Raw genomic sequence first — 55,590 nt, forward strand, 5'->3', positions numbered from 1 at the left:
GTCAAATGCCGATGCGACCGTGCTGGGTCAGCTCTATGGCGCCTCGGTCATCTTCGCTTGGGTATTTGGGGTTTCCTTCGCTGCCTGGTATATCCTCAAGATCACCATGGGGATCCGTGTCTCTGAAGAGGAAGAGTATAACGGTATGGATGCATCGGATTGCGGCATCGATGCTTACCCAGAGTTTGTCTCACTCAAGAGCGCCAGTTAACGGCTAGTCAAAACAGATTGCCAAAACTGATAGTAGAATTAACAGGGTCCGTACCTCATGGTGCGGACCCTGTCTTTTGTATTATGCTATCGAAAAGTATGGTGTGAGGAGCGCTAACATGAAGCAGTCTCTCTGGGTGTTGTTTTCGTTGCTGGTCTCAATTCAGTTGCAGGCGGGCCAGGTGGTGGTGCGTAAGGCGAGCGAACCCTTCGACGCCTTCGCCGTGCGCGACAAGGTGCAGCAGGACTTTGAGTGGCGGGAATCCCTGCGTTTGCAGCAGCAGATCCAGATACTACAGAGTCTGCCCTTGGGCTGCGTGCTGTTTAAGTCGCCCTATGCCTACTATCGTTGCGGCGCGAGTTTCTACCGCCCCTATCTGTATCAATCCGAGGGCGTAGACTCTCAGCAGCTCTATATTCAGGTCGATCCGCCAGTATCTCAGTGATTGTTAATATTTTGTAACGCTTTGCGTGGGGCAAAATGAAAAAGCCTACTTTATGATAGATCTTACGGTGCCCTCATCAGCGTAGGTTTAATATGAAAAGGCTAATTGAGTATAAGCGCGCTATCTTGTTGTTATTCTTCATAGTGAGCGGTTGTGCCAGCGGCCCGGGTAAGGAAACCCTCGCTAATATCGATCAGTACTTTGCCGACGATGAATTCGCGGCGGTTGCGGTTCAGGTCACGCCGGATAAGCTGTTTGCGCTGCCGACTCAGGTCACGATCGATCTGCGGCAAGATTATAAGCGCAGCCGAATGGCGCGCGACTATATTGCCGCTAACTTGTGGCTAGCCAACTACATCAACGCCGATAAAGGCGGTTTCAAATACCAAGATAATCTAACAAAGATCCCAGCGGATACCTTTAATGCGCGCGCCGGTAACTGTCTGTCGTTGGTGTTACTCAGTGCCTCGCTTGCCGATGCCTTGGGGGTCGATGTCGAGTTTCAAGAGGTCGAAGTGCCGCCAGTGTGGGACAAGGCCGGTGATTTCTATCTGGTGAATGGTCACATCAATCTGCGCCTCATTCCTAGGGAGACGAGTGATACCTTCCTTGCCGACAAAAATGCGTTGCAGATAGATTTTCTGCCCGAGCGTACCATGCGTGGCTATGCCAAACGGCGAATTGACAGAACCACTGTCATGGCGATGTTCTATAACAATGTCGCGGCCGAGTCTCTGGTTGAGGGACGTTACGATCAGGCCTATGCCTATCTGAAGCAGAGCCTGATGTTAAAGGCCGATTTTATTCCCGCCTTGAATACCCTGGCGATCCTCTATCGCTACAAGGGGTTGGATGATAGGGCGGAAAGTCTCTATAAGCTGGCGCTTTCCAGAGACAATGAGGATATGAATGCCCTGTTTAACTATGGGGTGTTACTCGCCAGTCAAAACAGGCTAGAGGAGTGGGCCAAGGTACATAAGACCCTTGAGCTGGTCAGGATCCGCAATCCCTATTACTACTATGACATGGCGCAGCAAGCCTACTCAGAGCATGAATATCAGACGGCGCTCACCTGGTATAAACGTGCGGTAGAGAAGGCCGATTATCGCCATGAGTTCTACTTTGGACTCTCCAGGGCCTATTGGGCCACGGGCGATGAGCGCAGGGCTAAGCTGAACATGCAAAAGGCACTGTCGCTGTCGGTGGATGAATATAATCAGCGACGTTATCAGGCCAAGCTGCAGGCGATGCAGTCCCATCAAGGGATCCATTAGTCTTTTTATTCAGAGAAAAAGTTATTCAGAGAAAAGGTTATTCAGAGAAAAGGTTATTTAGAGACCAGTTTATTCATAGATTAAGTCTTCTATAAACCAAGGCAAACAGGCACGTATGCCTTGGTTTAATGACCGTATAATTAGTTCACTCAATGAATCGTTAGCCGCATGAATAGCTAGCGGGTTACTTGAGAGCTTCAGGCATCTTTTCTGGTTCAAGTTTCGACTCAGGCTTAGACTCTGGCTCTGCTCCGAGTTTGGGTTCTGGCGCAGAGGGAATGCTTTTCCTCATCTCCTCAGCTTCTTCTCTATCCAATTGTGCTATACCCAGATCTATCTTTTGTGCTATGGACTGACTGTGGCAGGCTATCTTGCGCGGCGCCGCTGCAAATAGGGAGTGGCGAGAGGTTGGCTGCAGTGTGTCGACTCTAAACTTGAGTTGCTCACGGTAGTAGTCGAAGATGCGCCCCTCTAGGATGATGGCATCGACCCGCCCGGAAAACAGCATCATCACCTGACTCTTCTGACTATTGGATTCGCCATATTGTGGGTTACTGAGCGCCATCTGATAGAAGTCTCTACCTAAGTATTGGGTCGCGTTCTGAAACCCCATGACAGAGATCCCGGCCAGATCGGCAACCGAGTCGATCACAAGTTTATTGCTGGCCAGGGTAAACACGCTGTTTTGGTAGCTGATTAGGCTGCGGGTGTAGTAGAGACCCGCCAAGTTTTCCGGCGCATTGATGAGGCAGTCGACATTGCCACTGGCGACCTGACGAAAGGCTCGCTTATTGGGTGACAGATAGATATGACCGATCGATAGGGACTGCTTGGCTAACGCGGAGGCGAGACGCTCATATTGAATTCCGCTTTGACCGTTAGCAAAGAAGTAAGGGGGTATGGTGTTGCTGACCGCAAAGGAGATCTCAGTGTTAGCATTTTGTGCCAGGAGTGGGTTAGAAACTAGCATAAAACCAGATGCCAGCAGCAATCTTCTCATTGGGGGGATGGTTACCTCAACAGGGGCTGTAGCGCCATCGGCACTGTTTCGAGAGCCTCAATATGACTCTCTTATGACCATTAATAATCTACTATAGATAGGCTTTTGGTCGATTTCCAGATAAATGTTAACACTTTGTTTTGTTACTTCTGTTTTTTCTAGCAGGCTTAGCTGAAGAAGTTTTAAATAAAAATAATAATTTAATCTTATATAACAGATGGTTATTTTTATCTTCTTTATTTTATTAATGTTTGGTTGCAATAGCTGTGGATACTGGATAAATTGAAATCAGTAGTGCAATAGAGAGACCCTTATTTAATCCAGAGCCGGAGTGGAAAATAAATATCATGTATTATCAAACTGATGACGTTCGCATTAATAAAATTAAAGAGTTGTTACCCCCTGTCGCTATCCTCGAGCGATTTCCGGCAAGCGAAAATGCATCGGCAACAGTGTTTAACGCGCGGCAGAATATTCACAATATCCTGAAAAAAGAAGATGATCGTCTGCTGGTGATCATCGGACCCTGTTCTATCCACGACCCTAAGGCGGCGCTGGAATATGGTGAGAGACTCGCCAAATTGCGCGAGCAATATAAGGATCAACTCGAGGTCGTGATGCGCGTTTATTTCGAGAAACCGCGCACCACAGTGGGCTGGAAGGGCCTGATCAATGACCCTTACATGGACAATAGCTTCAAGCTGAACGATGGCCTGCGCACAGCTCGAAAACTGCTTTTAGATCTCAATGAGTTAGGCGTGCCGACCGCGGGTGAATTTTTGGATATGATCACGCCCCAGTATGTGGCGGATCTCATGTGTTGGGGCGCTATCGGTGCTCGCACCACAGAATCACAGGTACACAGAGAGCTGGCATCTGGCCTCTCTTGCCCCGTCGGTTTTAAGAATGGTACCGATGGCACCATCAAGGTGGCTATCGATGCTATAGGCGCCGCCAGTGCGCCGCACCATTTCCTGTCGGTGACCAAGTATGGTCATTCGGCGATCGTCTCCACCAAGGGCAATCCAGATTGTCACATCATTCTGCGTGGCGGCAAGGAGCCCAACTATAGCGCCGAGCACGTGCAGGCGATCAGCGAGCAGTTGGCTAAGGCTAACCTGCCACAAAATATCATGGTGGATTTTAGCCATGCTAACAGCAGCAAACAGTTTAAGCGCCAGATGCTGGTGGGCGAAGATGTGGCCAGCCAGGTGAGCGCCGGTGAGCGGGCGATTTTCGGTGTGATGGTTGAGAGTCACCTGGTTGAGGGACGTCAGGACTATATCGAAGGGCAGCCGCTGTGTTACGGCCAGAGCATCACTGATGCCTGTATCGGTTGGGAAGATACCGAAACCTTGCTGGCAAATTTGAATCAGTGTGTGCTCGAGCGCCGCAGCTAACGCTATGCCAGCTTTGCCCAAGGTTTTGTTGGTTGCAGAGCTCGTGATAGTCGCTTGATGCGATGTAGACCTGAAATGAAAAAGGAAGCCAATTGGCTTCCTTTTTTGCGTTCTGCTGGCCTGTTTATTTGGCTTGTTGTTTCACCAGATATTCGTTGGCTTTAGCAAGACTGCCAAAAGACGATATTAAATTGTTTTGACCCTTTTGTTGGATTTCTGGGCTGTTCGATTCTGTCATCATCCATACCCAAGTTTGTACCAATGGCAATGGAGGGTATTGCACGTCAGATGATTGTGGCATATCGGCTTCCTTTAAAAATTTGGGGTTATTCCCGCTCTGCTTTTTACTCAGCTTGAACTGCCTTAAGCTGATCTTGAGATTATCAAAATCTCCGGCAAGAGATAACAATAATTACCCCGTTGAAACACTAAACTGATAATTATTCTCTCAAGAATAATGCTTTTTTCTGGTTTTGCCATCATTTAGTCAGTCAAAAGTTGTACCTGTTTGTACGATGGACTGCACCAAAAGTCTGATATTGACCTCCTTATCTAAGGCAAAATGCTAACCCCTTGGCAAAGGCGGATAATTGAGCTAGTGGCGGATGAGCCTACTGAGGTAAGATGGTGTATGTTATGGCTTTTATCTTAAACTCACCTAAATGCCATCGTCCTTATCTTGATGCTAGCTGGAGTTGCCATGCGTCCCACGCTCTATTTTGATGGTCCTATCGATAAACTGAACTGGCATGTCCTGAAATTGCTTTGGCCCTATTTATTGGAGTTTAAGGGACGGGTAGTGCTGGCGCTGGCCTGTCTGGTGGTGGCCAAAATGGCGAGTGTTGGCCTGCCATTCGTGCTCAAGCAACTAGTGGATACCCTGAGTGAGGCATCTAGCGAGCAGATGATCGCCGTGCCCATCGCCCTGGTGCTCGCTTACGGCAGCCTGCGCCTGCTCAATACGGTGATCTCAGAGGTGAGAGACACGCTATTTGGCCGGGTTACCGAGCGGGCGATAAGGCGCCTTGGCTTGTCTGTGTTTGACCATCTGCACCGGCTGGATCTGGCGTTTCATCTTGAGCGGCGTACCGGGGGACTGTCGCGGGATATCGAGCGCGGTACCAGCGGGGTCAGCTTCTTGATGCGCTTCATGGTATTCAACATAGTACCGACCCTGCTCGAGATAGCCCTGGTGGTGGGCATCTTGCTTTATAACTATGGCTGGGCATTTGCGTTAATTACCCTGAGCGCGGTCGTCGCCTACATCCTCTTCTCCATCTTCGCCACCGAATGGCGTACCGGCTTCGTGCGGGAGGCGGCGATGGCCGATTCTCAGTCCAATACCCGTGCCATAGATAGCCTGCTTAACTATGAGACGGTGAAGTACTTTAACAACGAGGCCTATGAGTCTGAGCAGTATGATCATGCCCTCGAGCGCTGGGAAGTGGCCAAGCGTAAGAATCGACTCTCGTTGTTTGCGCTCAATGCCGGTCAGGCGCTGATCATCTCGCTGGCGATGACGCTGATGTTGGCGCTGGCGGCGACTCAGGTGAGCCAGGGCGCCATGACCATAGGTGACTTTGTGCTGATCAACGCCTTCATGATGCAGCTGTTTATGCCGCTGAATTTTTTAGGCTTCGTCTACCGCGAGATCCGCGGCGCCCTGGCCAACATAGAGCGCATGTTTAGCCTGTTAGACAGACAGCCTAAGATTGAGGATGCCCCCGATGCGACATCGCCCCAGATCGCCCAAGGGAGCCTTAAATTTGAGGGCGTGAGTTTTCGTTACGGTGACAGGCCTATCTTGTCCGATGTGAGTTTCGAAATCCCCGCCGGTCACAAGGTGGCGATAGTGGGGGATAGCGGCGCGGGGAAATCTACCATAGTGAAGCTATTGTTTCGCTTCTATGAGACGCAGCAGGGGACTATCACCATAGATGGCCATGATACCATGGCGCTAACTCAACACGCTCTGCGTAGCGCCATCGCCATAGTGCCCCAAGATACCGTGTTGTTTAACGACTCCCTGCTGGAGAATATTCGTTATGGTCTGCCGGGGGCGAGCGATGAGCAGGTGAAAGCGGCGATAGAGCTGGCGCATCTGTCAAATTTCGTCTCTCAACTCAGCGAAGGCTGGCACACTAAGGTGGGTGAGCGCGGGTTAAAACTCTCCGGCGGCGAGAAACAGAGGGTGGCGATCGCCAGGGCGATCCTCAAGGGCTCGCCCCTGTTGGTGTTCGATGAGGCGACCTCTTCGCTGGATAGCCATTCAGAGCAGGCCATTCTTAATGCGCTCAAGGAGATGGCCAAGGGGCATACGAGTCTGGTCATCGCCCACAGGCTGTCGACGGTCGTGGATGCCGACCAGATCTTGGTGCTGAGTCAGGGCAAGATAGTTGAGCGTGGCGATCATCAGAGCCTGTTGGCGGCCGATGGCCTGTATAAGAAATTGTGGACCGTACAAAATCAGCATTAATTGTGTGGGATTAAGTATTCGTTCAGGTTTGATTTGCATAATATTTGTTAATAACAAACCTACGGAGGCGGTCCCATGAAAAACATCCCTATACATGCAAGTATCGAAGGCCAGGCGCGGATCGTAGATACCGATTGGCTAGCCATCATGGCGACCTTAAGAGAGCGGGGATTGGGACAGGAGGAGTTGGTGGTCGTCTATGCTCAGCTGAGCTCCTACCTGAGGGTCACGACACGGGGCTTGACCCTTGCCATGATCCCGCCCTCGACCGTAATCGAAGGCCTTACGCGTGAAGTAAAGCACTACGCGAATGACTATGCGGGGATGATGTAGGGTTTGCCGCCAGACTTGCTGGCAGAAGGACTAGGCTGTTTTTGAGGTGTTGATCGGCTTCCAACCGTCACAGAGGAGGCTGAGCTTGGTATTTTGCGGCTCATAGGGTGTCAGTCTAATGATCTCTCCACCCTTGAAGCAGATAGTCTCGCCTTCGATAACCGTTAATCGGTTGCAGTTTTGACAGCTAACCGACAAAGGTTTACTTTTATTTCCCGCTCCAAAAAACGAATTACTCACCAGTGATTCTCCGTGGCTGCGCTTAACGTCAGCGCGTGCTGCTATTCCATATATCGCTAATGTAATCAAGTTTAGATCATAAAGCTAGCGCTATCTAGACTAATGTCTAATCCTTATTGGGTATTGCCTGAAGTTGCACCATATTGGGTTTTTATCAGGCTACTTGCGCCATCTTGGGGCAGGGAAAGGATAAACAAATTGTCATATTCATCCTCTCTCAATTGAGGTATCTCGGGTCCTCGAAGTGCCTTGATGATCAGTGGCACAGTATTGGAGTGGCCGGCGATGATCACATTGCCCTGCTGCGCCATGACCTTGTCGGCAATGGTCGCAATATGTTTGTCCAAATCCTTGCCTGCGTCGATGACAACTAAAGGAATTCCTCTGGCGGTAATAAGCGGCGTTAAGGTTTCCTGCGTGCGCTTGAATTGTGTGGATATGGCCAGGCTGAGTGGGGTATCGCCCAAGCTTTCAACCAATGCCTGTGCTCGCAACTTGCCCGCGTCATTCAAGCTAGGGTCGCGTCCCTGGTCGGCTTTTTCGGCATGACGCACCAGAATTACCTTCTTGCTGGCGATTGCTGGATTGGCCTGCGCCATCGGTAGGTAAGCTACCAGGGCGAGAAGTCCAAAGCTGATGAGTCGTAACATGGGAACCCTTATTTAATTAACGAATTGGTTAGCATATCGCACTTTGGGTGAATTGCCGATGACAGATTAATTGGGCATTTGCGCTAAAGTTGCTTACAAAATGGACGATAATAATAGCTGAGGGTTAATTTAATTTGGTGAGCGAGGCGATTATGGAGATTCAAAATCACGGCGGAGCCGTATCTGCGGCGGCGCACAACAAGACAGATTCGACGACTAACCATGGTCAACAAGTCTCCGAAGTGGCCAAGAACAAGACGGCTTTGGCGGCCAGTAAGCAGCTGATGAATACGGCGATCTTGGAAGCGCAGCAAGAGGTGAACTTGAGCGCGGGCAATGAGCCCATGCAGCTGTTGTATAAGGCGGCGATTGAGGCGATTAATGAAGAGCTGGCACCAACCATGGGTGAGCACGCCATCGAGAGGGCGGCGGCTCAAGGGGTGGATACCTCACCCGAGGCGACGGCCGAGCGCATCGTCAGCTTTGCGACTCAGTTTTTTGCCATACATCAGGAGCAAAACAGCAGCATGTCCTTCGATGAGCAGCTCAGCTCCTTCATGGACATAATCGGTGGTGCCATTGACCAAGGTTTCGATGAGGCCAAAGATATCCTCTCCGGACTCAAGGTGCTTGAAGGCGATATTGCGGCTGGGGTCGACAAGACCTATGGCTTAGTACAGGAAGGGCTGCAGGCTTTCAGAGACAGTTTCAATCTAGAGACAGAGCAAGAATAAGGCCTTCTGACTCCCATTTGATTTCGATAAACCCCTTAAGATAAGGGGTTTTTTGTTGTCTTGACTCGGATAGAAAATCTATGAATCATGGGAGTATCAGTATCGATTGATGCCAGTAGAGGTGGCGATATGTGGGGAGAGGCAAAGGTTGTAGAGCGGATTGACTGGAGCGATCAGTTATTTACCCTGAAGCTGTCGGCCGATATCGGCGATTTCATTGCCGGACAATTTATTAAGTTGTCGCTGCATATTGACGATAAACGTGTCGCCAGAGCCTATTCACTGGTCAATGCGCCCGATGCGCCGCTGCTGGAGGTGCTGGCGGTCAGTGTCGACGATGGTCTGTTATCGCCTAAGTTGCAGGCCTTAGCCCCGGGAGATAGCATCGATATCTCCACAAAGGCGGCGGGCTTCATGACGCTGGATGAGATCCCAGCCCAGGGCAAGCATATCTGGTTTTTTGCTACGGGAACCGCGGTGGGTCCCTTTATCTCTATGATGAGAACCACCGAGCCCTGGCAGCGTTTTGAGCGGGTGATCTTAGTCTACGGCGTGCGCTATCAAGAGGATCTCGCCTATTATGAAGAGCTTAAGGCGTTCGAGGCCAAATACCCCGGAAAGTTTACCTTAGTCACCTCAGTGACTCGGGAGCCGGTGGAGGGTGCGCTCAGTTGCCGCATCACCCAAGGTGTCGAGAGCGGAGTGATCGAGCAGCAGGTCGGCCTCAAGCTGAGCGCGCAAGATTCACAGGTGATGATCTGTGGCCATCCAGAGATGATCAAAGAGCTCAATACCCTGTTGCTGTCCCGCGGGCTGGCTAAGAACCTTCGCCGGGCGCCAGGGCAGATCACCGTCGAGAAATATTGGTAGAGGAAGTGAGATGCAATTACTCTTTTCGCCGGCGTCACCCTACGCCAGAACCGTGCGGGTCGTTATCGCGCAGTTTGCCATCAGGGGCATCGAGCCGGTCGCCGTCAATCCACTTGAGAATACCGAGCTATTGCTGGATGCCAATCCGCTGGCCAAGATCCCTTGTCTGCTGTTGAACGATGGTGGCACCTTGTATGACAGCGAGGTGATCCTGCGCTACCTGGATCATGAGTATTGCGGTGGCGAGTTGTTTGGACAGCCCGGTGATTCCTGGTACGGCGAGACCCAGTACTCCCTGATTAAGGGCTTGCTCGATAGCGCGGTGGCCTTAAGGCAGGAGCAGATGCGTGACGATGAGGGTTTGCGTAGCCCATTTTGGACGGCCCGGTTTGAACAGGCCTTACTCAGGGGCTTGGCGCAGATAGAGTTGATGGCCATTTCTGGCCACAGCAAGGTGTCCTTGCAGCAGATCTGTCTCGCCTGTTTGTTAGAGTATGTAGATTTTCGTCATCCGGATCTGGATTGGCGTAAGGTCGCCCCGGCGACGGCTAGATGGCTACAGACCTTCTCCAAGGGCGCGGCCATGTTAACCACACGCCCCCACGCCTAGGCTTGGCTGTATCACTAAAGAGCTTGCGCTCAATGATTTGGGTGTAGTGAGGAGCCGTTGGTGCTTTTCTGTTAGTGGCGAGTATCAGTATGGCGCCGTCCCTTAGCCGGTTGACTGCGCCGGTTGGGCTCGCCAAACACACCATATAGTTCACGGGTCACACCGAAGTCGACCCGCCTATCGTCAGTTTGTTCTCTCCTGTCTTCATGATGCAGATATCGGCAGCTACATTCGTCCTCACTGCAGCCGGGAAGTGGTAGTGTCGGTGCGTCTATGGAGAGGAATCGTTTGCCTTTTAATTTCTTCGCGCTGCCACACAGGCCCTCTTCGTTGACGATCTCGACACAGTGATAGGGATGGCTGGTATTGAGGCTGTGCGTCGGCGCATGGGGAACTTCTTCGCTGATCATCCTGGCACTCAGGTTGGTCTGCGGCGCCGCTGCCCTGCGGGCCCGCCTGACCCTAACCCGAGTAAATCTATGTTTAAACAGGAATAAAATAAGAATGACGGCGAGTATCAGCGCGAGAATTTCCAGAAACATATGAGATCCTTTTTGTGGCCGAGTCCTTTGAGTCTAGTCAGCGAGGCTTTTTTGGTCAAAATGAGCGGCCACGCAAATTTTGACGGATCTCACTTGCCGTTTCCTGTCAGATTGATTACTCTTGTCGCAATTGATAATTATTATCATTAACTTTATCGCGGAGTATCTGCATGAGATTCATGAAACGTTTGGCTGTTCTGGGTTTTGCTTGTGTCACTTCAATGGCCAATGCGGCCGACAGCATCACGGTTTATTCCTACCGACAGGCTTTCCTTATCGATCCCATTTTGGCTGACTTTACCAAGGAGACAGGCATCAAGGTCAATCTGGTATTTGCCAAACAGGGCATTGCCGAGCGAATCGCCCGCGAGGGACGCCTGTCGCCTGCGGATCTCGTGCTTACCTCAGATTTCTCCCGTTTGATGGAGCTGGCGGATAAAGGGCTGGTGGCCCCGGTCGACAGCGAGACTTTAGCGCAGAACATTCCTGCGAATCTTCGCTCGCCCAATGGCGATTGGTTTGCCCTGACTAAGCGCGTGAGAAATATCTACTCTTCTAAGGAGCGTCTCGGTTCCTTGGAGATCGATTATGAAGATCTGGCGGATCCTAAATATAAGGGCAAGATCTGTACCCGTAGCGGTAAGCACCCCTACAACATCTCTCTGGTGGCGTCGATGATCGCCCATCATGGTGAGGCAGATACCAAGACCTGGCTGGAAGGCGTTAAGGCAAACCTGGCCCGCAAGCCACAGGGTAACGACAGGGCGCAGGTGAAGGCGGTTAAGGAGGGGCTGTGTGATATCGCCATAGGTAACAGCTACTACCTGGGTAAGATGTTGCAAGATCCTAAGCAGGTACCTTGGGCCGAGGCGGTCAACATCAACTTCCCGAATCAGAAAAATCGCGGTGCTCACATCAACGTCTCAGGTATGGCCCTGACTAAGTATGCTCCAGAGCGCGAGAACGCCATCAAGTTGATGGAATACCTCTCGGGTCAACAGGCGCAGCAGACCTACGCCGAACTCAATATGGAATATCCAGTCAAGGCAGATGTGAAGCCGTCTAAGCTGGTAGCCTCCTGGGGTGACTATAAGGCCGATGAGCTGCCCATCCACAAGCTGGCCGAGTATCACGGCGCAGCGGTGAAGTTGCTCGATCAGGTCAAATTCGATCTCTAGTGCTAGGCGGTCGTTGATCAAAAGATAGCCTTCCTTCGGGAAGGCTATCTCGTTTTTATGCCGCATGGGCCACTATTCAATTAATAATCGTTTGCGTTTAAGCTTAGATTTAAGTTGGTCACAGATAATGGCCTGACTCGTTTTATTGAGATTTTCTATGATTTTAGGCTTTCCCAAATCCTGGTCGACCCTAAGTTATCTGACTGCCATCTGCTTCGCCCTGCCCCTGGGAGCCATCTGCATACAGGCAATGGTGCCAGATGAGGCGGTATTCGGTCACCTGATGCAAACCGTCTTGCCTACCTATATTTTCAACACCTTGGCCTTGATGTTGTTTGTCAGCCTGGGCGCCTTGCTGATTGCCGTGCCCGCCGCCTGGTGCGTGGCCCGCTGTGATTTTCCCGGACGCAATGGGTTTCAGTGGGCGCTGCTGCTGCCATTGGCCATGCCCGCCTATGTGGTGGCCTATGTCTATACGGATCTGCTGGATTATGCCGGGCCGATTCAGACTTGGCTGCGGCAAGTCAATGGCTGGCTGTCGCCCACGGATTATTACTTTCCCGATGTGCGCACCCTGGGCGGTGCGTCTGTGATGCTGGCACTGGTGCTGTTTCCCTATATCTATCTGCTGGCGCGCACCGCCTTCATGGAGCAGTCGCCAAGCCTGCTGCACGCCTCCAGAGTGATGGGGGCAGGGCCCTGGCGCAGTTTCTGGCGCTTGAATTTGCCTATGGCACGGCCCGCCTTGGCGGTGGGGGCGGCGCTGGTGGCGATGGAGACGGCCGCCGATTTCGCGACCGTCAGCTACTTTGCCGTACCTACCTTGACGACGGCGGTCTACGATACCTGGCTGGGATACGGCAGTCTGGCGGCGGCAGCTAAACTCTCAGCCATCATACTGCTGGTGGTCTTCTGTCTGATCGGCGCCGAGCGCTTTGCCCGGCGTAAACAGCAGCTGTTTCAGAAACAGACGCCGATAACCTCCCACGAACGATATGCGCTATCGGGGTTTAAGGCCTGGCTCGCTGCGGGCTATTGCGCTGTGCTGCTGCTGTTGGCCTTCGGCCTGCCTGTTTGGGTCTTGCTGGGGTATGCCTGGGATTACTTTGATGTCAGTTGGAATCAGGCCTTCTGGGAATACAGTCTTTACAGCCTGATCATTGCCTTGGTGGTTAGTCTAGTCACTATGGTGTTTGCCTTGCTCTTGATGTTTGTCCGGCGCTGCAGTCCAAGAAAAATCGATATCCTGCCGTCACGCCTGGCCTCGACGGGCTATGCCCTGCCGGGGACAGTGCTGGCGATAGGCGTTTTGGTGCCTCTGAGCCTTCTTGATTTCGCGGTCAACGATCTCTATGCCTATTTCGACCAGAGTGGGCCTGGGCTTATCTTCAGTGGCACCCTGTTTGTATTAATTTTTGCCTTTGCGATCCGCTTTGCGGCCATCGCCATCGGCAGCATAGAAAACAGCTATAAACAGATCAGTCCCTCGCTGGATATGGCATCGGTCACCATGGGGATGAGACCCAGCGCCATCCTATCGCGGATCCATCTGCCACTGCTTCGCAGCGGCATCTTCGCCGCCATCTTGCTGGTCTTTATCGAGTGTATGAAGGAGCTGCCGGCGGCTTTGCTACTCAGGCCCGTGGGATTCGAGAATCTCGCCACCTATGTCTACCAATTTGTCTCGGATGAACAGCTCGAGCAGGGCGCTCTGGGGGCCATAGTGATCGTTTTGGTGGGGTTAGTCCCGCTTATCTATCTCAATCGCTCCTTGGAGCAAGGTAACTAATATGTCGACGCTTACCATAGAACAGGTTCACAGCGATTATCAGGGGCAGACGATTCTGCGCGGCTTAGATCTTGTGCTGCATCAGGGAGAAATTGCCGCCCTGCTCGGCCCAAGCGGCTGTGGCAAGACCACGCTACTCAAGGCAATTGCCGGGCTGCAGCCTATCTCCCAAGGGCGTATCAGCATCAATGGTCGACTGCTCTCGGGACCCGAGACGTTTGTGCCTAGCGAGCGGCGAGAGGTCGGGATGATTTTCCAAGACTACGCTCTGTTTCCTCACCTGACTGTGGCCGAGAATATCTTGTTCGGGGTGAAAGGCTTGGATAAGTCTGCCAGACAGGCGAGGCTGGGTGAGATGCTGGCGCTGGTGAAGCTAGAGGGCTTAGGGGGCCGTTATCCTCACGAACTCTCGGGGGGTCAGCAGCAGCGGGTGTCGATTGCAAGGGCGCTAGCCTATGAGCCAGAACTTCTGCTGCTCGATGAGCCCTTTTCCAATATCGACGCTAAGGTGCGCGGAGAGATGATGGTGGAGATCCGCGAGATCTTAAAGCTGCGCGGAGTAAGTGCCGTGTTTGTAACCCACAGCAAGGATGAGGCCTTCGTGTTCGCCGATAAGCTGGCGCTCTTCAAGGATGGCGGCATAGCCCAATATGGCAGTGCTGAGAGCCTCTACGCCGAGCCAACGGATAAGTATGTGGCGGAATTCCTCGGTCAGGTGAACTATCTTAGCTGTGAGGTGAAAGATAGCGTCCGGTTACAGACCCTGCTGGGCGAAGTACAAAGCAGTAGTGAATTGGCCAAAGCCGCCGGATATCGCGGCGAGCTTCTGCTGCGTCCGGAGCAGCTGCAGATGGCAGAAGATGAGCAAGGTGAGGGCACTATCGTAGCGCGGCGCTTCCTCGGTAATCTGTGCCACTACAGCATCTTGATTGGCGAGGAGATATTGGCGGTGCGCTCGCCCTTGCACCATTTTAGCCCTGGGCAGAAGGTTGGCCTGTCGGTGACGCCTCATCCGGCGGTGCTCTTCTAAGCTGGCCTATGTAACACTTTTGTGAAGGGCATTTGCGTCTGGCTATGGTTGCCAACTTAAAAAAAAGTTAATCTAGCCGGTAAATGACGTTTCGCTTTAACGGTTTGTGGGTTGTGTAATACTAATTATCGCTAAAGTTTCGGATAATAACGCCGAAATTGAGACTGACGAAAGGTAGGTTTATATATGGATAGTCTGGTTATGCCACGTGAACAGCTGGGTGTGTGTGCCGAAGGAAATTTACATAGCGTGTATCTGATGTTCAACGCCAACGACGGCGTCGAGTCTCAGCTGCGTCCCTGCGTCGCCAATGTCGCTCAGTATATCTATGAATTGGCCGACCAGTATGCCGACAGCGCCTTCAACGGTTTCGTGGCCATAGGTGCTAACTATTGGGATAGTCTGTATTCAGGGCGTCGTCCTTCACAGCTCAAGCCTTTTCCGGCCATGCATGCCGATAATCGTGATGCACCGGCCCATGAGTATGATCTCTTCGTGCATCTGCGCTGTGATCGTTATGACATCTTGCATTTGGTGGCCAACGAGGTGTGCCAGATGTTTGAAGATTTGGTTGAGCTGGTGGATGAGGAGCGCGGATTCCAGTTTATGGATACCCGGGATCTAACCGGATTTGTCGACGGCACAGAGAATCCTAAGGGGCGTCATCGTCAGGATGTGGCCTTGGTGGGCGACGAAGACGAGTATTTCCGTGGTGGCAGCTATATTCATGTGCAGAAGTTTGCCCATAACCTCAGCAAGTGGAACCGACTACCGCAGAAGAAGCAGGAAGATATCATAGGCCGTACCAAGATAGACAATATCGAGTATGCCTCTGAGGATAAGCCGCTTACCAGCCACATCAAGCGGGTTAATCTGAAGGATGCCGACGGCAAGTCGATGGAGATCCTGCGCCAGAGTATGCCTTACGGGTCGATGAAGGAGCAGGGGCTGATGTTTATATCAGTCTGTCGCAACTCGGTACATTTCGAGAAGATGCTGAGCAGCATGGTTCATGGCGACGGCGAGGGGAATCACGATCACCTGATGCACTTTACCCAGGCACTGACAGGCTCGGCATTCTTTGCCCCGTCGCTTGATTTCATGGAGCGAGAGGCAGAGTTCGAGGATTAGAGTTTGAGGATTAAAGCATAGCGGTACTTTTGATGTGAGTACCTCAAAAGTCCATATTGCTGGCTTCTGGCTTGTTGTCACTAACCCAATAAAAACACACCCTAAGGTGTGTTTTTTTGTGCCCGCTTATCGGTGACTTAATGGTCGGGGTCCCAGTAGTTGGTAGGGCGCTTGGCATAGATCTCGTCGATGGAGCGCACCTGCACCTTATTGTGCTCCGGGTACACCACCACATCGTGGGGATCGCGATTGCCCAGCACCAGAAACAGGAAGTCGGCGTCGGATTCGTTTTTCAGGGTATGGGAGATGCCTGAATTTGCAGTAAAACAGATATAGTCGCCCTGCTTAAAGGGGTGAGGCTCGCCGTCGATATACAGGGTAGCTTCTCCCTGCAGCGCGTAGAGGTGTTCCTCTTCCTTGGTGTGATAGTGGGCGACGGAGGAGAGTTTACCGGGTTCCAGTCGTTCCATGGTGACGCCGATCTGCTGACAACCGGCGGCATCGCCGATATGTTTTTGATGGCTGGCGTATCGATCTGAGTGTTGCCAAGATTCCCAGCAAAGGTTGTCGATATTAATTATCTTATTGTTATTCATCTCGGGTCCTTAACCATCGGGTGACAGAGGGGGATGGTTTGGACTCAGTGTATCCTATCAGATATATAGTATTCAATTTGAGCGTGATTAAACCTAGGTAAAACCAAGTCAAAACTTAGATAAAAAAACACCCTTTGCCTAAACAGGCTAAAGGGTGTCTCTCGGGGGATGGCCTAGGCCATCCCTGATAAGCGGACTAATCGGCGTAGTTAAACAGCGACTTGACCGTCTCGAGCGTCTTGTCCACTTCCTGAATGTTGGAAGGGCAGATGAAGATGGTATCGTCACCGGCGATGGTGCCCAGTATGCCCTCAGGCTTACCTATAGAGTCCAGCAGTCTGGCGATCAGCTGGGCCGCGCCTGGGCTGGTTCTGACCACTATCATAGATTGATTATGGTCGACATCCAGCACTAAGTTTTTCAGTGGGCTGCCGGCCGTCGGGACCCCAAGCTCGGCGGGCAGGCAGTAGACCATCTCCTGCTTGGCGTTGCGGGTGCGCACGGCGCCAAACTTGCTCAGCATGCGTGAGACTTTGGATTGGTTAATGTTGTTGAAACCCTCGGACTGCAGGGCGTTGACTATCTCGCTCTGGGAGCCAAAACGCTCCTCTTTCAAGATAGCCTTAAAGGTCTTTACAAGTTCGTCTTGATTTTTATTGGCTTGCATATCGAATTATTCTTATATTCAAAAAACTGGCTTATTTTGAATATTTTTGCGCCATTAGTCAAGCGTTATTCGGATTGTGTGAATAAAAATTCAGGTTTGCGGGGTGGTTGGAGCGCTAAGGGGTCGCAGGCAAGGCCGGGCAGTATATCCTAAATGGCCTGTAAATGGCAGTTGGCTGGGAGAAATTGAAATTATCTGGCCACACGACTAAGGGATAATTGAATTTTTACCGTGATTCCAGTAATGTTGCGCCATCGGTAAATCTAGATCTATATCACATAATATCCAAGAATTAACGGAGATAACTATGAAAGTTGCTGTACTTGGTGCCGCCGGTGGTATTGGCCAGGCTCTTGCCCTACTACTCAAAACTCAACTGCCTGCCGGTTCAAAACTATCCCTTTATGATATCGCGCCAGTCACTCCTGGTGTTGCCGTTGACCTAAGCCACATCCCGACCGCTGTAGAAGTTAAGGGTTTTGCGGGTGAAGATCCAACGCCAGCGCTGGAAGGTGCCGACGTGGTACTGATCTCTGCTGGTGTTGCACGTAAGCCAGGCATGGATCGTTCAGATCTATTCAACATCAACGCGGGTATCGTGAGAAACCTGGTTGAGAAGTGTGCCGCAACTTGCCCTAAGGCGCTGATCGGTATCATCACTAACCCAGTTAACACCACTGTCGCTATCGCTGCAGAAGTACTGAAGGCTGCCGGTGTATATGACAAGAACCGTCTGTTCGGTGTGACTACCCTTGACGTTATCCGTTCTGAAACTTTCGTTGCCGAAGCGAAGGGTCTGAACGTTGCCGACGTTAAAGTGAATGTTATCGGTGGACACAGCGGCGTGACTATTCTGCCACTACTGTCTCAAATCGAAGGCGTAAGCTTCTCTGATGAAGAAGTGGCTGCACTGACGACTCGTATCCAGAACGCGGGCACCGAAGTGGTTGAAGCTAAGGCGGGTGGCGGTAGCGCGACTCTGTCTATGGGTCAGGCAGCATGTCGTTTCGGTCTGTCACTGGTTCGCGGTCTACAGGGCGAAGCTAACGTTGTTGAGTGTGCCTATGTCGATGGTGGCAGCGAGCATGCTGACTTCTTCGCGCAACCTGTACTACTGGGTAAGAACGGCATCGAGCAGGTACTTGCCTATGGTGAGGTTAGCGAGTTCGAAGCCAACGCACGTGATGCTATGCTAGACACGCTTAAAGCCGATATCGCACTGGGTGTCGACTTCGTAAAATAAGGCTAAGTCTCTAAGTTAGTGTGAGTGTTAGTCCTTAAATAAAAAATGGAGCCAATTGGCTCCATTTTTTATGGGTAACTTTTACCTTGATATCGAGGGGCGAAAGACTGATTAGGATCTAATAGTCTGCGACTTAGTGATCGCGCGCCACGGCGATTCTCGCCAGCGATATCAGGGCTTGCTTATAGTCGCTATCGGGAAGCAGATCTAATGCGCGTATCGCCTTCTCAGCTTCTTCCTGAGCGCGTTTCTCTGTGTAGTCCAGGGCACCACACTGCTTAAGGGCATTTAATATGGTATCGATATGCTCAGTGCCGTCGCCTTTCTCGATCGCATCGCGAATCAATTGACGCTCCAGCTCGTTGCCGTTGGCGATGGCGTAAATTAATGGCAGGGTAGGCTTACCCTCGGCTAAGTCGTCGCCTATGTTCTTACCTAGGGCCTCGGTGTCGGCCGTATAGTCCAGTAGATCGTCGGTGAGCTGGAAGGCGGTGCCCAGATACTTACCATAGTCGGCCAGTGCAGTTTGCACTTCTATGCTGCTATCGGCCAGCACACCTGCCAGACGGGTCGCGGCTTCAAATAGTTTCGCCGTTTTGCAGTAGATCACCCGCATGTAGCTCTCTTCGCTGGTGTCTGGGTCGTTACAGTTCATCAGCTGCAATACTTCGCCTTCTGCCAGTACGTTGGTGGCATCGGCGAGCACTTCAAGCACCTCCATGCTCTTCAGCTCTGTCATCATCTGGAAAGAGCGGGTATAGAGGAAGTCACCGACCAATACGCTGGCGCTGTTACCGAACAGGGCGTTGGCGGTTTCCCGGCCGCGTCTAAGCATAGACTCATCGACCACGTCGTCGTGTAGCAGAGAAGCGGTATGGATAAACTCAACGATTGCCGCCAGTTTAAGATGCGCTTTACCTTCATAGGCGATGGCGCGGGCGGCCAAGATAGAGAGCAGCGGACGCATACGTTTGCCGCCGCCATTGATGATGTAGAATCCGAGTTGATTAATAAGGGCGACATCCGATTCCAACTGCTTATAGATAAGTTGGTCGACGGCTTTCATATCAGCGTCTGCCAGCTGACGAATGGCATTCAAATCCATATAATGGCTCTACTTTTAGGGTTGCGAGGTAATTCAGACAGCCCAAATTAAGGCGAAAATGTTATAATTATTAGATTCTACCTAAAAATGCCTCGCCTGACAGTAGCAGAAGAGTATTGTGCGAGTAATTCCGATCTTTTTTTGATCAAAGTGAATTAGGACTTGTCAGCCAGGCGAACTTAGCGTAAACTCCGCGACCATTGTCATTAAAGCTTTTATAGCACCCAGCCAAACAAAAAGGGTCTGCGTGCTAGAAATATCGGAGTAAAATAGCTATGTACGCTGTTTTTCAAAGTGGTGGTAAGCAACACCGTGTTGCTGAAGGCCATACTGTACGTCTAGAAAAATTAGAAGTTGCTACAGGCGAAACTATCGAATTCGACCAAGTTCTTTTGGTTGCAGATGGTGAAACTGTACACGTTGGTGCACCTTTAGTTGAAGGTGGTAAGGTTGTAGCTGAAGTGATCAGCCATGGCCGTGGCGAGAAGGTAACTATCGTTAAGTTCCGTCGTCGTAAGCACCACGACAAGAAGATGGGCCACCGTCAGTGGTTCACCGAAGTTAAAATTACAGCTATCAACGCTTAATAAGGGGTCTAACTAATGGCACATAAAAAAGCTGGCGGTTCTACTCGTAACGGCCGCGATTCAGAAAGCAAACGTCTTGGTGTTAAGCGTTTCGGTGGTGAATCAGTTCTAGCTGGTAACATCATCGTTCGTCAACGTGGTACTAAGTTCCACGCAGGTGTTAACGTAGGTATCGGTCGTGACCATACCCTATTTGCACTAACTGACGGTAAAGTTAAGTTCGAAGTTAAAGGTCCTAAGAACCGCAAGTTCATTAGCATCGAAGCTTAATACTTAGCTACCCAAGCTAGTTTCTAAAGCCCTGCCTCTGGTGGGGCTTTATTGTTTATGAAGAATCATTACTGGTGAAAGAGCCTGTATATCGCTCCAGCACCAGTCCAATATTGTCTCTGCCGCTTGTGTGCTGGGGCAGTTGCATCATTGTTTTTTGGCGGTAAGTTTCGATAGGCAGTATAATCGGTCTATTGTTTGGCGCCTGGAGTTGGTATGAAGTTTGTCGATGAAGCCGTGATCAGAGTCGAAGCTGGTGATGGCGGTAGTGGTTGCGTTAGTTTTCGACGCGAGAAGTATGTGCCCGATGGCGGCCCAGATGGCGGTGACGGTGGTGACGGCGGCAGTGTTTATCTGCAGGCCGATGAAAACCTCAACACCCTGATCGATTACCGTTTCGAGCGTTTCCATTTTGCCGAGCGTGGCGAGAATGGTCGCGGCCGCGACTGTACCGGTCACGGTGGTAAAGATCTTATTCTTAAGGTGCCAGTCGGGACCCGTGCCGTCGACGAAGAGACCCAGGAAGCCCTTGGGGATCTCAAGACCCATGGTCAGAAGCTGTTGGTGGCTAAAGGTGGCTTCCACGGTCTGGGTAACACCCGCTTTAAGAGCAGCACCAACCGCGCACCGCGGCAGAAGACCCTGGGTACTCCCGGTGAAGTGCGCAGCCTAAGACTCGAGCTGATGCTGTTGGCGGATGTGGGTCTGCTGGGTATGCCTAATGCCGGTAAGTCGACCTTTATTCGCTCAGTGTCTCGTGCCAAGCCCAAGGTTGCCGATTATCCATTTACCACTCTGGTGCCTAACCTAGGGGTTGTTACCCCAAGACATGGTCAGAGCTTTGTGATCGCCGATATTCCCGGTCTGATCGAAGGCGCCGCCGAAGGGGCTGGCCTGGGTATTCGCTTCCTTAAGCACCTCGAGCGTTGCCGCGTGCTGCTGCACATCCTGGATATCGAGCCTATCGATGGCAGCGATCCCGTCGACAGCGCCCGCGCCATCGTGGGTGAGCTAGAGAAGCACTCGCCGCTGCTGGCCAGCAAGCCACGTTGGTTGGTGTTCAACAAGACTGACCTGCTGCTCGAAGAGGAGCTGCAAGAGCGCGTCGATCGCATCGTCAAAGAGCTGGATTGGCAGGGCGATGTCTACTGTATTTCGGCCTACAACCGCGAAGGCACCCAGGAACTGGCGCTTAAGCTGATGGACTTTATCGATGCTCTGCCACCAGAGGTCGAGGAAGATCCCGATGCCGAGGTCGAGTTCAAGTGGGACAACTATCATCAGAAGACCCAGGAAGTGGTCAACGAAGACTATGATGATGATTTCGATGACGACTTCGATGATGATGACTATGATGTCGAAATCATCTATCAAAGGTAAGTTTATTAAGTTACCCCTTTCATTCTGAGAGAATTGTGTACGCCGATACTCAAAATGATATTACCCGGCAGGTTGTCCGGGTTGCTCAACTCTTACTGGCCTATGGTGCTGAGTCCGACCTCGTCGAAGAGATCAGCCAGCGCCTGGGTCAGGCATTAGGTCTCGCCAGTGTCGAGATCTCCATCTCCTCTAACTCCTTGGTACTGACCAGCCTGGTGCACGGTCGTTGTATCACTACTACCCGGCGCATACGCGAGCATGGCATCAATATGACCATCATCTGCGAGCTGCAGCGCATCTGTCTGTTGACCGAGAAGGGGATTTACGGCCTCAACGAGGTGCGTAAACGTGTCTCGCGGATCCAGCCAAAGAGCTATCCTAGGCGTTATCTGGTACCCATGATCGGCCTCTCCTGTGGCAGTTTCTGCCACCTGTTTGGAGGCGATACCATGGCGGTGTTGATCACCATACTGGCGGCATCAGTGGGCATGTCGGTGCGTCTGGCCATCGCCAAACATCATTTCAACCTGTTGGTGAACTTTGCGGTGACCGCCTTTATCACCACTTTGGTGGCGCAGATGGGCTATCACCTGCAACTGACCGATACCCCTAAGTTGCCGATGGCCGCCAGCGTGCTGATGTTGGTGCCGGGCTTTCCCATGATAAACGCCATCTCGGATATGGTGAAGGGGCACCTTAACGTGGGGATCTCCCGCTGGGGCCACGCCACCCTGTTGACCGTCTCATCCGTCATAGGGATCACCATCGCCATGCAACTGGGAGGACTCTTCCTATGATGGAGCTGCTGCTCAAGCTGCTAAACGATGCGGCCTTCTCGGCTGTTCCTGCGGTGGGTTTCGCCATGGTGTTCAATGTGCCCAAACGCTTCCTGCCATACTGCGCCCTGGCTGGCGCCCTGGGTCACAGCCTGCGCACCTTGCTGCTGCATTTCGGTATGCCGATAGAGTGGTGTACCTTCGCCGCGGCGGCCTTGGTCGGGGTGTTAACCATAGGCTTTGCTAAGAAACATCTGGCACCGCCGCTGATGTACGCCGTGGCGGCGATCATTCCCATGATCCCGGGAACCTATGCCTACAACACAGTGATCGCTCTGGTGCAGCTGTCTGCCCAGTCTGAGGTGAGCCCAGAGCTGACCGCCGAGGTGATCAGCAATGGCTTGAAGACCATCTTCATCTTAGGGGCGTTATCTGTCGGACTCGCCATGCCCAGTCTGCTCTATTTTCGTACCCGCCCAGTGATCTAATTCTAAACCCTACAGACGGCACAAGACCGTTGGAGAGCCCATGAAAATAGCTATGATTGCCGCGATGGCAAATAACCGGGTTATCGGCAAAGATAATCAGATGCCCTGGCACCTGCCAGAAGACCTGCGCCACTTTAAACAGATAACCCTAGGCAAGCCTGTGGTCATGGGCCGTAAGACCTTCGAATCCATCGGCAGACCCTTGCCTGGACGCCACAACCTGGTGGTGAGCCGACAAGAAGATCTGGTTATCGAGGGCGTGACCTGCGTGACCTCATTCGAACAGGCCAAGGAATTGGTGCAGGGCTGTGAGGAGTTGGTGGTGATAGGCGGTGGTCAGCTTTATGCAGAGCTACTGCCTCAGGCGGATCGCCTGTATCTGACCGAGATCAATCTCGATGTCGAGGGCGATACCCATTTCCCGGAGTGGGATGATGGCAGTTGGCAGCTGCTCGACAGTGAATCTCACATAAATGATAAAGGTTTGGAATATCGCTTTATCAATTTGGCAAAAAAATGTTAACTTATGGTGTTACCCCGAGTTGTCTTTAGGCCGTCACTTTAGTGATAGCTTACTGAAAAAAATAATAAATATTATAGGAGTACCCGATGCGTTTTTTACCGACTACGTTAGCTGTGGTGATTGCAGCCTCTGTTTATACCGTTCCAGCGCCAGTTCAAGCCAACGATCAACTCGTTGCCAACATCTGTAACTATGTTCAGGCCGATGATAAAAACCGTTTACGTAAGAAATTGAAAGAAGCACGCGTTAAGCTACGCAACGTGTATGAAGGGGTGACCTGTGATGGCAACAGCCTGCTGCGTTTCGCCATGATTAGTGGTGCCAACGACGTGGGTGAGTTCATGAGCAAGCGCCTCTCTACCGAAGAGTTGAGCGTCAAGGAAGCCGATGGTCTAACTGTCGTCGAGTGGGCCGAGGGTAACGGCCACGGCGGTAGCCCTATTACCGCGGCAATCAAGGAACGCCTCGCAGGTAACTAATCTGCCAAAACGCTTCGAGTAAGCATTAAAAAACCGGACCCTAGAGTCCGGTTTTTTTGTACCTGTTTAAAGACATAATAATGTCTTTAGCTTTTACACCTTAAACTCGCCCACAGAGGCCTGGAGCTCTTCGGCAAGCTGGGCCACCTGATGGCTAGATTGTGCCGTTTGGTCGGCACCTGTGGCCGTCTCTTCGGAGATCGCGGCGATATGTTCTAGCTTCTCAGACACCTGTTGGCTCACCAGGTTCTGCTCCTGGGCCGCATTGGCAATATGAGTGCCAGAGTCATGGGCATAGTGCACCGCGTTGCTGATGCTCTCCAGGGCGACGTTGGCCTGCTCTGTCTTCTCGACGCAGCTATTGGCCTGCTGACGGCCCAGCTCCATTACGGAAACGGCTTCCTGGGTGCCCTGTTGCAGCACCTGAATCATCTGCTGGATCTCTTGGGTCGAGTCCTGGGTGCGCGATGCGAGGCTGCGAACCTCATCAGCCACCACGGCAAAGCCTCGGCCCTGCTCACCTGCCCTGGCGGCCTCGATGGCGGCGTTCAGCGCCAGCAGGTTGGTCTGCTCGGCGATGCCACGGATAACGTCCAGAATCGAGCCGATGGAGGCGCTGTCTGAGTGAACCTTGTTGATCACCTGACTCGCCTTGGCGACTTCGTCGGCCAGCGCCAGTATGGTGCGCTTATTCTCATCGGCGATGGCACGCATATGCTGCGCCTCTTCATCGGCCTGTCTGATCTGATTCAGGGCCTCGTCGGCACTTGTGCTCACCTGCATGGCGCTTGAGCTGAGCTGGGTCGTGGCGGTTGCCACCTGATCGACCTGGTTCTTCTGCTCCTGGATGCCTGCGGTAGTCTGCGCCGTGATGGCCGAAGTTTCTTCGGCGGCGGCTGCCAGTTGGTTTGAGCGGTCCAGGATCCCTTGGATCAGGGTGCGCAGGCTGTCTACCAGCCGGTTACAGTTGCGCGACAGCTCGGCAAATTCGTCATGACCGCTGTCATCCAGCTTATGGGTCAGGTTACCCGAGGCCAGAATATTGAGGGCGTTGTTGACCTTATCGAGTGAGTTCTTGAGTGGGCGGATCACCGCGATACTCACCAGCACCGCCACGACGATGGCGATCAGGACCAGTGCCAGGGTCTTATAGCTGGCGCTGTCGATCTCGTCGATCGCCTTGACGCTAACGGCCTGAGAGGTGGACTCGATTGCCTTGTTCAGGCTGCCCATGCTCTGGTTAACGGCGGTGGCATTGGACTCGACAGTATTAAGCAGTTGACTGGCCTGCAGGTTGAAATCCAGCTGCTGACCCTTGCGCTTAAGAATCGAGTCTGGGCCGTTGAGCATGGTGAACACCTTGCTCGCCTCTGTGTTGATGTTGTCTAGCATCTCTTGGTCGATGACGCCTTCCCAGTGACGGCTCACATATTCCAGCTTGTTCTGCGCTTCGCTGATGATGTAGTCCAGCTCCTTGAGTATGGTCTCGTACTTGGACTTCTCCTTGGCATTGACCAGGTCATAGCTGCTGGTGATCAGGTTGCTGAAGCTGTTGTCAATGTTGCTGGCGGTGGCGGCAATTTCACGTTCTGTGGGATCTTGACTGGTCTCCAGATCGATAAGGTCCAGCAGCAGTGATGCGGTATCATCGGCGGCGCCTTCGAGACTTTCCAGGTTGTCGACCAAAGATTCCTGAGTCTGCAGTGACTGCTCTCTGGCTTGCATCATCTTAAGGCTGTTGTCGTTGAACGACTGGTAGTTGGCCCTGAGTGACTTGATCTGGCCGCCAAGATTATCCTCGTGGCCTTGAATGATGCGATTGAGTTGATCCAGCTCTGTGATAAAGCCTTTGCTGAGGCTGGTGAATTGGCTGCGAACCTGAGGCAGCTCTTTGGATTGCTTGCTATGGAAGGCCACCAGTAGCTGCTTTTCCTGCAGTGCAAGATTCTGTGTCAGGCCATTGCTGCTCTTTAGGGCGGGAAGGCTCAGGTCTTGCAAAACGAGGGTGCTGCTCTTGATGTTGTCGTTGGTGACCAGGGACGCCACACCTAAGACGATAAGCAGTAAGGTGACGACACTAAATCCACCGATGACTCGAGTGGCGACATTCAATTTCATAGGGCACTCCGGTTTTTGTTGTTATATCCCTAATTACATAACATATTCTCAGGGCAGGGCGGTGATATCCGCTCATTTTTTTATCGGCCAAGCTAAGGGCTAGTTTAACTCTTTTTTAACTTATTTTGGGTAATTTTTTGATTCGATTCAAGATGCCAGAGGGTTAAATATTGCCCCCAGCAGCATCCGGTATCCAGCGCCTGCAGCCCAGGCTGATTCACCTCTCCCATCAGGGCCGCCCAATGGCCGAAGACCAAAGTATGGCTTTTCATGGCCCGTCCTGGTTGTTTAAACCAGGGGATCAAGCCTTCCTTCTCGCCTTTCGCTGGCGGTAGCTTGCAATCGAAGTTTAATCGACCATCGCCGTGGAGAAAGCGCATCCGGGTGAGGGCGTTGATGGTATAGACGAGGCGCTTGAGTCCCTTGGTCTCGGGAGACCACTCGCTGACCGAGTTAGTGTACATCTTGGCGATGAGGCGCTCGATATAGTCATCTCTTGCCAGCGCCTCCTGTACCTTGTGCGACTCCTTGAGGGCGGTTTTAACGTCCCACTGGGGCGGAATGCCGGCGTGAGCCATCAAGACAGAATGGGCTTTATGTTCCCGGGCCAGTGGCTGTAGCCTGAGCCAATCGATGAGCTGGTTGAGATCCGGCGCCGCCAACAGGGCGCCCAGGTTATCCTTGGGGTTGACCCGTTTCACCTTGCCATGCAGCGCCATCAGGTGCAGGTCGTGATTGCCCAGCACGGGCTTTACCGAGCCCTCAAGCCCCTTGAGGTAACGTAGTGTCTCCAGCGATTGGGTGCCCCTGGCCACCATGTCACCGACCACCCAGAGCTCATCTTTGGAAGGGCTAAAGGTCACCTTGGCCAACAGGGCCTGGAGCTCATCGAAACAGCCCTGAATATCGCCCACGAAGTATGTTGCCATAGATGCTCTCGGCTCGCTGTGTCGAATTAATGCAGCAGGCCGGGGGCCGCTAGACGGAAGGGGGCGATGGGTGCCTTGAAGGTTTCACCCTGTTCGGTCACCATCACATAGTAGCCCTGCATGACGGCAAAGGGCGTCTCGCATACCGTACCACTGGTGTACTGGTAGGCGGTATTAGGCTTGATGGTGGGGGGTTCGCCAACCACACCTGCGCCTTCGACTTTGCTTTCATGGTCATTGGCGTCTGTGATGCACCACATGCGGCTCTTCAGGGTGACGGCTTCATCCCCTAAGTTGATGATGGTGATGGTGTAGCTGAACAGGTATCTCTCTTCTTCGGGCGAAGATTGCTCTTCGATATAGTCGGTTTTGACCTCAATCCTGATTGAGGATTCGAGTTGTTTCATTCGGATCCCTAAAGGTTAACGGGTGGGAGGCGACTTGCGCCTCCGTCACGGTTAGGCTTGGCGTTTATCGACCAGATGGTTGGCCATGGCGACATATTGCTGCACTGTGATCTGCTCTGGACGCATGCTGGCATCTATGCCCAGCGCGCTGAAGTCGTCATCGTTCAACAACTGCTTGAGGTTGTTACGCAGTGTCTTACGGCGCATGTTAAAGGCGGTAGTACACAGGTGCCTTAGCAGATCCACATCTTTGCAGGGGTAAGGCTTCTCCTTGTAGGGCACGAGCCTCACCACGGCAGAGTCGACCTTTGGCGGCGGCGTGAAGCAGCCTGGTGGCACTTCGAGTACCGGCATCACCTGACAGAAATATTGCGCCATCACGGTCAAACGGCCATAGGCCTTGGTACCGGGGGCGGCAGATAATCTCAGTACCACCTCTTTTTGCAACATGAAGTGCATATTCTCGATATGCTCGGCAAACTCAAACAGGTGGAACATCAGCGGCGTAGAGATGTTGTAGGGCAGGTTGCCAAACACCTTCATCTGCTTGCCATCTTCGACCAGCTGCTTGAAGTCGAATTTCAGCGCATCTCCCTGGTGGATCTCCAGCTTGTCCTTGAGAAACGGATGTGTCTGCAGACGTTCAACCAGATCTTTATCCAGCTCGACCACGGTTAGCTTGTCGATGCTTTCGGCTACCGGCTCGGTAAGCGCCGCCAGGCCTGGGCCAATCTCGACCATCACGTGATCGTTGTCGGGCGAGATGGCGCCGACGATACGATTGATCACATTGCTGTCGGTCAAAAAGTTTTGTCCGAAACGTTTTCTCGCCGTGTGGCCTAAATGTACTTTATTACTCATTACTACTCTTTAAGTGACTCATTCTTGGTGGCTAGTTCGATAGCCTTGTTTAGCGCGCAGACAAAACTGCCGATGTCGGCCTTGCCTGTGCCGGCCAGCTCTAGTGCCGTACCATGGTCGACCGAGGTGCGGATATAGGGCAGGCCTAGGGTGATATTGACCGAGCTGCCAAAGCCCTGAGATTTCAGTACCGGCAACCCCTGATCGTGATACATGGCGAGGATCACGTCGGCATCTTCCAGATACTTTGGCTGGAACAGGGTGTCGGCAGGCAGTGGCCCGACGATATTCATGTTTTGCTCACGCAACTCGTTGAGCGCGGGAATGATCACATCGATCTCTTCGCGGCCCAGGTGGCCATCTTCGCCCGCATGGGGGTTGAGGCCACAGACATAGATCTTAGGATCATCCAGAGCAAACTTGGTCACCAGATCTTTGTGCAAGATCTTGATGATCTGATGCAGACGGTCACGAGTGATCGCCTTAGACACATAGGCCAGCGGAATATGTGTGGTGACCAGCGCCACCTGCAGGCCAGGCGCCGCGAGCAGCATTACCACATCCTGACAGTTGGCCTGGTGGGCAAAGAACTCGGTATGACCGCTAAAGGGGATACCCGCCTGGTTGATGATCCCTTTGTGGACAGGGCCTGTCACCACGGCGTCGAACTCGCCATTCATGTTCTTCTCACCGGCATAGGCCAGGGTGTCGATCACATAGCTGCTGTTCTGTTCATCGAGCTTACCGCACACTGCTTCTTTTACTAGGGGGAAGGGCACTATGGTCAGAGTACCGGCTTCCTGCGGCTTAGGCGCCTGATTGGGCTGGAAGGGGCGCAGCTGGATCGGCAAGCCAATCTGCTTGGCGCGGCTAGTCAGCAAAGTGGGGTCGGCACAAACAACAAGCTCAGCGGGCCAAGCGCGCTGAGCAAGTTGAATGACTAAGTCTGGGCCCACACCGGCAGGTTCTCCCGGTGTGATGGCGATGCGTTTAGTCGTCAATATGATTAACCTCGATTGAAATCGGCATCGAATACTTCAATGTAAGCCTCTGCTCGCATTTCATCCAGCCAGTTTTGTAATTCTTCATTAAACTTGCGGCGGAAGATGAGCTGGTGCGCCCGATTAGTGTTAAATTTATCTGTCGCATCCGTCTTACGTCTCTCCTCCAGCTGCACTATGTGCCAGCCGTGGCTAGAACGGAATGGCTCACTGATCTCGTTGATCTTCAGTGCGCCTAATGTTTGTGCGAAGGCAGGTACATAGACGGTAGGATCTGCCCAGCCCAGTTCGCCGCCCTTGGCCGCCGAACCTGGATCTTCGCTGTATTGACGGGCCAGGGTGGCAAAGTCTGCTTCGCCGCTTCTTAGCTGGGCCGCAAACTTGTCGAGCATAGCCTTGGCACGCTCTTCCGACAGGATAGGCGACGGCTTGATCAGTATATGACGTGAACGTACTTCGTCAATTTCTTTGGTCTGCAGGCCGCGGGCATCCATCACCTTGATGATGTGGAAGCCGGCGCCGCTGCGCACAGGGCCTATGATGTCACCCGTCTTGGCGCCGACTAAAAGCTCGGCGAACAGGGTTGGCATTTCATTGACGTTCATGTAATCCCAGATACCGCCTTCCAGCGCCTTAGGGCCAGAAGAGGAGGCGATGGCGGTCTGTTTGAAGTCGGCATTGTCTTGTAGGCGCTTGAGCACGGCGTTGGCGCGGCTGCTGGCGGCTTCAAGTTGTTCGCTGTTAGGGCTGTTGGGCACCTCGATCAGGATATGACCGATCTGGTACTCCACCTGCTGCATACCCTGTTCTTCGATTAGCTTAACCAGGCTGTTGATCTCCTGTGGAGAAACCTGGATACGACGCTGTACCTGAATACGTTGGATCTCGCCCAGGGTGATCTCTTCGCGTAGCTGTTCGCGGTATTGGCTCCAGCTCATGCCTTCGGCCTCGACCTTTTCGCGCATCATCTCAGGAGTCATCTTCTGCTCCTTGGCGATGTTCTCGATTGTCTGGTCCAGCTGCAGGTCACCGATGTGTAGACCGATGCGGTCGGCCATCTGTAGTTGCAGACGGGTCACGATCAGACGCTCGATCACCTGAGTGCGCAGCGCCTTGTCAGAAGGTAATGACTGGCCGGCGGCTTTTGCGTTGGCTTTGACTGTCTTCAACATGTTGACGATTTCGCTTTCCAGCACTATGCCTTCGTTGATCTGAACCGTCACCCTATCCAGGGGCACGTTCTCGGCCATCGCACCGTGGCTCATCGCCAATGTAAGTAAAGCAAAAATCAGTTGTTTACAGGGTTTCATCCACAAAAATCCTTGGCATATTCAGGTCGGTCGACACAGGTGTCGACCGAGTATCTAATTCGACTATTCTGATTGGACTACAAGTCCGTATCTAGGTTCAGCGCAAAGCCGATTAAAATATCAAAACTAGTTCTTCAGGTAGAGCGGCTTGCGATAGTTAAACAGGCCATCGTTAAGCATGTCCGATACCCCAAGCGGGCCGGAGCCACCTAATCCCTTGATCACAAAGTTCAGGTAGAAGCCGCTTTCGAACAGCTCCCTGTCGTTGAACGTGGGATCCAGGTTGTCCACATAGTTGGTTTTAATGCGGTAATGATAACTTAAGCGCACCGCCCAGCAACAAGATTCGTATTGAAATCCTGTGTAGGTCTCGACGCTACGTTTCTCATTGAGATCGTAATACCAGTTGCCCACGATATACCAGTTGTCGTTGATCGGCCAAGCCGTACGCAAGCCGGTTTGCGACACATTAACAGATTCGTTGGTGTTGCTGTTAACTAAATCGGGCACATAACGGTAGCTGAGCTGCAACAGCTTGTTGACCCCGGGGCGGAAATCCAGGGTGACCTCACTCTTCTTGTTGTTCTTGTTTTTGGTGTCATATTGAATGGCACCGCTCAAGAACCAATCGCTGTAGAGCTGAGTGTTGAGCTCCGCCGCCAGCACTGAGTTTGAGGTATTTTCCTGCTTAAAGATCTCGTTGGGACGGGAAGGGTCTGTAATGCCAACCTTGCTGTCCTCGAAGTAGTAGATCTGACCCAGACTGAACTTGAAGCGCTCGAGGTTATGGTCGTCAAACAGACGGGTGGTTAAACCCAGTGTCATCTGGTTGGCGTCGGCGATACGGTCCAGACCCGAGAAGCGGCGATCCCTGAAGAGGCCGTAGTAGTCTTCCTGCAACAGCGCAGTGTCATAGATGCCGATGTTGGACTGATCCTCATAGCCGACATACAGATACTGGAACTGTGGCTCCAGGGTCTGACGATAGTTGGCATCGAAGTAGTCGGTGAAACGCTCGAAGTTGATCTGACCGTGGATGCGCACCTGGGGCAGGGTACGGCTCACCGAGCTGTCCAGCGGCTCAGTGCCTGTGTAGTTCTTGGTGTCCTGCCAATAGTTGGTCTGCAGCAGCTTAAGCTCACTGGTCAGCGATCCGGCCGGCCCGTGGATCGGAAGTGAGACACTGGGCTCGAAGTGCAGGCGGCTGGCGGTGGCATACTGGTCTTCCTTATGACGGAAGTTGCTGGCTTCCCCCATGAGGTTGAAGTCTAGGCCTTGCCAGAAACCTGGGGCGCGATAGTTAAAGCCTATCTGCGGCATCACCTGATAGGGAGACTCTTCTTCACCCAATACCTTGATATCCTGCACCCGAGCTGACATGTCCCAGTTATCTTCGAAATAGGCGATTTCGCCTATGCGAGAGAGCTGGTTGTCGGTGGCGCGCAGCACGTCGGAGGGCAGATCGTTGAAGTAGTTGTTGTCCGACACATCGGTAAAGTTGGCCAGTACCCGCCAGTTGTCGGCGATGGCCCCCTGATGCTCCCAGTGGTAAAGGTAACGGTCGGCGCGGTTGGGCACCAGATTGTCATTGCTCAGGTATTCTACATTCAACTGCCCCTGCTGGGCCTCACCGGCGAGATAGCGAAATTCCGACTTGAGGAACAGGCCGCGGGCCGACATATAGTGCGGAGTAAAGGTGAGATCATACTCTGGCGCTATGTTCCAGTAGTAGGGGGTCGCCACCTCGACACCATTGGTGGTGCTGGTGCTGAAATAGGGGAACAGGAAGCCTGACTTGCGCTTCTCCGACACGGGAATCGTCATATAGGGCAGATAGAAGACGGGCACATCGCCTATCTTGAGCTTGGCATCCCAAAGCTCGCCCCACTCTTCGCTGCTGTCTATCTTGATGGTCTCGGCCTCAAGCAACCAGGAGCTATCGCCCGGCGGACAGGTCGTGAAGTTGGTGTTCGACAGGTGCAGGTTGTTGTCTTGGGTGATCTCCAGGTTTTCCGCTTCGCCGTGGATCTGCTGACCGTGGAGCCAATATTGGGCACCCTTAAGTTGGGCGCTGTTGCTGCGCATCTCGGCGCTGAGAGAGTCGGCCGTGACGGTAAACATATTGTCCTGAAACACCAGGTTGCCGTTGGCATCCAGGCGCTCGTTAGCCTGATCCAATACCGCGCTGTCGGCGGCGATATGGCGGCCGCCTTGGCTGAAGGTCACATCTCCCTGGAAACTAGCCTTGTCACCCATCTTAGCTGCCGATGAGTCGGAAACGATCTTAATCTGCTGCAGATCTAGGGGACGTTCGTCTGTGCTGGGCTCAGGAATAGGAACGGGCGGGAGCACCAGACACTGGGCACCGGGCGCGGGAGTGGTTTCCGATTCGTCTGCCAAGACTAGCTGCGGGAGTAGCGCCAATGCCAATAAGTAACGGATATGCATCTTTTATCGTTTTTGTGATTTCTTAGTCTAGACAAGTTATCGGTGAGAATAGTTGCATCCCCCTTGGGAAGCAACTTAGCAAAAGAGATAGAATCATCTTAATTGCTGTTTCTATTTTGCTTTATAATAAAGCAATTTTCTTCTAAGAGCCATGAGGTGCCCTTGTCAGATCCAAGATTTCTTGCCCTTAATTCATGGATAGCGCGAACTTTAGGCGATGAGGCGCGAGTCGCCTTAATTTCCGGTGACGCCAGTTTTCGCCGCTACTATCGTGTCCAGTTTTCAAACCAGACGTTTATCGCCATGGATTCGCCGCCGGTTCTGGTGCCTGTCGCCCCTTTTATCGCCCTCGCAAACGCCTATCATGACCATGGCATACTGGCGCCTGAGGTTAAGGCCGCCGACCTGTCTCAAGGTTTTCTGTTGCTCTCTGATCTCGGCGATACCCAGCTGCTCGAGGTGCTAAACCAGGATAACGTCGGTCACTATTATGGCAAGGCACTTGGGCTGCTCGATAAGCTGCAGACCATCACCTCGGCGGCGGGGCAGCCCTTGCCCGATTATGATGACGCCTTCGTGCTGCGTGAGCTGAATATTTTCGTCGAGTGGTTGCTTGAGCATCATCTTAAGCTGGGCCTCGACAGCAATACCCGGCAGATAATCGATAAATGCTTCCACCTGCTTATCGATAACGTCGCCGAGCAGCCCAAGGTAGGCATGCACAGGGACTATCATAGCCGCAATCTCATGTTGTGTGATGACGAGCTGGCGGTGATCGACTTTCAAGATGCTGTCTTAGGTCCCATCACCTATGATGCCGTCTCCTTGCTGCGCGATTGCTATGTGCGCTGGCCGCTCGACGTGGTCGAGCCCTTGCTTGAGCAGCACTATAATCAGATGCGCGCCCTGGGCCGCCTCGGCGATGAGGTGAACTTGAGCCGGTATCGCCGCTGGTTCGATCTTATGGGGATGCAGCGTCACCTCAAGGCCGCGGGGATCTTCTGCCGCCTCAACTATCGCGACGCCAAGCCGGGCTACTTAAAAGATATACCCCTGACCCTGAGTTATGTGTGTGACATAGGGGAGCAATATCCTGAGTTTGAGCCATTTGTTGCCTGGTTAAGGGGTGAGGTGATGCCGCAGATGACGAGCGACAAGCTGTCTCAACTGGCAAGCAGGATGGAGGCGCTGTAATGAAGGCCATGATACTCGCCGCCGGGCGAGGTGAACGCCTGCGCCCCCTGACCGACACCCTGCCTAAACCGCTGGCAGAAGTCGCGGGCAAGCCACTCATCGTCTATCACATAGAGCGTCTCGCGGCCCTTGGCATCACTGAGATAGTGATCAACCACGCCTGGCTGGGCCACAAGCTAGAGGCCAGTCTGGGGGATGGCAGCGCCTGGGGCGTGAGCATCAGCTACAGCCCAGAGACAGAGGCGCTCGAGACGGGCGGCGGTATCAAGCAGGCCTTGCCTCTACTTGGAGATGAGCCTTTTCTGGTGCTCAATGGCGATGTCTATATTGACAGCTTGCCAAGCGTTAAGGGTATGTCGCTGGATGCCGCGATCGATTCGGCAAAGATTGCTGAGCTGATGAGTGAGCAGGAGGCCTATCTCTGGTTGGTGGATAACCCTAAGCAGCATCCAGAGGGCGATTTTGGCCTGAGGGATGGCAAGGTGAATGATGAGGATGAGCCTAAGCTGACTTTTTCCGGCATGGCCATCTATCATCCGCGTTTCTTCGCCGGTGCCCCGAATGGCCGCTTTGGTCTGGCGCCGCTATTGAGAGCCAAGATGCAGCAGGGGTTGATCGGCGGCGAGCACTACCCGCATCTCTGGTGCGATGTGGGCACGCTGGAAAGGCTTGAGTCACTGGACGCCGAGTTAAGGGCCTAGTATCAAAGACTAAGGTTTTTAGATGAAGGGTTTTTAGATGAAGGGTTGTTAGATAAAGGGTTGTTAGATGAAGATTTGGGGTAAGTTTTTCGGTTTTGCCATAGGTTTCATGTTTGGTCGTATCATAGGCGGACTCATAGGTCTCTGGCTCGGCCACCTCTATGACAAGAAGCGCGGCGAGGTGGAAAAGTTGATGGGCAAGGGCAGCGATCGTCAGGCGCTGTTCTTCAACACCGCCTTTGCCGTGATGGGCCACGTGGCCAAGGCCTCGGGTCAGGTGACAGAACATGATATCCGCTTGGCGACGGCGCTGATGGATCAGATGCGTCTGAGCGGCGATGCCCGCCGTGAGGCCCAGGCGGCCTTTACCCAAGGCAAGGCCGCCGATTTCGACCTTAAGGCGTCGCTGCGCACCTTCAGGTTGATCTCCATGGGGCGCCGGGAGCTGCTGCAGATGTTTCTGGAGATCCAGATCCAGACCGCCCTGTCGGATGCCAAGCTAGATGCCAAAGAACATGCCATACTCTTAACCGTGGCGCAGGATCTGGGCTTTAGCCGCGAGCAACTCGATGAGCTGCTCAAGCGCTGGCAGGCGGAAGTGAACTTCCAGCGCCATGGTCGTCAGCAGACCTCCATCAAGGATGCCTACGAGGTATTGGGTCTGGATGAGCAGGCCTCGGATCAGCAGGTGAAGCGCGCCTATCGTAAGTTGATGAACGAGCACCACCCCGACAAGCTGGTCGCCAAGGGGTTACCCGCCGAGATGATGGAGCTGGCCAAACAGAAGGCGCAGGATATTCAGGCCGCCTATGACAGGGTAAAGCAAGACCGCGCCATGAGATGATTATCTAACAAAGGAGAGGGCGATGAAGCGAACAAGGCTGACCTTATTGACAGGACTCTTAGCATGGATGGCGGCCCAGTCTTTCTGGGCCCAGTCTGTTTGGGCAGAGTCGGATATTTACGTCGCCCCCTTCGGTGGCTACAGCTTCGGCGCTAGTGATCTCGATGCCACCGATATTGATACTAATACCCAGGGTAACATCAGCATCAAGGATTCCAGCCACTATGGCATCATATTGGGGATGAAGACCCGGGATCCCGGCGATGTCTACCTGCTCTATAGCCACCAGAGCACAGATATGCACGCCGCGGGCATGTTCAACCCCAATCGTTTGGCAAAGCTTGAGCTGGATTACGCTCACCTGGGGGGCTCGCTTTATTTCCCCAATGGCAACCTGCGTCCCTATGTTACCGTTAGTGTCGGCATGACCCAGATGCGCCCGTCGGGGGATTTCTCCGACGAGTCACGCTTCTCCATGGGATTTGGGGGCGGGGTGGAGTACCTGCTCGGCGATAACTTCAGCCTGTTTGCCGATGGCCGCGGCTACGCCACCTTTATCAACAGCGACAATGCGCTGTTTTGCGATGCCAATCGCTGTATCTGGAATATCCGCGCCGATGTCATGTGGCAGGGGCAGGTGAACGCCGGATTTAAATACACTTTTTAACCCATAAGAGAGCAGTCTTAATGAAGATAGTGGTACTCGATGGTTACACCCTCAACCCTGGCGATCTCGACTGGCAGCCCCTTGCGGCGCTGGGCGAGTTTCATTGCTTTGACAGAACCTCCCCGGACGAACTCCTGGATCGTGCTCAGGGGGCGCAGGTGCTGCTGACCAACAAGACGCTGCTCGACGCCGATGCGCTCAGGGAGCTGCCAGATCTTGAGTATATCGGCGTGCTCGCCACTGGCACCAACGTGGTGGACCTCAACGCTGCCAGCGAGCTTGGGATCAAGGTGACCAATGTGCCAGGCTATGGCCCGGATGCGGTAGCCCAGATGGTGTTTGCCCATATTCTTCATCACACCCAGCGTTTGTCGGCCCATCACAACTCCGTGGTGGCCGGGGTCTGGTCTCAGGCGCCAGATTTCTGCTTTACCCTGGCGCCGTTACAGTCCCTAAAGGGTAAAATCCTCGGCTTGGTGGGGTTTGGCGACATAGGTCGGCAGGTAGCCAATATTGCGAAGGCATTTCAGATGCGGGTGCTGGTCAACACGCCCTCCATTAAGCACGACCTCCCAGAAGGTGTCAGCTGGTGCGAGCGTGAGGCGCTCTTTGCCTGCGCCGATATCATCTCACTGCACTGTCCGCTAACGTCGGACACCGAGAAGTTGATTAATCGAGAGCGGCTCAGCGCCATGAAGCCAAATGCCATCTTAATCAACACGGCCAGAGGCGGTCTGGTGGATGAGCAGGCACTGGCCGATGCCCTGGCGCAGGGGAAGATTGCCGCCGCAGGGGTGGATGTGCTCTCTAGCGAGCCACCACAGGCTGACAATCCGCTGCTGAGCGCGCCTCATATCAGCATCAGCCCGCATAACTCCTGGGCGACCAGGGAGGCGCGCCAGCAATTGCTGACGATAGCGGTCGATAACTTCAAGGGTTATCTGGCGGGTCAGCCGGTGAACCTGGTTAATTAAGCTCTGATAATAAGTTAAATCTAGATAGACAAAGGGCGCCTGATCCGTGAGAAGAGGCGCCCTTTTTGTCATCGCTTTGCTGGTTTAATCCAGCAAGGCGCTGGTTTTAGTGGATTAATCCAGAATCACCTCGACCTGTTTAGCCACGTTAAGCGCCTTGTCGATCGCCTCATCAATGGTATTGCCACGGGCCAGGCCGACACCGAGACGGCGGCGACCGTCGATATCCGGCTTGCCGAACAGGCGTAGCTGAGTGTTGGGCTCAACGAGTGCCTGTGCCATCCCCTGATAGCCTATGTTGTGGCTGCTGCCTTCTGCCAGGATCACCGCCGAGGCCGATGGGCCGTGCTGCACTATGTTGGCGATCGGCAGGCCTAAGATGGCGCGCACATGCAGGGCGAACTCAGACAGATCTTGGCTGATGAGTGTCACCAGGCCGGTATCGTGGGGGCGAGGTGATACCTCAGAGAAGTAAACCTCCTCTCCCTTGATAAACAGCTCGACGCCGAACAGACCATAGCCGCCCAGCGCCTCGACCACCTTGCGGCCTATCTCCTGCGCCTTGGCGAGTACGGCATCAGACATGGCCTGAGGCTGCCAGGACTCGCGGTAGTCACCATCTTCCTGACGGTGGCCTATGGGGTTGCAGAAGTGGATGCCATTGACGGCGCTGACGGTGAGCAGGGTGATCTCATAGTCGAAGGGCACGAAGCCTTCGACGATTACCCGGCCACCACCGGCGCGGCCACCTTCCTGGGCATAACGCCATGCCGCGAGGATCTGCTCCTCGCTGCGAATGATGCTCTGGCCCTTACCCGACGAGCTCATCACAGGCTTGACGACGCAGGGCAGACCTATGTCGGTGACAGCCTGCTCAAATTCTGCCTGGGTGTCACAGAAGAAATAGGGTGAGGTGGGCAGCCCCAGCGTTTCGGCGGCCAGGCGGCGTATACCCTCGCGATCCATGGTGAGCTGGGCGGCCTTGGCCGTTGGGATCACCTTAAGGCCTTGGGCCTCCATCTCAACCAGAGTCTGGGTGGCGATCGCTTCGATCTCGGGGATCACCAGGTGGGGCTGTTCCTGCTCTATGATGGCGCGCAGGGCCTCGCCGTCCAGCATGTTGATCACATGAAATCTGTGACTGACCTGCATCGCCGGGGCGTTGGGATAGCGGTCGACGCCTATCACTTCGACTCCCAGACGTTGTAATTCGATGGCAACTTCTTTGCCGAGTTCGCCGCAGCCAAGCAGCATGGCGCGCAGCGCGCCGCGTGAATAGGGTGTGCCTATCATGGTGTGGGTACCTTTTTATCTTGAGTGGGTCGTTCGCCCAACTTAGGTTATTTGGCGATTATCTTACCCCGTCCACTGGAATAAGCAGACCCTTTGCGCCGACAAGTGTGTACTGGATCAAGATTCTGACGCGAATTAGAAAAGAAATATCAGCAATTTATGACTAGTATAGTTAAAGTAATGTTGCGAGGTTTACCCGTTTGCGCCAGTCTCAATGGGGTGGTGCGCCGCCTGTTAAATGGATTAAATAAGAGTAAGGAGCGAGCCGTGTTTCTGGATTACTTTGCGTTAGGCGTCATCATCTTTGTCGCCGTTTTCCTGTTTTATGGGGTGATCGTCATCCACGACATTCCCTATGAGATAGCCAAGAAGCGTAATCATCCCCAGCAAGATGCCCTGCATGTTGCCGGTTGGGTGAGTCTGTTTACCCTGCATGCCATCTGGCCCTTCCTGTGGATCTGGGCGACCCTGTATCGCGAGGACAGGGGCTGGGGTTTCAACAAGGTGGTCGAGCGCGAGCTGGCGCTGGAAGATGAGGTGAAACAGCTCAATCAGACCATAGCCCAGCTTGAGCAGCGACTCAGCGCGGTCGAGGGCGGGCAAACGGCCCTGCATGTGGTCGCGACGCCGTCCAACGATCAAGAGAAGGAGTCATAAGATGGATCTGCTACTCATTCTGACCTATACCGCCATCTGCATCGCCATCTTTAAGATCTTCAAGATACCCTTAAACAAATGGACTGTGCCCACGGCGATTCTCGGCGGCATAGTGATTGTCGGCGCCCTGGTGCTCTTGATGAACTACAACCATCCCTATACCCCCTATGCCCGTCAGGTGTTTGCGACCGTGCCCATTAACCCTGCGGTGCGCGGCCTGGTGACCAGTGTCGAGGCGAAACCCAATGTGCCCCTGAAGAAAGGGGACGTGCTATTTCGTATCGATCCTGCCCCCTTCGAGGCAGTGGTGATGCAGAAGCGCGCGGCGCTGGCGGCGGCCGAGCTTGAGGTGCCTCAGCTGGAGGCGGCCTGGCAGACGGCACAGGCCAGTGTGGAGCGCGCCACGGCGGACAGAGACCGCACCAAGTCGGCGTTCGAGCGGTATGAGAAGGGGCGTAAGCGCGGCGGGGCCAATTCGCCCTTCACCGAGCTTGAGCTGGATAACAAGCGCCAACTCTACATGGCCTCAGAGGCGCAGCTCACCGCGGCGCGATCCGAGGAGCTCAGAGTCAGGCTCGCCTATGAATCCAACGTCGATGGCGTCAATACCAAAGTGGCCGGAATTCGGGCCGAGCTGGATAAGGCGCTGTACGATCTCGAGCACACTGTGGTGCGGGCACCTGCCGACGGCATAGTGACTCAGATGGCACTGCGCCCCGGGGTGATTGCCGTGCCTATGCCGCTGCGCTCTCTGGTGAGTTTTATTCCCGATGAGGATCGCTACTTTGCCGGCGCCTTCTGGCAAAACTCTCTGTTGCGACTCAAGGAGGGAGATGAAGCCGAGATGATCTTGGACGCCGCGCCGGGTCAGGTGTTTAAGGGGCGGGTGGCCAAGGTGTTGCCTGCCATGGCCGAGGGCGAGTTTCAGTCTCAGGGTTCGCTCATCTCTTCCATGGCGCTGCTGCCTAGGGGGCGTGCCATCGTCTTGATAGAGCTCGATGATCACGAGGCGAAACGTAATTTCCCTGCTGGGGTCTCGGGTCAGGCGGCTGTCTATACCGAGCACTTCTCCCATGTGGCTGTGATGCGTAAGGTGTTACTGCGGATGCAGGGCTGGTTGAACTACCTGTTCCACTAACTCTTACTTGCTAGATTATAAATCGTCATTAAAAGGCCCCATGGTGGGCCTTTTGTTTTACTGGTGCTTTGTTTTCTTGGGCTTAGCTATCAATTCAATGTAAATCGTAAGAGATTAGTCTTTGCTGACCATGCCATTGACGGTATCTGCTACCTGCTGCGCCCCGCGGCGGATCTCGTCGATCAAGGCCTGGGTGGCCGCCAGCTGTTGATTGGAGAGGGAGACCTTCTGCTGAATCGACTGCATCCCCTGTTCAGATACCTGTGTCAGCTCGCTGTTGCGGGCGACGATGCGCTCGATATCCTGGGTGGCATTGGAGGTGTTGGCGGCGAGGTTGCGCACCTCGTCGGCGACTACGGCGAAACCACGGCCCTGTTCGCCGGCGCGGGCCGCCTCGATGGCGGCGTTCAGCGCCAGCAGGTTAGTCTGATCTGCTACCTTGGCAATGGTGTGCACTATCTGGCTGATCTGCTGTGACTGCTGCGCCAGTTCGCCCATCAGCCTTGTGGCATCGGCAACCGCACCATCGATCTCATTGGCCAAGCTGGTGGCGGTGCTCAGGGTGCTCGCCCCCTGGCCGGTGATCTCTACGGTTTCTACTGCGCTTTGGTGGGCGAGTTGTGACGCCTCCTGCACCGCCTGCTGATGCAAGATGCGAGGGGTGATGTCGCTGGCCAGTTTCACTACTCGCACGACCCGGCCTGCATCATCGAATACCGGGTTATAGGTAGCCTCTAACCAGATGGCTTGCCCCTGCTTGGTGACGCGCTCAAACAGGCCGGACTGAAAACGCCCCTTGGCGAGATCGGCCCAGAAGTCGGGGTGCTGGCGCATGAAGGCCTCGGTGCAGAAGAGGCGGTGGTGTTGCCCCTTTAATTGCTCGAGCGAGTAGCCCATGGCGCTACAGAAGTTGGCGTTGGCGTCGATGATCTCCCCTTGCGGGGTAAACTCGATATAAGCTAAAGATTTATTTAAGGCATCGAATATCGCTTCTTGCCGCTCTGCCTGCTGTTTCTCCTGGGTAACGTCGCTGGCGATCTTGACTACCTTAGTGATGCGCCCCGTGTCGTCGGCAACCGGCACATAGGTGGCCTCGATCCAGATTGGTGAGCCATCCTTGTGTTGGCGCTGAAAGGTGCCGTGATTGGCCTCGCCCCTAGCGAGGTTTTGCCAGAAGGTGCGATAGGCGGCGCTGCTGGCCAGTGACGGGCTGCAGAGCAGCCTATGGTGCTGGCCCTGTATCTCTTCGAGTCTATAGCCGATGGCGGAGAGAAACTGCTGATTGGCCGATAATATTTTCCCCTCTATGGTGAACTCGATAAAAGGCGCGCTCTGGCGAATCGCCCTAAGCATCTGACTATCGTCACACAGGGCCTGATATTCCTCATCCTGTGGGATTAGCGCTTTTTTTCGATTAAAACCAAACATCTGGACACCTTTGGATTGCGGTACATAGATTAACAAGGCACTAATCGGCGACAGGGGCTGATAATTATTTTGTTGCCAACCAATTACCTAGGACTATAGCCTGAATTGATACGCTTAGAGACATTTTGCCATGTCGATCTGTCTGTACGCCAGCAACTCCTCTCGGGATCAGTCCGGGAGCGAAATGTGCCGCCCATTACCTCTGAGATTGAATTTACCCGGCTTGTGGGGTATCAATAGCTGATGCCGTCCCCAGGCTGATTAAGCGAGTATAGCGCCTGGCGACCCACTATTTTTTTAAGGATGATTATGCAAGATATCAGGGACCTCACCGCCGTCCTGCGCTCAAACACCCCCATAGTGGTGATCGAAACCTATGAAGAGTACCGGGTGATCGAGCTGCTAAAGCGGGTGTCGACCATCTTATATCAGCCGCTGTTCACCTGGAGCATTACCCAGGGGCTGACCCGCGCCGATGTGAAGATGGGAACTCAGAAGTTCAACACAGATCCCACCGAGATCCTGGGGCAGATCAAGTCTACCAGTCAGCAGGGGATCTATGTGTTGTGTGACTTTCATCCCTTCGTCGACAACGCCCCCAAGAATGTGCGCCTGCTCAAGGAGATCGCGCTGGAGTATGAGGCGCTGAAACATACCATAGTCCTGGTGAGCCATGCCTTCGATATTCCGCCTGAGATTAAACGCTACTGCGCCCATTTCTCCATCTCGCTGCCGGATACGGCGCAGCTGCAAAATCTCATCTATGAGCAGATAGACAGGGCCCGTGCCGATGGTCTGCTGCAGAGTGTCGATGAAGATGCGGTGATCAAGCTGGCGGAGAACCTCAGGGGGCTGACCTTCGACGATGCCCGTCGCCTGGCCCATAAGGCGATAGTGGATGACGGGGCGATCACCCACTCGGATGTCGATAGGATCAACCAGGGTAAGTTTAAGCTGCTGGATATGGAAGGCGTATTACAGTTCGAATATGACACCAGCGACTTCTCTCAGGTGGCTGGCCTGCATAACCTGAAGAAATGGCTCTCCCAGCGTAGCCCTGCATCGAGTGCGGAGGGACGGGTCGATCATCCCAAGGGGATTCTGCTGCTGGGGGTGCAGGGCAGCGGCAAGAGCCTGGCGGCCAAGGCAGTGGCGGGTATGTGGCAGCGGCCCCTGCTGCGTCTGGATATGTCGGCGCTGTATAACAAGTATATTGGCGAGACAGAGAAGAATCTGCGCAACGCCCTGGCGCTGGCCGATCTCATGGCCCCCTGTGTCTTGTGGATAGACGAGATAGAGAAGGGGCTCAGCAGCGGCAGCAGCGATGATGGCACCTCTAAGCGGATACTCGGCGCGCTGCTCACCTGGATGGCCGAGCGTAAATCTGAGGTGTTTCTGGTGGCCACGGCCAACGATATCAGCGCCTTGCCACCCGAGCTGATGCGTAAGGGGAGGATGGATGAGATCTTCTTTGTGGATCTGCCCGACGACAGCGTGCGCCAGGCGATCTTCCTGATCCATCTGCAGCGTCGTCAGCTGGACCCGCTTAACTTCGATCTGGCCAAGCTGTCACAGGCCAGTCAAGGCTTCTCCGGCGCAGAGATAGAGCAGGCGATCATCTCGGCCCGTTACACGGCGCGGGCGCTGGAGCAGAACGTATCACAGCAGCTGCTGTTGGGTGAGTTGATGAAGACGCGACCCCTGTCCGTGGTGATGCGGGAAAAGCTGGCCGCACTGCGTGATTGGGCAAAGGGGCGCACGGTCAACGCCCATCAATAGCGCCCGGGGTGATTATTGGGCCTTAGGGGGAAACTGAGAGAGAATCTTGTTCACGGTTTCCCGGGTCTCTTTGGCCTTCTTCTCGCCGCCGTCATCGTAATCAAACTTGTCGCTGCCGCGCCAAATAAGCTTGTTGCTGGCGCTGTCGACGATATCTATCTGGATGATCTGCATCTTGGCGCTGTCGCTACCCAGAGGCACGCCGACGCTGGTGCCTACACCTACGCCGCCAGAGCTGCCCCAGCTGCCCGTGCCTAAGCCTATTGAGAGACCAGAGCTCTTTGGCTTGTCCACCACCTTAAAGCCATAGGTCACCATAAACTGAGACTGGTCGGCGACCTGACTGTAGCCGCGCTGTGTCAGGCTGTCGACGATGGCACTATCGATCCGCTCAGTGCTGAGGGGATCGCCGATATTGGCCGGTCTCTGTAGGGTGAAACGCTTGAGCGAATCAAAATCATATTGGGTATCGTAATCTGTGGTGGGCTTGCTGGCACAGGCGCCCAGTAGCAAGGCGGCGATTGTGAGGATGAGCAGGCGTAGTGAGTTCATAGGGCTTCCTGTGAAATAATCATAAATTCAGCTATCAGCTTATTTATACAAGAGTTTTTAGTGTAGCGATATGAATAAAGTTTAGCCAGTTGTCGAGAATTAGGTTATGTTTTAACTATAGGCTCATTTAGCGTCCCCTTATGTGAGCCCGAATTCAAGATGACATAGATAATTAGGTGCGGCTAGCCCCCATGGAACAGTTAGAGTTTTTCGAGATCCCCAGTCCCTGTATTGGTGTCTGTCAGACAGACGCCAGGGGCCATTGCAAGGGCTGCCTGCGTAGCAGAGACGAGCGCTTTAACTGGCTGAACTTCTCTGACGCCCAGAAAAATGAGGTGATCCGCCTGTGTAAGCAGCGCCATCGCCGTCGTCGCCTGGCCCTGTTAAAGGCGAAGAAGACGGCTATCCTGGAGGAGCGCGCCGCCGCGACCCAATCGCTGGACTTTGACATCGATGCCGAATGATCTCGGCGGGCGTTAACTCAACGTCGAGTTCGCCCTCTTCAACACACCACTTACTCGTTTAAACCCGCGTCCGGCAAGCTATTTTCTTAGTCTGTTGGTACTCACCCTGGGCCAGCTCAGGGTAAATACCGTATTGCCAGGTTCGCTGGCCAGCGACACCCGGCCATTGTGTTTGTGCATGATCCGCTTGATGATGGCCAGTCCCAGGCCATGCCCCTTGTTGCCGTTCTGCACTACTTTGCTGCGATAGAAGGGCTCGAAGATCTTCTCCTGATCCACGGCGGCGATGCCCGGGCCGTCGTCCATCACCTCTAGCTGCACCGACTTGTTGTCCTGACGGATGGCGATGGTGATATGACTTTGGGCGAAACGCTGGGCGTTGATGATCAGGTTTTGCAGCGCCCGCTCGATGAGTGACGGGTCGCCCATCACCTTCAGCTCAGGCGTCTGCTCGTCGAAATAGATGGGAATGCTGTGGCGGTTTTGCAGCCGGCTGATGGTCTGTTGGGTGAGCCGGGTCAGCTCGCAGCACTCAAACTCCAGATCTTGCTGCTGAGACTCCAGGCTGGCATAGGTCAGCAGCTCCTGTAGCAGGGTCTCCATCTCTTTGACATCCTGCTGCATCTCGTCGAGAAACGCCTGTCGCTGGGCGGGATCAGAGTCCGGCGCGCAGTATTGGGGCACCAGGGCCAGGGCAAATTTGAGCCGGGCCAGGGGCGTTCTGATCTCGTGGGAGACGGCGTTGGAGAGATGCTTCTGGTTCTCTATCAGGGCGCTGATGTGGCGCGCCATCTCGTTGAAGGTGCTGGCCAGCGGCTGCACCTGAGAGCGGCTGGAGAGTTGAATCTGGGTGTCCCACTTGGCCTGGCCGAATGCCTTGGTCGCCAGGCGCAAGGTCTTGAGGTCCCGTGACAGGGGCCAGACCCAGATCAGCGCGACCAGTGCCAGGGAGAGGTAGAAGAAGAGGGTAAACAGGCCGCGTAGCTGCTCTCTGGGATCTATCTCTATGGGGCCGGCCATCAGGATCTGTTGGTCATCAACCTGGATAAAATGCAGCTCGTGTTGCTCGTCCGGCGCCGTGACCAAGACGCTGTCGCGCGCGAGGGAATCATCCAGGTTGACCGCTACCAGAGCCTTAGGCAGTAGCCTGAGGGGATAGCTTTGTTGGGTGCTAAGTTCGGTGAGAAACGCCTCGCGCTGGTTCTCTGGCAGTTTGCCGAGCAGCTGGGCTAAGGCGATGAGCGGCGCGTCCTGCACACCGCTATCGTCGACATTGTTTTGCCAGATGCTGTCTAAGGTCCAGCCTATACCGAGAAAACTGAGGCTTAGTAGCAGGTATAGGCTGATGAAGAGTCGTTTCAACGCAGCTCCGTTAGTTGTTCCAGGCTTCTGGGGCGAACAGATATCCCTGACCCCATACCGTCTTAATTCTAAATGGGGTTTCGATATTGTCACCTAACTTCTTACGTAGCCGTGAGATACGCACGTCGATCTTCCTGTCCTTACCGTCGAAATCTATGTTGAGCAGGTATTGATAGATATATTGGCGGCTCAGTACCTGGCCAGCCTGTGAGGCCAGCAACCAGAGGAGTTCGAACTCATGGCTGGTGAGATCCACCTCGAGATCGCCAAGGCGAATCGCCTGAGTGTGGGGATCTATGCTCAGCTTGCCGAAGCTCAGGCAGTGAGACTCCGCCTGTGGTGGCTTGGCGGTGCGGCGCAGCAGATTGTTGATGCGGGCGATAAGCAGCGCAGGATCCACCGGCTTGACCACATAGTCGTCGGCGCCCAGCTCTAGTCCCTTGATCTGATCTTCGTTGGAACCCAATGCGCTCATCAGCAGGATAGGGCCGGCGAAGTAGTCGGGCAGTTTTTCACAAAGGGTAAGGCCATCCATCCCTGGCAGCATGATATCGAGCAAGATGATATCTGGTTTGTAGTTGATCAGTCGGGTCAATACGGTATCACCGCGACGCTCAACTTCCACGTGCATTCCATGCGACTTTAAATAATCCACAATCAGGTTTGCCAGACGAATATCGTCTTCGACGAGCAAGACTCTATGGGTCGATTGAGATTCTGTCATTAGAATAGACTCCAGGGGTTGCGATAACGACGTCTCACCTGAGGCGCCGAAGTAGGGGTAACTTTTAATTTTACGCCTGCCAAGGTTTGGTGGCTTTCTTTGTCTATCATGACAAATTGAATATCTTTTTGTGTCTCAACCTTCAGGGTGAGTGAATGGGTATTGGGCGAGTCGGCGCACCACTTCTCCAGCTCGTTATGATCCGACATGATGCAAACTACCTGGGGATAGGGGGTCTCCCAGTTCAGTACCAACTCGATTTCACAGCTCTGCTCGACATCGGCCGTGATGCAAAATTGGGGTGACAACGACAAGCTGGCCGTAGACTCTTGGCCCGCGGCATAGGTAATGTTACACAGTAAAATGATGACAAGAGTTGCCTGTATCAGCTTGAAAGTCATTGAAAACACTAACCTTAGAACCTATAGGCAGTGCCGATAAAGTAGGTGTTGGTGTAACTTTCAGTGACGAGCGGACTGGCGGTGATTTCATCGGCCAAGTCGGTATAGCGTACCAGGAAGAGCAACTCCCAGTGCTCACTCATTATGTATTGTGTCGTCAATTCTAATCCTAAATTAGTGCCAGAACCGGCACGGTAGCGTTCACTCCAATAGGTGTTCTCACTTGGACGTACGCCGTAATAGTAGTTGATGATCTCTTCGCTCTTCCAGTTAGCCACTGCGGCGAATTCAAATTTCCAGTCGGTCCATGATAGGTTGTATAGCCACTTCACCTTGGCCTCCATACCGGAGTGCACGTCGAAAAGATCGTGGGCCAGGGCGAGGTTGATTATACCCATTGGTGTGTAAATAAACGCTTCTGCTCCGCCAAGAAGTGTAAATTTTCTGTCTTCCAGCTCATTAAATACCGGCTCGGGCTCGGCGCCAAAGGCTTGAAAACGCGAGGTAAAGGTTGGTGACGAACTGAGCTGACTGGTGCCAGAAATAAAGATGTTCGACGGGTCCCAACGGTAGAAGTAGGCGCTGTCGCTGCTGAAGCTGGTGGTCAGGTTGACGCTGAACATCTCCTCATCCGCCAGTGTGTAACCCAGATTGCCATTGTCGAAAAACCACCTGTCGCCATAGTAGGCCAGGGTAGGCGCCAGGTAGATGGGGATATCGTCGTAGTCGCGAACAGGATTGCTTCGCTCGCCATAGCCCAGCGCCAGACCAAGTTGCCACTGACCAACTTCGACACATTCATCATCCATATGACAAACCTTCTGCTCTTCGGCCTGCACGGCAAAGCAGAGGAGCAAAGAGGTAAGTAGGCTTGTCAGCAGCTTGTTTTTCATGGGTATAGATACACTAAATCGGGTCAAACAGGAGTCTAAGCAAAAGATTACCATTTACGTCATATATGCACAGCGTTTTCGCTGCTGCTGATGCAAAATGATACAGCTTCATGCCTAGTGTTGGTTAAGTTTTGGCGAGATGTTGCCTGGCGAGTACGCCGCTGTGATCCCTTTTAGCTATAGAGTTTGCTGACTTGTTGCAACTGTTTCTGCTGCTCGGTGCGCTCACCCTCTCTTTGCATGGCCAGGCCGACCGTGCGCCTGAGCTGCAGATCGCCAATCGCCTTATAGATGATGTTGCTCTGCTCCATCAATACCGGCAGGGCGGGCACCAGGGCGATGCCGACCCCGGCCGCCACCAAGCCTACCGCGTACTCTACCGTCTGGATCCGCGCGCGGATCTGCATCTTTATCCCCTCCAGATCCATCAGCTGCTGCAGATCCGCCAAGGCTTCGCAGGGGGCACGATGAATGAAGGGCTGGCCGCTGAGATCCTGCAGGCGGATCTCCTTCTTCAGGGCCAGGCTCATGGTCGAGGGGATCGCCAGTAGGTAGTCGTCATGCCAGATGGGCTGAAACACTTCGTCCGACTTTAGCTGACTGGTGGTGATGATGCGGGCGTCGCAGGGCTCGTTGGCCTCTACCAGGGTGAGCTCCATATCATGGCAGGCCTGGCTGAAGTCTTTGAGCAGCATGCTCATGCGCTGCACCCCGAGGGAGTTGATTAGCCCAAGCTTGAAGGGTTGGCGCTGCTCTGGTGTATTAAACAGCGAAGCGATCGCCTTGGACTCGTTTAGCAGCCGCTGAGCCAAGGGATAGAGGCGCTCTGCCGACTCCGTGGGGCTCACTCCCCTGCCGTGGCGCTGAAACAGCTGAGTGTTGAGCTCGTCTTCGAGCTGGCTGATGGCCGAGGAGATAGAGGGTTGGGCGATATAGCACTGCTTGGCGGCGGCGCTGATGGTGCCCTTATCATAGACGGCGACAAAGTAGCTCAGGGCTCTGAGGTTCATGGCTAGGCTCTTAGGTTGGTGGTCGGGACTCATCTTTACGCTTACGTAAGATATAGAAAATAACTATGTAAGCTAAACAAAAAGAATATTTTTCCTACGGATAAATTATGCCTATGCTAGTCGAATTAGCAAGTGGTGAATTAGTCACCAGTTGCAACACAACAATAAATGACAGCAAGGAACAGATTCATGGCTCGAGTGAAATTTGATTGGCAAGATCCACTGCAATTCGATGCGTTGCTTAGCGAAGATGAACGCATGATCCGCGACATGGTGCACGACTATGCCCAAGAGAAGTTGATGACCCGGGTATTGATGGCCAATCGCAATGAGCATTTCGACCGTGAGATCATGAATGAACTGGGCGAGCTCGGGCTCCTAGGGGCGACCCTGCCCGAGGCCTATGGCTGCGCCAACGCCAACTATGTCAGTTATGGCCTGGTGGCCCGTGAGATTGAACGGGTCGATAGCGGCTATCGCAGCGCCATGAGCGTGCAGTCTTCCCTGGTGATGCACCCCATCTATGCCTATGGCAGCGAGGCGCAGCGTCAGAAATACCTGCCTAAGCTGGCAACCGGCGAGTGGGTGGGCTGTTTCGGTCTGACGGAGCCGGATGTGGGCTCAGATCCCGGCGGAATGAAGACCCGCGCCGAGCGTATCGACGGCGGCTATCGTCTCAATGGCGCCAAGATGTGGATCACTAACTCGCCTATCGCCGATGTGTTTGTGGTGTGGGCCAAGCTCGATGGTGTGATCCGTGGCTTCATCCTCGAGAAAGGCATGAAAGGGCTGAGCGCACCTAAGATTGAGGGTAAGTTCAGCCTTAGAGCTTCTATCACCGGCGAGATAGTGATGGACAATGTCGAGGTGGGTGAAGAGGCGCTGCTGCCTAACGTCGAGGGACTCAAGGGGCCGTTTGGCTGTCTCAACAAGGCCCGCTACGGCATCGCCTGGGGCGCACTGGGGGCGGCAGAGTTCTGCTGGCACGCGGCGCGTCAATACAGCCTGGACCGTATCCAGTTTAACCGCCCGTTGGCGGCCACTCAGCTGATCCAGAAGAAGCTGGCGGATATGCAGACAGAGATCACCACAGGCTTGTTTGCCTGCCTGCAGGCCGGTCGCCTGATGGATCAGGACGCGCTGCCTGTCGAGGCCATCTCACTCATCAAGCGTAACTCCTGCGGTAAGGCGCTGGAGATCGCCCGTACCTCCCGCGATATGCATGGCGGCAACGGCATCAGCGACGAGTTCCATGTGATCCGCCATGTGATGAACCTCGAGGCCGTCAACACCTACGAGGGCACCCATGATATTCATGCGCTCATCCTGGGCCGCGCGCAGACCGGCATTCAGGCCTTCGGGTAATCCTTCTCCTTCAGCTCGGAGCGACGGCGTCGCTCCGCCTTCTCGTCGCAGCGGCCGAGTGAACGCCTGTGGTATAGGCCTTGTTGCGCCCAATTGAGGTAGATCAACTTGGAAGATAGAGCTATTGCCCTCGACAGGCAATTTGTCGAACGTGTATCCCAGCAAGATTTCCTAGAGATAGAGCAGGGCTGGTGCCATACCCGCCTGGGGCTCAGTGACGCCGATTTCGTCGGCATCTTCGAGTCACAGATGAAGAGCCGTCTGCTGGATCTCGAGTCCCGTAAGATGCGCGCCCGTAATCAGGGCTTCTACACCATAGGCAGCTCGGGTCACGAAGGCAACGCCGCCTGCGCCGCGGCCCTGCGCCCGACCGATATGGCATTTCTGCACTATCGCAGTGCGGCCTTTATGATAGAGAGGGCGCGCCAGGTGCCCGGCGAGACCTCCCTTTGGGACATGCTGCTCTCCTTTGCCGCCTCCAGCGAAGACCCTATCTCCGGCGGCCGTCACAAGGTGCTCGGCAGTAAGCGGCTGATGATACCGCCGCAGACCTCCACCATAGCCTCACATCTGCCCAAGGCGGTGGGAGCGGCCCTGAGCATTCCGCTGACGCATAGGCTAGATATCGACAGCGTCTTGCCCGAAGACAGCCTGGTGTTCTGTAACTTCGGCGACGCCTCGGCTAACCATGCCAGCGCGCAGACGGCGATCAATGCCGCCGGCTGGGCCGCGTACCAGCAGGTGCCGCTGCCGCTGCTGTTTGTCTGTGAAGACAATGGCATAGGTATTTCTACCGCGACCCCAAACGGCTGGATAGCCGCCAACTTTAAAGACCGCGCCGGCATCAAGTATTTCTACTGTGATGGGCGGGACCTGCTGGACTGTTACCGGGTCAGCCGTCAGGCGGCCGAGTATGCCAGGGTCAAGCGAAGGCCCGCCTTCTTGCATGTCAGAACCGTGCGTCTGATGGGCCATGCCGGCAGCGACGCCGAAATCGCCTACCTCAGCAAACAGAAGATCTTCGATAACGAGGCCCAGGACCCATTGCTGCTCAGTGCCAAGCAGATCATCGAAGCTAAGCTGATGACTCCGGACGAGATAGTCAACCAGTATCAGACGCTCAAATCGCGCATCGCCGCCATCGCCAGGGTGGCGGTTGAGCGGCCAAAACTGACCAGCGCCAAGGCGGCGATGGCGGCGGTGATTCCGCCCGTCAATGACAAACCGCTGATTCACCATAACCTGACCGATGAGGCCTTCGCTCAGCTCTTTAGTGCGGACAAAAATTCTCTGGGTAAGCCGCTACACATGGGTAAGCTTATCAACATGACACTCACGGAGTTGATGGCGCGCCAACAGAACATAGTGGTATGCGGTGAGGATGTGGGCAAGAAGGGCGGTGTCTATCATGTGACCTCGCGCCTGGTGGAGCGTTTCGGCCCCAACCGGGTGATCAATACCCTGTTGGACGAGACCTCTATCTTAGGCCTGGCCATAGGTATGGCCCACAACGGCCTGCTGCCGATTCCCGAGATCCAGTTTCTCGCCTATGTCCATAACGCCGAGGATCAGATCCGTGGTGAGGCGGCGACCCTGCCGTTTTTCTCCAACGGTCAATTTACTAATCCCATGGTGATCCGCATCGCCGGCCTGGGTTATCAGAAGGGTTTCGGCGGCCACTTCCATAACGACAACTCATTGGCTGTGTTTCGCGACATTCCCGGCCTCATACTGGCCTGTCCCTCCAACGGCGCCGATGCCATGGGGATGCTGCGGGAATGCGTGCGCCTGGCCGAGCAGGAGCAGCGACTGGTGATCTTCTTAGAGCCTATTGCACTCTACATGACGCGGGATCTCCATGAGGAGGGCGATGGCCTCTGGAGTCATGACTATTGTCCTCAGGAAAAAGCTAAAGCCCTGCCCTATGGTGAGCTGGGGGTCTATGGCAAGGGTAAGACGCTGGCCATCCTCAGCTATGGCAACGGTTATTATCTCAGCCGTCAGGCCGAGCGCGAGCTGTCTGGGCTCGGCATCGACTGTCGGGTGATCGACCTGCGTTATCTCATCCCCCTCAACGAGGAGGCGATTATCGCGGCGGTGAGCGAGTGCGAACACCTGCTGATCGTCGATGAGTGCCGCCGCAGTGGCTCGGTGAGCGAGGCGATAGTGACCTGTGTCCATGAACGTTTGGGGGATCTCGCGCCGCAGATGGCGAGGCTCACCGCCGAGGATTGCTTTATTCCGCTGGCCGAGGCGGCGACCCTGCCGCTGCCGAGTCGCTCGCAAATTGTCGAGGCCGCCCTGGCCTTGGTTGGTGAGCAGGCCCTGGTTGGTGAGCAGGCCCAGCTTGGCGAGCACACCATCGACGATGAGGGCAATGAATCTATCCAGGATGCGGGAGTGAGACAAGTCTTATGACACAGGAAGCCAAGATGATGAAGAGCGACCAAGCGGGTAGTGCGACAGGTAAGCTAAGGGCCTTGGTGGTGGCGCCGGGAAGAGGATGCTACAACAAAGAGGAGCTCGGCTATCTTGCCAGATATCACGGCGAAAAGCCTGACTTTATCGAGGCGATCGATGCCTATCGACGCGACCTGGGGCAGAAGGCCATCGCCGAGCTCGATAGCCAGGGGAAGTACTCCTTCAAGCTACATACGCCGGGGGAGAATGCCTCCGCCCTCATCTATGCCTGCGCCATGGCCGACTTCATGGATATCGACCGCGAGCGCTTTGAGATAGTGGCAGTGACCGGCAATTCCATGGGCTGGTATATCGCCTTGGCACTGGCCGGCGCTCTGGATGAGCGCGGCGCTATCGAGGTGATCAACACAATGGGTAGCATGATGAGTGATGGCCTGATCGGTGGGCAGATGATCTATCCCGAGATGGATGAGAACTGGCGCCGGGACAATGCCAAGACAGCACTGCTGGATAAGGTCATCGATGAGGTGAACCAGGAGGCGGGCTGCGAGCTCTACACCTCTATTCATCTCGGTGGCTATCGCGTGCTGGCGGGTAACGAGGCGGGTCTTACCCAGGCCGAGGCCCGTCTGCCCAAGCTGGAAGATCGCTACCCTATGCGCCTCTATAACCACGGCGCCTTCCATTCGCCGCTGCTGCAAGAGATTGCCCGCCGAGGTCAGCAGGCACTGCCCGCGTCGCTGTTTCATCGGCCTAAGCTGTCCATGGTGGATGGTCGGGGACAGATCTGGGGACGCTTCTCAAGCGACATCGAAAGGCTGCACAACTACACCTTAGATCATCAGGTGGTGGCGCCCTATGACTTCAGTCAGGCGATGGCGGTTGGGGTGAAGGAGTTTGCCCCGGACTGTGTGATAGTACTCGGCCCGGGCAACACTTTAGGTGGCCCAGTGGCGCAGACGCTGATCGCCAACCAGTGGTTCGGTTGGCAGAGCAAGCAGGATTTCAGCGAGGCGCAAAAACAGGCGCCTAAGCTTATCGCCATGGGGAATCCGGCGCAGCGGGCGCTTGCGACGGGTAAGGCTTAAGGTTGCGAATTAGTGTTACGGGTTAGTGTTACCGATTAGTGTTACCGATTAGTGTTACGGATTAGAGTTGTGGATTAGTGCTAGGGTTAAACCTATAGCAGGGGGAGCGGCGGCCTTGCTCATACTGTCATTGCTAAACTTGCTGTCCCTATGGCATATTGCCTTCTTTTATAAGGAAATAAAGGACGTTTATGGCAGAGCATCAGTTTGATTCCCCCCATCCTTCCGAGATCAGCATACGTCACAGCACAGATGGCGACATAGAGGGAATTTTTGCCCTCTATGGCCAGCGCAGCTGTTATGCCAGCACCCTGCAGCGTCCCTATCCGTCACTGGCCTTCTGGCAGAAGCGGCTGAAGGATCTGCCGGAGAACTGTTACAGCCTGGTGGCCGTGCGCGAGGGCAAGATAGTGGGCCAGCTCGGCATGGAGGTCTATAGCAATGCCAGACGCAAGCACGTGGCCAACTTTGGCATGGCGGTATGCGAGTCGGCCCGAGGGCAGGGGATTGGCAGTGCCTTGCTGGGGGCCATGATAGATCTGGCGACCAACTGGCTGGCGGTACGGCGCATCGAGCTCGAGGTCTATACCGATAACGAGGCCGCCGTCGCCCTCTATAAGTCCCATGGCTTTGAGATCGAAGGCGAGGCCAAAGATTACGCCTTTCGGGATGGCAGCTATGTGAATGCTTTCCTGATGGCCAGATGCTGCTAAGCCCTTTAAAAAATTTGGCTAAGAGCTTTGGCTCGAGCTAAGCGCTTAAGCCAGTCACACAAGCTAAGCGCCATAATTAGCTTTTGATTGAGGTGCAAAACTGATCTAGATCAGCAGATGGTTAACTAAGCCCCTCTGCTGATTTTTTTGTGAGTTGGATCGCGACAAGCGGGGAAGTGTGAGGCTCATCTTGTCTAGCCCGCTTTTCTTTAGCATTCGATGTTTATCCGGGAGCGGCCCGAAACTCCCTTTGTGATGAATCTCTTGAAATCTCATTTTTTGCGATATTGGTCTCTCGCGGTCTGCTGTCCTTGTTTATCTTAATGAATTCATTAGCGATTTTTCTTGCCTGTCAATGTCCCTTCTCGACAGCCTTTAGTTATCATCTTGTTTTATATCGATTTTAATTATGGCGTTTGGGCCATTTGGCCAGGCATTGTGATGCCCTTAAGACTTCTCTAGAATCCGCCGCGATTTTGACCGCGCCAAAGGGGCGCATCATTCATGCGAGCGATAACGAGGGGAATTAAATGTCGACAAAATTGGCCAATCCAGCGCCTCTGGGTCTGATGGGATTTGGTATGACGACCGTGCTATTGAACATACACAACGCGGGCTTCTTTGCCATCGATGCCATGATCTTGGCGATGGGGATCTTCTACGGTGGTTTGGGCCAGGTGCTGGTGGGCATGATGTGCTTTAAACGGGGAGATACCTTCGGCACTACGGCATTTACCTCCTATGGTCTGTTCTGGCTAACCTTAGTGGGGCTAATCATGCTGCCTAAGCTTGGCCTCGCCGCTGCCAGTCCGAGTCACTTC

The 55,590-nt window shown here is 54.0% G+C and carries 58 protein-coding genes (2 of these 58 cut by a window edge); 35 read left to right on the forward strand and 23 right to left on the reverse strand.

What is annotated here, in order from left to right:
- The 3 genes from K0I63_RS04380 to K0I63_RS04390 form a co-directional block, all read left to right on the forward strand.
- Positions 1-211 carry the end of an ammonium transporter gene (locus tag K0I63_RS04380; RefSeq protein WP_011864653.1) on the forward strand. The gene continues 1,040 nt to the left of window position 1, outside the view, so 211 of the gene's 1,251 nt are visible here — the last part of the coding sequence; its start codon lies beyond the left edge, outside the window; it ends in the stop codon at positions 209-211.
- A 118-nt stretch (positions 212-329) separates the two neighbouring features.
- The gene (locus K0I63_RS04385) at positions 330-656 is read left to right on the forward strand and encodes a hypothetical protein (RefSeq protein WP_220082669.1); all 327 of its coding nucleotides are present in this window, start codon (positions 330-332) and stop codon (positions 654-656) included.
- Positions 657-748: 92 nt separating this feature from the next.
- Entirely contained in the window at positions 749-1,930 is a 1,182-nt protein-coding gene (locus K0I63_RS04390; protein WP_220082670.1) for a tetratricopeptide repeat protein, read from the forward strand.
- A gap of 184 nt (positions 1,931-2,114) precedes the next feature.
- Here K0I63_RS04390 and K0I63_RS04395 read toward each other — a convergent pair whose 3' ends face one another.
- Positions 2,115-2,930, reverse strand: coding sequence for a substrate-binding periplasmic protein (locus K0I63_RS04395; RefSeq protein ID WP_220082671.1), 816 nt, complete (start codon positions 2,928-2,930; stop codon positions 2,115-2,117).
- A gap of 347 nt (positions 2,931-3,277) precedes the next feature.
- Between K0I63_RS04395 and aroG the strand changes: the two genes are divergently transcribed.
- Complete coding sequence (gene aroG / locus K0I63_RS04400) at positions 3,278-4,330, forward strand: 3-deoxy-7-phosphoheptulonate synthase AroG (protein WP_220073222.1); 1,053 nt, start codon at positions 3,278-3,280, stop codon at positions 4,328-4,330.
- Positions 4,331-4,454: 124 nt separating this feature from the next.
- Here aroG and K0I63_RS04405 read toward each other — a convergent pair whose 3' ends face one another.
- A complete protein-coding gene (locus K0I63_RS04405) occupies positions 4,455-4,739 on the reverse strand; it encodes a hypothetical protein (protein WP_041406420.1) in 285 nt (94 codons plus the stop codon).
- A 291-nt stretch (positions 4,740-5,030) separates the two neighbouring features.
- Here K0I63_RS04405 and K0I63_RS04410 point away from each other — a divergent pair, with 291 nt between their 5' ends.
- Positions 5,031-6,806 (forward strand): ABCB family ABC transporter ATP-binding protein/permease, encoded by a 1,776-nt coding sequence (locus K0I63_RS04410; protein WP_220082672.1) that lies wholly within the window; start codon positions 5,031-5,033, stop codon positions 6,804-6,806.
- Between the two features lie 75 nt (positions 6,807-6,881).
- On the forward strand, positions 6,882-7,139 hold the full coding sequence (locus tag K0I63_RS04415; protein ID WP_144200806.1) for a hypothetical protein: 258 nt from the start codon (positions 6,882-6,884) through the stop codon (positions 7,137-7,139).
- 30 nt (positions 7,140-7,169) lie between these two features.
- Here the strand turns inward: K0I63_RS04415 and K0I63_RS19950 are convergent, their stop codons facing one another.
- On the reverse strand, positions 7,170-7,379 hold the full coding sequence (locus tag K0I63_RS19950) for a hypothetical protein (RefSeq protein WP_144200808.1): 210 nt from the start codon (positions 7,377-7,379) through the stop codon (positions 7,170-7,172).
- Between the two features lie 113 nt (positions 7,380-7,492).
- Positions 7,493-8,029 carry a phosphoglycerate mutase family protein gene (locus K0I63_RS04420; protein ID WP_220082673.1) on the reverse strand — a complete coding sequence of 179 codons (537 nt, stop codon included), beginning with the start codon at positions 8,027-8,029 and terminating at the stop codon, positions 7,493-7,495.
- Positions 8,030-8,181: 152 nt separating this feature from the next.
- Between K0I63_RS04420 and K0I63_RS04425 the strand changes: the two genes are divergently transcribed.
- The 3 genes from K0I63_RS04425 (at position 8,182) to K0I63_RS04435 (ending at position 10,243) form a co-directional block, all read left to right on the forward strand.
- Positions 8,182-8,763, forward strand: a complete 582-nt coding sequence (locus tag K0I63_RS04425) for a DUF5610 domain-containing protein (protein ID WP_220082674.1) — start codon at positions 8,182-8,184, stop codon at positions 8,761-8,763.
- A gap of 129 nt (positions 8,764-8,892) precedes the next feature.
- Entirely contained in the window at positions 8,893-9,633 is a 741-nt protein-coding gene (locus K0I63_RS04430; RefSeq protein WP_220082675.1) for a ferredoxin--NADP reductase, read from the forward strand.
- A gap of 10 nt (positions 9,634-9,643) precedes the next feature.
- A complete protein-coding gene (locus tag K0I63_RS04435; RefSeq protein WP_220082676.1) occupies positions 9,644-10,243 on the forward strand; it encodes a glutathione S-transferase N-terminal domain-containing protein in 600 nt (199 codons plus the stop codon).
- Positions 10,244-10,314: 71 nt separating this feature from the next.
- Here K0I63_RS04435 and K0I63_RS04440 read toward each other — a convergent pair whose 3' ends face one another.
- Positions 10,315-10,785: a hypothetical protein gene (locus K0I63_RS04440; protein ID WP_220082677.1), complete on the reverse strand. Its 471-nt coding sequence runs from the start codon at positions 10,783-10,785 to the stop codon at positions 10,315-10,317.
- Positions 10,786-10,955: 170 nt separating this feature from the next.
- Here K0I63_RS04440 and K0I63_RS04445 point away from each other — a divergent pair, with 170 nt between their 5' ends.
- The 4 genes from K0I63_RS04445 to K0I63_RS04460 all read left to right on the forward strand — a co-directional run bounded on the left by K0I63_RS04445 (position 10,956) and on the right by K0I63_RS04460 (position 15,913).
- On the forward strand, positions 10,956-11,963 hold the full coding sequence (locus K0I63_RS04445) for a Fe(3+) ABC transporter substrate-binding protein (RefSeq protein WP_220082678.1): 1,008 nt from the start codon (positions 10,956-10,958) through the stop codon (positions 11,961-11,963).
- A 157-nt stretch (positions 11,964-12,120) separates the two neighbouring features.
- Entirely contained in the window at positions 12,121-13,752 is a 1,632-nt protein-coding gene (locus K0I63_RS04450) for an ABC transporter permease (RefSeq protein WP_220082679.1), read from the forward strand.
- Between the two features lies 1 nt (position 13,753).
- Complete coding sequence (locus K0I63_RS04455; protein ID WP_220082680.1) at positions 13,754-14,782, forward strand: ABC transporter ATP-binding protein; 1,029 nt, start codon at positions 13,754-13,756, stop codon at positions 14,780-14,782.
- Between the two features lie 186 nt (positions 14,783-14,968).
- Positions 14,969-15,913 (forward strand): Dyp-type peroxidase, encoded by a 945-nt coding sequence (locus K0I63_RS04460; RefSeq protein ID WP_220082681.1) that lies wholly within the window; start codon positions 14,969-14,971, stop codon positions 15,911-15,913.
- 137 nt (positions 15,914-16,050) lie between these two features.
- Here K0I63_RS04460 and K0I63_RS04465 read toward each other — a convergent pair whose 3' ends face one another.
- Both K0I63_RS04465 and argR read right to left on the reverse strand, forming a co-directional pair.
- On the reverse strand, positions 16,051-16,509 hold the full coding sequence (locus K0I63_RS04465) for a cupin domain-containing protein (RefSeq protein WP_220082682.1): 459 nt from the start codon (positions 16,507-16,509) through the stop codon (positions 16,051-16,053).
- A gap of 196 nt (positions 16,510-16,705) precedes the next feature.
- Positions 16,706-17,176, reverse strand: coding sequence for a transcriptional regulator ArgR (gene argR / locus K0I63_RS04470; RefSeq protein ID WP_011864672.1), 471 nt, complete (start codon positions 17,174-17,176; stop codon positions 16,706-16,708).
- Positions 17,177-17,483: 307 nt separating this feature from the next.
- Here argR and mdh point away from each other — a divergent pair, with 307 nt between their 5' ends.
- On the forward strand, positions 17,484-18,419 hold the full coding sequence (gene mdh / locus K0I63_RS04475; protein WP_220082683.1) for a malate dehydrogenase: 936 nt from the start codon (positions 17,484-17,486) through the stop codon (positions 18,417-18,419).
- 133 nt (positions 18,420-18,552) lie between these two features.
- Here mdh and ispB read toward each other — a convergent pair whose 3' ends face one another.
- Positions 18,553-19,524, reverse strand: coding sequence for an octaprenyl diphosphate synthase (ispB, locus tag K0I63_RS04480; protein ID WP_220082684.1), 972 nt, complete (start codon positions 19,522-19,524; stop codon positions 18,553-18,555).
- Between the two features lie 275 nt (positions 19,525-19,799).
- Between ispB and rplU the strand changes: the two genes are divergently transcribed.
- The 7 genes from rplU to K0I63_RS04515 all read left to right on the forward strand — a co-directional run bounded on the left by rplU (position 19,800) and on the right by K0I63_RS04515 (position 24,027).
- Positions 19,800-20,111, forward strand: coding sequence for a 50S ribosomal protein L21 (rplU, locus tag K0I63_RS04485; protein WP_011864675.1), 312 nt, complete (start codon positions 19,800-19,802; stop codon positions 20,109-20,111).
- 15 nt (positions 20,112-20,126) lie between these two features.
- A complete protein-coding gene (gene rpmA / locus K0I63_RS04490) occupies positions 20,127-20,381 on the forward strand; it encodes a 50S ribosomal protein L27 (RefSeq protein ID WP_011864676.1) in 255 nt (84 codons plus the stop codon).
- Positions 20,382-20,597: 216 nt separating this feature from the next.
- Positions 20,598-21,761 carry an Obg family GTPase CgtA gene (cgtA, locus tag K0I63_RS04495; protein ID WP_011864677.1) on the forward strand — a complete coding sequence of 388 codons (1,164 nt, stop codon included), beginning with the start codon at positions 20,598-20,600 and terminating at the stop codon, positions 21,759-21,761.
- Between the two features lie 35 nt (positions 21,762-21,796).
- Positions 21,797-22,558: a threonine/serine exporter family protein gene (locus K0I63_RS04500; protein WP_144200831.1), complete on the forward strand. Its 762-nt coding sequence runs from the start codon at positions 21,797-21,799 to the stop codon at positions 22,556-22,558.
- On the forward strand, positions 22,555-23,025 hold the full coding sequence (locus K0I63_RS04505; protein ID WP_011864679.1) for a threonine/serine exporter family protein: 471 nt from the start codon (positions 22,555-22,557) through the stop codon (positions 23,023-23,025). The genes K0I63_RS04500 and K0I63_RS04505 overlap by 4 nt, the downstream gene beginning before the upstream one ends.
- A gap of 40 nt (positions 23,026-23,065) precedes the next feature.
- Entirely contained in the window at positions 23,066-23,548 is a 483-nt protein-coding gene (gene folA / locus K0I63_RS04510; protein ID WP_220082685.1) for a type 3 dihydrofolate reductase, read from the forward strand.
- Positions 23,549-23,634: 86 nt separating this feature from the next.
- Positions 23,635-24,027: a DUF3718 domain-containing protein gene (locus tag K0I63_RS04515; RefSeq protein ID WP_011864681.1), complete on the forward strand. Its 393-nt coding sequence runs from the start codon at positions 23,635-23,637 to the stop codon at positions 24,025-24,027.
- Positions 24,028-24,120: 93 nt separating this feature from the next.
- Here the strand turns inward: K0I63_RS04515 and K0I63_RS04520 are convergent, their stop codons facing one another.
- The 7 genes from K0I63_RS04520 to lptD all read right to left on the reverse strand — a co-directional run bounded on the left by K0I63_RS04520 (position 24,121) and on the right by lptD (position 33,101).
- Entirely contained in the window at positions 24,121-26,145 is a 2,025-nt protein-coding gene (locus tag K0I63_RS04520) for a methyl-accepting chemotaxis protein (RefSeq protein ID WP_220073234.1), read from the reverse strand.
- 104 nt (positions 26,146-26,249) lie between these two features.
- Positions 26,250-27,074, reverse strand: a complete 825-nt coding sequence (locus K0I63_RS04525) for a symmetrical bis(5'-nucleosyl)-tetraphosphatase (protein ID WP_220082686.1) — start codon at positions 27,072-27,074, stop codon at positions 26,250-26,252.
- A 26-nt stretch (positions 27,075-27,100) separates the two neighbouring features.
- Positions 27,101-27,481 carry a Co2+/Mg2+ efflux protein ApaG gene (gene apaG, locus K0I63_RS04530; RefSeq protein WP_220082687.1) on the reverse strand — a complete coding sequence of 127 codons (381 nt, stop codon included), beginning with the start codon at positions 27,479-27,481 and terminating at the stop codon, positions 27,101-27,103.
- Positions 27,482-27,532: 51 nt separating this feature from the next.
- The gene (rsmA, locus tag K0I63_RS04535; RefSeq protein ID WP_220082688.1) at positions 27,533-28,342 is read right to left on the reverse strand and encodes a 16S rRNA (adenine(1518)-N(6)/adenine(1519)-N(6))-dimethyltransferase RsmA; all 810 of its coding nucleotides are present in this window, start codon (positions 28,340-28,342) and stop codon (positions 27,533-27,535) included.
- A gap of 2 nt (positions 28,343-28,344) precedes the next feature.
- The gene (gene pdxA, locus K0I63_RS04540; RefSeq protein ID WP_011864686.1) at positions 28,345-29,343 is read right to left on the reverse strand and encodes a 4-hydroxythreonine-4-phosphate dehydrogenase PdxA; all 999 of its coding nucleotides are present in this window, start codon (positions 29,341-29,343) and stop codon (positions 28,345-28,347) included.
- Between the two features lie 5 nt (positions 29,344-29,348).
- Positions 29,349-30,653, reverse strand: coding sequence for a peptidylprolyl isomerase SurA (gene surA / locus K0I63_RS04545; RefSeq protein ID WP_144200845.1), 1,305 nt, complete (start codon positions 30,651-30,653; stop codon positions 29,349-29,351).
- A 126-nt stretch (positions 30,654-30,779) separates the two neighbouring features.
- Positions 30,780-33,101: an LPS assembly protein LptD gene (lptD, locus tag K0I63_RS04550; protein ID WP_220082689.1), complete on the reverse strand. Its 2,322-nt coding sequence runs from the start codon at positions 33,099-33,101 to the stop codon at positions 30,780-30,782.
- Between the two features lie 156 nt (positions 33,102-33,257).
- On the opposite strand from lptD, the gene K0I63_RS04555 reads away from it, so the two are divergent.
- The 5 genes from K0I63_RS04555 to K0I63_RS04575 all read left to right on the forward strand — a co-directional run bounded on the left by K0I63_RS04555 (position 33,258) and on the right by K0I63_RS04575 (position 37,481).
- Positions 33,258-34,295: an aminoglycoside phosphotransferase family protein gene (locus K0I63_RS04555; protein WP_220082690.1), complete on the forward strand. Its 1,038-nt coding sequence runs from the start codon at positions 33,258-33,260 to the stop codon at positions 34,293-34,295.
- The gene (gene murU / locus K0I63_RS04560; RefSeq protein WP_220082691.1) at positions 34,295-34,996 is read left to right on the forward strand and encodes an N-acetylmuramate alpha-1-phosphate uridylyltransferase MurU; all 702 of its coding nucleotides are present in this window, start codon (positions 34,295-34,297) and stop codon (positions 34,994-34,996) included. Before K0I63_RS04555 ends, murU begins: the two co-directional genes overlap by 1 nt.
- Positions 34,997-35,063: 67 nt before the next feature.
- Positions 35,064-35,840, forward strand: a complete 777-nt coding sequence (gene djlA / locus K0I63_RS04565; RefSeq protein ID WP_220082692.1) for a co-chaperone DjlA — start codon at positions 35,064-35,066, stop codon at positions 35,838-35,840.
- 22 nt (positions 35,841-35,862) lie between these two features.
- Positions 35,863-36,507 carry an outer membrane beta-barrel protein gene (locus K0I63_RS04570; RefSeq protein WP_220082693.1) on the forward strand — a complete coding sequence of 215 codons (645 nt, stop codon included), beginning with the start codon at positions 35,863-35,865 and terminating at the stop codon, positions 36,505-36,507.
- A 20-nt stretch (positions 36,508-36,527) separates the two neighbouring features.
- Positions 36,528-37,481, forward strand: coding sequence for a D-2-hydroxyacid dehydrogenase (locus tag K0I63_RS04575; RefSeq protein ID WP_220082694.1), 954 nt, complete (start codon positions 36,528-36,530; stop codon positions 37,479-37,481).
- Positions 37,482-37,595: 114 nt separating this feature from the next.
- On the opposite strand, the gene purT is transcribed toward K0I63_RS04575, so the two are convergent.
- Positions 37,596-38,774 (reverse strand): formate-dependent phosphoribosylglycinamide formyltransferase, encoded by a 1,179-nt coding sequence (gene purT / locus K0I63_RS04580; protein ID WP_220082695.1) that lies wholly within the window; start codon positions 38,772-38,774, stop codon positions 37,596-37,598.
- 267 nt (positions 38,775-39,041) lie between these two features.
- On the opposite strand from purT, the gene K0I63_RS04585 reads away from it, so the two are divergent.
- Positions 39,042-39,431, forward strand: coding sequence for a DUF3302 domain-containing protein (locus K0I63_RS04585; protein WP_220082696.1), 390 nt, complete (start codon positions 39,042-39,044; stop codon positions 39,429-39,431).
- 1 nt (position 39,432) lies between these two features.
- Positions 39,433-40,569 (forward strand): HlyD family secretion protein, encoded by a 1,137-nt coding sequence (locus K0I63_RS04590; protein WP_011864695.1) that lies wholly within the window; start codon positions 39,433-39,435, stop codon positions 40,567-40,569.
- A 114-nt stretch (positions 40,570-40,683) separates the two neighbouring features.
- On the opposite strand, the gene K0I63_RS20035 is transcribed toward K0I63_RS04590, so the two are convergent.
- A complete protein-coding gene (locus K0I63_RS20035) occupies positions 40,684-41,997 on the reverse strand; it encodes a methyl-accepting chemotaxis protein (protein WP_220082697.1) in 1,314 nt (437 codons plus the stop codon).
- Between the two features lie 309 nt (positions 41,998-42,306).
- Between K0I63_RS20035 and K0I63_RS04600 the strand changes: the two genes are divergently transcribed.
- The gene (locus K0I63_RS04600) at positions 42,307-43,776 is read left to right on the forward strand and encodes an AAA family ATPase (protein ID WP_220082698.1); all 1,470 of its coding nucleotides are present in this window, start codon (positions 42,307-42,309) and stop codon (positions 43,774-43,776) included.
- A gap of 12 nt (positions 43,777-43,788) precedes the next feature.
- Here the strand turns inward: K0I63_RS04600 and K0I63_RS04605 are convergent, their stop codons facing one another.
- Positions 43,789-44,328, reverse strand: a complete 540-nt coding sequence (locus tag K0I63_RS04605) for a DUF4136 domain-containing protein (RefSeq protein WP_144200868.1) — start codon at positions 44,326-44,328, stop codon at positions 43,789-43,791.
- A gap of 191 nt (positions 44,329-44,519) precedes the next feature.
- Here K0I63_RS04605 and K0I63_RS04610 point away from each other — a divergent pair, with 191 nt between their 5' ends.
- On the forward strand, positions 44,520-44,792 hold the full coding sequence (locus K0I63_RS04610) for a DUF1289 domain-containing protein (protein ID WP_220082699.1): 273 nt from the start codon (positions 44,520-44,522) through the stop codon (positions 44,790-44,792).
- 78 nt (positions 44,793-44,870) lie between these two features.
- On the opposite strand, the gene K0I63_RS04615 is transcribed toward K0I63_RS04610, so the two are convergent.
- The 5 genes from K0I63_RS04615 to K0I63_RS04635 all read right to left on the reverse strand — a co-directional run bounded on the left by K0I63_RS04615 (position 44,871) and on the right by K0I63_RS04635 (position 49,215).
- Positions 44,871-46,154, reverse strand: a complete 1,284-nt coding sequence (locus K0I63_RS04615) for an ATP-binding protein (protein WP_220082700.1) — start codon at positions 46,152-46,154, stop codon at positions 44,871-44,873.
- Positions 46,155-46,164: 10 nt separating this feature from the next.
- Positions 46,165-46,878: a response regulator gene (locus K0I63_RS04620; protein WP_011864701.1), complete on the reverse strand. Its 714-nt coding sequence runs from the start codon at positions 46,876-46,878 to the stop codon at positions 46,165-46,167.
- Positions 46,878-47,186 (reverse strand): DUF3019 domain-containing protein, encoded by a 309-nt coding sequence (locus K0I63_RS04625; RefSeq protein WP_258406173.1) that lies wholly within the window; start codon positions 47,184-47,186, stop codon positions 46,878-46,880. Before K0I63_RS04625 ends, K0I63_RS04620 begins: the two co-directional genes overlap by 1 nt.
- A gap of 107 nt (positions 47,187-47,293) precedes the next feature.
- Positions 47,294-48,172, reverse strand: coding sequence for a MipA/OmpV family protein (locus tag K0I63_RS04630; protein ID WP_220082701.1), 879 nt, complete (start codon positions 48,170-48,172; stop codon positions 47,294-47,296).
- Positions 48,173-48,345: 173 nt separating this feature from the next.
- Positions 48,346-49,215 carry a LysR family transcriptional regulator gene (locus tag K0I63_RS04635; RefSeq protein ID WP_258406939.1) on the reverse strand — a complete coding sequence of 290 codons (870 nt, stop codon included), beginning with the start codon at positions 49,213-49,215 and terminating at the stop codon, positions 48,346-48,348.
- A 156-nt stretch (positions 49,216-49,371) separates the two neighbouring features.
- On the opposite strand from K0I63_RS04635, the gene K0I63_RS04640 reads away from it, so the two are divergent.
- The 5 genes from K0I63_RS04640 to K0I63_RS04660 all read left to right on the forward strand — a co-directional run.
- Complete coding sequence (locus K0I63_RS04640) at positions 49,372-50,547, forward strand: acyl-CoA dehydrogenase (protein WP_220044442.1); 1,176 nt, start codon at positions 49,372-49,374, stop codon at positions 50,545-50,547.
- Positions 50,548-50,655: 108 nt separating this feature from the next.
- A complete protein-coding gene (locus tag K0I63_RS04645) occupies positions 50,656-52,965 on the forward strand; it encodes a dehydrogenase E1 component subunit alpha/beta (protein ID WP_220082702.1) in 2,310 nt (769 codons plus the stop codon).
- Between the two features lie 14 nt (positions 52,966-52,979).
- Positions 52,980-54,056, forward strand: a complete 1,077-nt coding sequence (locus K0I63_RS04650) for an ACP S-malonyltransferase (RefSeq protein ID WP_258406940.1) — start codon at positions 52,980-52,982, stop codon at positions 54,054-54,056.
- Positions 54,057-54,247: 191 nt separating this feature from the next.
- A complete protein-coding gene (locus K0I63_RS04655; RefSeq protein ID WP_220082704.1) occupies positions 54,248-54,769 on the forward strand; it encodes a GNAT family N-acetyltransferase in 522 nt (173 codons plus the stop codon).
- A gap of 530 nt (positions 54,770-55,299) precedes the next feature.
- A protein-coding gene (locus K0I63_RS04660; protein WP_144200884.1) for an acetate uptake transporter crosses the window boundary here: on the forward strand, positions 55,300-55,590 show its 5' portion. The gene runs 276 nt beyond the window's last position; 291 of the gene's 567 nt are visible here — the first part of the coding sequence; the start codon lies at positions 55,300-55,302; its stop codon lies off the right edge, out of view.

Source organism: Shewanella rhizosphaerae (assembly GCF_019457655.1).
Taxonomy (GTDB): Bacteria; Pseudomonadota; Gammaproteobacteria; order Enterobacterales; family Shewanellaceae; genus Shewanella; species Shewanella loihica.

What these genes read in the sequence shown, in the direction of transcription:
- K0I63_RS04385 (WP_220082669.1), top strand. Translation starts at nt 330, where the DNA reads ATGAAGCAGTCTCTCTGGGTGTTGTTTTCGTTGCTGGTCTCAATTCAG.
- K0I63_RS04390 (WP_220082670.1), top strand. Translation starts at nt 749, where the DNA reads ATGAAAAGGCTAATTGAGTATAAGCGCGCTATCTTGTTGTTATTCTTC.
- K0I63_RS04395 (WP_220082671.1), bottom strand. Translation starts at nt 2,930, where the DNA reads ATGAGAAGATTGCTGCTGGCATCTGGTTTTATGCTAGTTTCTAACCCA.
- aroG (WP_220073222.1), top strand. Translation starts at nt 3,278, where the DNA reads ATGTATTATCAAACTGATGACGTTCGCATTAATAAAATTAAAGAGTTG.
- K0I63_RS04410 (WP_220082672.1), top strand. Translation starts at nt 5,031, where the DNA reads ATGCGTCCCACGCTCTATTTTGATGGTCCTATCGATAAACTGAACTGG.
- K0I63_RS04415 (WP_144200806.1), top strand. Translation starts at nt 6,882, where the DNA reads ATGAAAAACATCCCTATACATGCAAGTATCGAAGGCCAGGCGCGGATC.
- K0I63_RS04420 (WP_220082673.1), bottom strand. Translation starts at nt 8,029, where the DNA reads ATGTTACGACTCATCAGCTTTGGACTTCTCGCCCTGGTAGCTTACCTA.
- K0I63_RS04425 (WP_220082674.1), top strand. Translation starts at nt 8,182, where the DNA reads ATGGAGATTCAAAATCACGGCGGAGCCGTATCTGCGGCGGCGCACAAC.
- K0I63_RS04430 (WP_220082675.1), top strand. Translation starts at nt 8,893, where the DNA reads ATGTGGGGAGAGGCAAAGGTTGTAGAGCGGATTGACTGGAGCGATCAG.
- K0I63_RS04435 (WP_220082676.1), top strand. Translation starts at nt 9,644, where the DNA reads ATGCAATTACTCTTTTCGCCGGCGTCACCCTACGCCAGAACCGTGCGG.
- K0I63_RS04440 (WP_220082677.1), bottom strand. Translation starts at nt 10,785, where the DNA reads ATGTTTCTGGAAATTCTCGCGCTGATACTCGCCGTCATTCTTATTTTA.
- K0I63_RS04445 (WP_220082678.1), top strand. Translation starts at nt 10,956, where the DNA reads ATGAGATTCATGAAACGTTTGGCTGTTCTGGGTTTTGCTTGTGTCACT.
- K0I63_RS04450 (WP_220082679.1), top strand. Translation starts at nt 12,121, where the DNA reads ATGATTTTAGGCTTTCCCAAATCCTGGTCGACCCTAAGTTATCTGACT.
- K0I63_RS04455 (WP_220082680.1), top strand. Translation starts at nt 13,754, where the DNA reads ATGTCGACGCTTACCATAGAACAGGTTCACAGCGATTATCAGGGGCAG.
- K0I63_RS04460 (WP_220082681.1), top strand. Translation starts at nt 14,969, where the DNA reads ATGGATAGTCTGGTTATGCCACGTGAACAGCTGGGTGTGTGTGCCGAA.
- K0I63_RS04465 (WP_220082682.1), bottom strand. Translation starts at nt 16,509, where the DNA reads ATGAATAACAATAAGATAATTAATATCGACAACCTTTGCTGGGAATCT.
- argR (WP_011864672.1), bottom strand. Translation starts at nt 17,176, where the DNA reads ATGCAAGCCAATAAAAATCAAGACGAACTTGTAAAGACCTTTAAGGCT.
- mdh (WP_220082683.1), top strand. Translation starts at nt 17,484, where the DNA reads ATGAAAGTTGCTGTACTTGGTGCCGCCGGTGGTATTGGCCAGGCTCTT.
- ispB (WP_220082684.1), bottom strand. Translation starts at nt 19,524, where the DNA reads ATGGATTTGAATGCCATTCGTCAGCTGGCAGACGCTGATATGAAAGCC.
- rplU (WP_011864675.1), top strand. Translation starts at nt 19,800, where the DNA reads ATGTACGCTGTTTTTCAAAGTGGTGGTAAGCAACACCGTGTTGCTGAA.
- rpmA (WP_011864676.1), top strand. Translation starts at nt 20,127, where the DNA reads ATGGCACATAAAAAAGCTGGCGGTTCTACTCGTAACGGCCGCGATTCA.
- cgtA (WP_011864677.1), top strand. Translation starts at nt 20,598, where the DNA reads ATGAAGTTTGTCGATGAAGCCGTGATCAGAGTCGAAGCTGGTGATGGC.
- K0I63_RS04505 (WP_011864679.1), top strand. Translation starts at nt 22,555, where the DNA reads ATGATGGAGCTGCTGCTCAAGCTGCTAAACGATGCGGCCTTCTCGGCT.
- folA (WP_220082685.1), top strand. Translation starts at nt 23,066, where the DNA reads ATGAAAATAGCTATGATTGCCGCGATGGCAAATAACCGGGTTATCGGC.
- K0I63_RS04515 (WP_011864681.1), top strand. Translation starts at nt 23,635, where the DNA reads ATGCGTTTTTTACCGACTACGTTAGCTGTGGTGATTGCAGCCTCTGTT.
- K0I63_RS04520 (WP_220073234.1), bottom strand. Translation starts at nt 26,145, where the DNA reads ATGAAATTGAATGTCGCCACTCGAGTCATCGGTGGATTTAGTGTCGTC.
- K0I63_RS04525 (WP_220082686.1), bottom strand. Translation starts at nt 27,074, where the DNA reads ATGGCAACATACTTCGTGGGCGATATTCAGGGCTGTTTCGATGAGCTC.
- apaG (WP_220082687.1), bottom strand. Translation starts at nt 27,481, where the DNA reads ATGAAACAACTCGAATCCTCAATCAGGATTGAGGTCAAAACCGACTAT.
- rsmA (WP_220082688.1), bottom strand. Translation starts at nt 28,342, where the DNA reads ATGAGTAATAAAGTACATTTAGGCCACACGGCGAGAAAACGTTTCGGA.
- surA (WP_144200845.1), bottom strand. Translation starts at nt 30,653, where the DNA reads ATGAAACCCTGTAAACAACTGATTTTTGCTTTACTTACATTGGCGATG.
- lptD (WP_220082689.1), bottom strand. Translation starts at nt 33,101, where the DNA reads ATGCATATCCGTTACTTATTGGCATTGGCGCTACTCCCGCAGCTAGTC.
- murU (WP_220082691.1), top strand. Translation starts at nt 34,295, where the DNA reads ATGAAGGCCATGATACTCGCCGCCGGGCGAGGTGAACGCCTGCGCCCC.
- djlA (WP_220082692.1), top strand. Translation starts at nt 35,064, where the DNA reads ATGAAGATTTGGGGTAAGTTTTTCGGTTTTGCCATAGGTTTCATGTTT.
- K0I63_RS04570 (WP_220082693.1), top strand. Translation starts at nt 35,863, where the DNA reads ATGAAGCGAACAAGGCTGACCTTATTGACAGGACTCTTAGCATGGATG.
- K0I63_RS04575 (WP_220082694.1), top strand. Translation starts at nt 36,528, where the DNA reads ATGAAGATAGTGGTACTCGATGGTTACACCCTCAACCCTGGCGATCTC.
- purT (WP_220082695.1), bottom strand. Translation starts at nt 38,774, where the DNA reads ATGATAGGCACACCCTATTCACGCGGCGCGCTGCGCGCCATGCTGCTT.
- K0I63_RS04590 (WP_011864695.1), top strand. Translation starts at nt 39,433, where the DNA reads ATGGATCTGCTACTCATTCTGACCTATACCGCCATCTGCATCGCCATC.
- K0I63_RS20035 (WP_220082697.1), bottom strand. Translation starts at nt 41,997, where the DNA reads ATGTTTGGTTTTAATCGAAAAAAAGCGCTAATCCCACAGGATGAGGAA.
- K0I63_RS04600 (WP_220082698.1), top strand. Translation starts at nt 42,307, where the DNA reads ATGCAAGATATCAGGGACCTCACCGCCGTCCTGCGCTCAAACACCCCC.
- K0I63_RS04605 (WP_144200868.1), bottom strand. Translation starts at nt 44,328, where the DNA reads ATGAACTCACTACGCCTGCTCATCCTCACAATCGCCGCCTTGCTACTG.
- K0I63_RS04610 (WP_220082699.1), top strand. Translation starts at nt 44,520, where the DNA reads ATGGAACAGTTAGAGTTTTTCGAGATCCCCAGTCCCTGTATTGGTGTC.
- K0I63_RS04620 (WP_011864701.1), bottom strand. Translation starts at nt 46,878, where the DNA reads ATGACAGAATCTCAATCGACCCATAGAGTCTTGCTCGTCGAAGACGAT.
- K0I63_RS04630 (WP_220082701.1), bottom strand. Translation starts at nt 48,172, where the DNA reads ATGAAAAACAAGCTGCTGACAAGCCTACTTACCTCTTTGCTCCTCTGC.
- K0I63_RS04635 (WP_258406939.1), bottom strand. Translation starts at nt 49,215, where the DNA reads ATGAGTCCCGACCACCAACCTAAGAGCCTAGCCATGAACCTCAGAGCC.
- K0I63_RS04640 (WP_220044442.1), top strand. Translation starts at nt 49,372, where the DNA reads ATGGCTCGAGTGAAATTTGATTGGCAAGATCCACTGCAATTCGATGCG.
- K0I63_RS04650 (WP_258406940.1), top strand. Translation starts at nt 52,980, where the DNA reads ATGATGAAGAGCGACCAAGCGGGTAGTGCGACAGGTAAGCTAAGGGCC.
- K0I63_RS04655 (WP_220082704.1), top strand. Translation starts at nt 54,248, where the DNA reads ATGGCAGAGCATCAGTTTGATTCCCCCCATCCTTCCGAGATCAGCATA.